The 57671-nt window shown below is 41.1% G+C and carries 41 protein-coding genes and 1 pseudogene (2 of these 42 cut by a window edge); 22 read left to right on the top strand and 20 right to left on the bottom strand.

Annotated elements, in window-relative coordinates; genetic code table 11:
• Positions 1-868, top strand: the 3' portion of a protein-coding gene (gene hutG, locus BAA9072_RS09345; protein ID WP_201714421.1) for a formimidoylglutamase. Its footprint begins 80 nt before the window's first position; the window shows 868 of its 948 coding nt (coding positions 81-948); its start codon lies off the left edge, out of view; it ends in the stop codon at positions 866-868.
• 114 nt (positions 869-982) lie between these two features.
• Here hutG and BAA9072_RS09340 read toward each other — a convergent pair whose 3' ends face one another.
• Positions 983-1309 carry a hypothetical protein gene (locus BAA9072_RS09340; protein ID WP_201714420.1) on the bottom strand — a complete coding sequence of 109 codons (327 nt, stop codon included), beginning with the start codon at positions 1307-1309 and terminating at the stop codon, positions 983-985.
• Between the two features lie 209 nt (positions 1310-1518).
• On the bottom strand, positions 1519-1650 hold the full coding sequence (locus BAA9072_RS24480) for a hypothetical protein (protein ID WP_269139935.1): 132 nt from the start codon (positions 1648-1650) through the stop codon (positions 1519-1521).
• 197 nt (positions 1651-1847) lie between these two features.
• On the opposite strand from BAA9072_RS24480, the gene BAA9072_RS09335 reads away from it, so the two are divergent.
• Positions 1848-2729: a helix-turn-helix domain-containing protein gene (locus BAA9072_RS09335; RefSeq protein ID WP_201714419.1), complete on the top strand. Its 882-nt coding sequence runs from the start codon at positions 1848-1850 to the stop codon at positions 2727-2729.
• Positions 2730-3058: 329 nt separating this feature from the next.
• Here BAA9072_RS09335 and BAA9072_RS09330 read toward each other — a convergent pair whose 3' ends face one another.
• The 4 genes from BAA9072_RS09330 to BAA9072_RS09315 all read right to left on the bottom strand — a co-directional run bounded on the left by BAA9072_RS09330 (position 3059) and on the right by BAA9072_RS09315 (position 9529).
• The gene (locus tag BAA9072_RS09330; protein WP_201714418.1) at positions 3059-6424 is read right to left on the bottom strand and encodes a S8 family peptidase; all 3366 of its coding nucleotides are present in this window, start codon (positions 6422-6424) and stop codon (positions 3059-3061) included.
• Between the two features lie 245 nt (positions 6425-6669).
• Positions 6670-7722: a LysM peptidoglycan-binding domain-containing protein gene (locus tag BAA9072_RS09325; RefSeq protein WP_201714417.1), complete on the bottom strand. Its 1053-nt coding sequence runs from the start codon at positions 7720-7722 to the stop codon at positions 6670-6672.
• A gap of 174 nt (positions 7723-7896) precedes the next feature.
• Positions 7897-8706: a teichoic acids export ABC transporter ATP-binding subunit TagH gene (gene tagH / locus BAA9072_RS09320; RefSeq protein ID WP_201714416.1), complete on the bottom strand. Its 810-nt coding sequence runs from the start codon at positions 8704-8706 to the stop codon at positions 7897-7899.
• A 16-nt stretch (positions 8707-8722) separates the two neighbouring features.
• The gene (locus BAA9072_RS09315) at positions 8723-9529 is read right to left on the bottom strand and encodes an ABC transporter permease (protein ID WP_201714415.1); all 807 of its coding nucleotides are present in this window, start codon (positions 9527-9529) and stop codon (positions 8723-8725) included.
• Positions 9530-9991: 462 nt separating this feature from the next.
• On the opposite strand from BAA9072_RS09315, the gene BAA9072_RS09310 reads away from it, so the two are divergent.
• A complete protein-coding gene (locus tag BAA9072_RS09310) occupies positions 9992-14485 on the top strand; it encodes a PA14 domain-containing protein (RefSeq protein WP_201714414.1) in 4494 nt (1497 codons plus the stop codon).
• 36 nt (positions 14486-14521) lie between these two features.
• Here the strand turns inward: BAA9072_RS09310 and BAA9072_RS09305 are convergent.
• From BAA9072_RS09305 to tagD, 3 genes and pseudogenes are all read right to left on the bottom strand, one after another.
• Positions 14522-15661, bottom strand: a pseudogene (locus BAA9072_RS09305) (CDP-glycerol glycerophosphotransferase family protein); the annotation flags it as partial.
• 52 nt (positions 15662-15713) lie between these two features.
• Positions 15714-16883, bottom strand: coding sequence for a CDP-glycerol glycerophosphotransferase family protein (locus BAA9072_RS09300; RefSeq protein WP_201714413.1), 1170 nt, complete (start codon positions 16881-16883; stop codon positions 15714-15716).
• A complete protein-coding gene (tagD, locus tag BAA9072_RS09295) occupies positions 16883-17281 on the bottom strand; it encodes a glycerol-3-phosphate cytidylyltransferase (RefSeq protein ID WP_201714412.1) in 399 nt (132 codons plus the stop codon). The genes BAA9072_RS09300 and tagD overlap by 1 nt, the downstream gene beginning before the upstream one ends.
• 460 nt (positions 17282-17741) lie before the next feature.
• Here tagD and rfbA point away from each other — a divergent pair, with 460 nt between their 5' ends.
• From rfbA to BAA9072_RS09265, 6 genes are all read left to right on the top strand, one after another.
• Positions 17742-18620 (top strand): glucose-1-phosphate thymidylyltransferase RfbA, encoded by an 879-nt coding sequence (rfbA, locus tag BAA9072_RS09290; RefSeq protein ID WP_201714411.1) that lies wholly within the window; start codon positions 17742-17744, stop codon positions 18618-18620.
• Positions 18621-18637: 17 nt separating this feature from the next.
• A complete protein-coding gene (gene rfbB, locus BAA9072_RS09285) occupies positions 18638-19696 on the top strand; it encodes a dTDP-glucose 4,6-dehydratase (RefSeq protein ID WP_201714410.1) in 1059 nt (352 codons plus the stop codon).
• A gap of 103 nt (positions 19697-19799) precedes the next feature.
• Entirely contained in the window at positions 19800-21815 is a 2016-nt protein-coding gene (locus BAA9072_RS09280) for a CDP-glycerol glycerophosphotransferase family protein (RefSeq protein WP_201714409.1), read from the top strand.
• Positions 21816-21845: 30 nt separating this feature from the next.
• Complete coding sequence (locus tag BAA9072_RS09275) at positions 21846-23132, top strand: ATP-grasp domain-containing protein (protein WP_201714408.1); 1287 nt, start codon at positions 21846-21848, stop codon at positions 23130-23132.
• A 1-nt stretch (position 23133) separates the two neighbouring features.
• Positions 23134-24258, top strand: coding sequence for a DegT/DnrJ/EryC1/StrS family aminotransferase (locus BAA9072_RS09270; RefSeq protein WP_201714407.1), 1125 nt, complete (start codon positions 23134-23136; stop codon positions 24256-24258).
• Positions 24251-26107, top strand: a complete 1857-nt coding sequence (locus tag BAA9072_RS09265) for a glycosyltransferase family 2 protein (protein WP_201714406.1) — start codon at positions 24251-24253, stop codon at positions 26105-26107. Before BAA9072_RS09270 ends, BAA9072_RS09265 begins: the two co-directional genes overlap by 8 nt.
• Positions 26108-26169: 62 nt before the next feature.
• On the opposite strand, the gene BAA9072_RS09260 is transcribed toward BAA9072_RS09265, so the two are convergent.
• Entirely contained in the window at positions 26170-27981 is a 1812-nt protein-coding gene (locus BAA9072_RS09260; RefSeq protein ID WP_201714405.1) for an LTA synthase family protein, read from the bottom strand.
• Between the two features lie 204 nt (positions 27982-28185).
• Here BAA9072_RS09260 and BAA9072_RS09255 point away from each other — a divergent pair, with 204 nt between their 5' ends.
• Positions 28186-29232 (top strand): NAD(P)H-dependent glycerol-3-phosphate dehydrogenase, encoded by a 1047-nt coding sequence (locus BAA9072_RS09255; RefSeq protein WP_201714404.1) that lies wholly within the window; start codon positions 28186-28188, stop codon positions 29230-29232.
• A 45-nt stretch (positions 29233-29277) separates the two neighbouring features.
• On the opposite strand, the gene BAA9072_RS09250 is transcribed toward BAA9072_RS09255, so the two are convergent.
• The 3 genes from BAA9072_RS09250 to BAA9072_RS09240 are packed head-to-tail and all read right to left on the bottom strand — an operon-like array spanning position 29278 to position 33500.
• The gene (locus BAA9072_RS09250; RefSeq protein WP_201714403.1) at positions 29278-30462 is read right to left on the bottom strand and encodes a glycosyltransferase family 4 protein; all 1185 of its coding nucleotides are present in this window, start codon (positions 30460-30462) and stop codon (positions 29278-29280) included.
• Between the two features lie 5 nt (positions 30463-30467).
• Positions 30468-31997: a murein biosynthesis integral membrane protein MurJ gene (murJ, locus tag BAA9072_RS09245; protein ID WP_201714402.1), complete on the bottom strand. Its 1530-nt coding sequence runs from the start codon at positions 31995-31997 to the stop codon at positions 30468-30470.
• An 18-nt stretch (positions 31998-32015) separates the two neighbouring features.
• On the bottom strand, positions 32016-33500 hold the full coding sequence (locus tag BAA9072_RS09240) for an O-antigen ligase family protein (RefSeq protein WP_201714401.1): 1485 nt from the start codon (positions 33498-33500) through the stop codon (positions 32016-32018).
• A gap of 308 nt (positions 33501-33808) precedes the next feature.
• Here BAA9072_RS09240 and BAA9072_RS09235 point away from each other — a divergent pair, with 308 nt between their 5' ends.
• The 3 genes from BAA9072_RS09235 to BAA9072_RS09225 all read left to right on the top strand — a co-directional run bounded on the left by BAA9072_RS09235 (position 33809) and on the right by BAA9072_RS09225 (position 36793).
• Positions 33809-34537, top strand: coding sequence for a WecB/TagA/CpsF family glycosyltransferase (locus BAA9072_RS09235; RefSeq protein WP_201714400.1), 729 nt, complete (start codon positions 33809-33811; stop codon positions 34535-34537).
• 32 nt (positions 34538-34569) lie between these two features.
• Entirely contained in the window at positions 34570-35673 is a 1104-nt protein-coding gene (locus tag BAA9072_RS09230) for a glycosyltransferase family 4 protein (protein ID WP_201714399.1), read from the top strand.
• A 73-nt stretch (positions 35674-35746) separates the two neighbouring features.
• Positions 35747-36793 (top strand): glycosyltransferase family 4 protein, encoded by a 1047-nt coding sequence (locus BAA9072_RS09225; protein ID WP_201714579.1) that lies wholly within the window; start codon positions 35747-35749, stop codon positions 36791-36793.
• A gap of 91 nt (positions 36794-36884) precedes the next feature.
• Here BAA9072_RS09225 and BAA9072_RS09220 read toward each other — a convergent pair whose 3' ends face one another.
• Both BAA9072_RS09220 and BAA9072_RS09215 read right to left on the bottom strand, forming a co-directional pair.
• Positions 36885-37928 carry an LCP family protein gene (locus BAA9072_RS09220; RefSeq protein ID WP_201714398.1) on the bottom strand — a complete coding sequence of 348 codons (1044 nt, stop codon included), beginning with the start codon at positions 37926-37928 and terminating at the stop codon, positions 36885-36887.
• A 160-nt stretch (positions 37929-38088) separates the two neighbouring features.
• Positions 38089-38721, bottom strand: coding sequence for a YigZ family protein (locus tag BAA9072_RS09215; protein WP_201714397.1), 633 nt, complete (start codon positions 38719-38721; stop codon positions 38089-38091).
• A gap of 533 nt (positions 38722-39254) precedes the next feature.
• Between BAA9072_RS09215 and BAA9072_RS09210 the strand changes: the two genes are divergently transcribed.
• A complete protein-coding gene (locus BAA9072_RS09210) occupies positions 39255-40397 on the top strand; it encodes a sensor histidine kinase (RefSeq protein ID WP_201714396.1) in 1143 nt (380 codons plus the stop codon).
• A 29-nt stretch (positions 40398-40426) separates the two neighbouring features.
• Positions 40427-41104 carry a response regulator gene (locus BAA9072_RS09205; protein ID WP_201714395.1) on the top strand — a complete coding sequence of 226 codons (678 nt, stop codon included), beginning with the start codon at positions 40427-40429 and terminating at the stop codon, positions 41102-41104.
• Between the two features lie 163 nt (positions 41105-41267).
• Here BAA9072_RS09205 and BAA9072_RS09200 read toward each other — a convergent pair whose 3' ends face one another.
• Positions 41268-43643, bottom strand: a complete 2376-nt coding sequence (locus BAA9072_RS09200) for an immune inhibitor A domain-containing protein (protein ID WP_201714394.1) — start codon at positions 43641-43643, stop codon at positions 41268-41270.
• Between the two features lie 314 nt (positions 43644-43957).
• On the opposite strand from BAA9072_RS09200, the gene BAA9072_RS09195 reads away from it, so the two are divergent.
• The 3 genes from BAA9072_RS09195 (at position 43958) to BAA9072_RS09185 (ending at position 46147) form a co-directional block, all read left to right on the top strand.
• On the top strand, positions 43958-44500 hold the full coding sequence (locus BAA9072_RS09195; RefSeq protein WP_201714393.1) for a signal peptidase I: 543 nt from the start codon (positions 43958-43960) through the stop codon (positions 44498-44500).
• 61 nt (positions 44501-44561) lie between these two features.
• Entirely contained in the window at positions 44562-45284 is a 723-nt protein-coding gene (locus BAA9072_RS09190; RefSeq protein ID WP_201714392.1) for a hypothetical protein, read from the top strand.
• Between the two features lie 59 nt (positions 45285-45343).
• The gene (locus tag BAA9072_RS09185; protein ID WP_201714391.1) at positions 45344-46147 is read left to right on the top strand and encodes a hypothetical protein; all 804 of its coding nucleotides are present in this window, start codon (positions 45344-45346) and stop codon (positions 46145-46147) included.
• 1477 nt (positions 46148-47624) lie between these two features.
• Here the strand turns inward: BAA9072_RS09185 and treR are convergent.
• A complete protein-coding gene (gene treR / locus BAA9072_RS09180) occupies positions 47625-48347 on the bottom strand; it encodes a trehalose operon repressor (RefSeq protein WP_201714390.1) in 723 nt (240 codons plus the stop codon).
• A gap of 118 nt (positions 48348-48465) precedes the next feature.
• Between treR and BAA9072_RS09175 the strand changes: the two genes are divergently transcribed.
• Positions 48466-49077: a nuclear transport factor 2 family protein gene (locus BAA9072_RS09175; protein ID WP_201714389.1), complete on the top strand. Its 612-nt coding sequence runs from the start codon at positions 48466-48468 to the stop codon at positions 49075-49077.
• A gap of 55 nt (positions 49078-49132) precedes the next feature.
• Here the strand turns inward: BAA9072_RS09175 and BAA9072_RS09170 are convergent, their stop codons facing one another.
• The 3 genes from BAA9072_RS09170 to treP form a co-directional block, all read right to left on the bottom strand.
• The gene (locus BAA9072_RS09170; RefSeq protein WP_201714388.1) at positions 49133-49369 is read right to left on the bottom strand and encodes a hypothetical protein; all 237 of its coding nucleotides are present in this window, start codon (positions 49367-49369) and stop codon (positions 49133-49135) included.
• 122 nt (positions 49370-49491) lie between these two features.
• The gene (treC, locus tag BAA9072_RS09165; RefSeq protein ID WP_201714387.1) at positions 49492-51177 is read right to left on the bottom strand and encodes an alpha,alpha-phosphotrehalase; all 1686 of its coding nucleotides are present in this window, start codon (positions 51175-51177) and stop codon (positions 49492-49494) included.
• A gap of 343 nt (positions 51178-51520) precedes the next feature.
• Positions 51521-52936: a PTS system trehalose-specific EIIBC component gene (gene treP / locus BAA9072_RS09160; RefSeq protein ID WP_201714386.1), complete on the bottom strand. Its 1416-nt coding sequence runs from the start codon at positions 52934-52936 to the stop codon at positions 51521-51523.
• Positions 52937-53389: 453 nt separating this feature from the next.
• On the opposite strand from treP, the gene BAA9072_RS09155 reads away from it, so the two are divergent.
• The 3 genes from BAA9072_RS09155 to BAA9072_RS09145 form a co-directional block, all read left to right on the top strand.
• Positions 53390-54307 carry a C40 family peptidase gene (locus BAA9072_RS09155; protein WP_201714385.1) on the top strand — a complete coding sequence of 306 codons (918 nt, stop codon included), beginning with the start codon at positions 53390-53392 and terminating at the stop codon, positions 54305-54307.
• A gap of 1676 nt (positions 54308-55983) precedes the next feature.
• The gene (locus BAA9072_RS09150; RefSeq protein ID WP_201714384.1) at positions 55984-56943 is read left to right on the top strand and encodes a nuclease-related domain-containing protein; all 960 of its coding nucleotides are present in this window, start codon (positions 55984-55986) and stop codon (positions 56941-56943) included.
• Between the two features lie 277 nt (positions 56944-57220).
• Positions 57221-57671, top strand: the 5' portion of a protein-coding gene (locus tag BAA9072_RS09145; RefSeq protein WP_201714383.1) for a DUF6241 domain-containing protein. 95 nt of this gene lie beyond the right edge of the window; the window shows 451 of its 546 coding nt (coding positions 1-451); it begins with the start codon at positions 57221-57223; its stop codon lies off the right edge, out of view.

Below are 57671 nucleotides of genomic sequence, written 5' to 3'. Positions count from 1 at the left end.
GACGCCTTGGGAAGAAGGGAAGAAAGGGGACATCGCCATCATCGGCGCCCCCCTCTCCAAACCCTCCATCTCCCACTCAGGAGCAAGCTTCGCACCAGACGCCATCAGACGCTGCCTTAACTCGTTCACGACCTACAACATCGAAAGAGGGACGGACCTCGCCGAAGACAATAAATCCATTATAGACTTCGGTGACATCACCATGCATCCGACCTCCATCGAAGAATCGCATCAGCGAATCTATGAATCTGTCAAAGCAGCCACAAGTACAAATGCTGCACCTTTCACCATCATCCTGGGAGGCGATCATTCCATCACCACGTCCACGGTCAAAGCCATCAAGGAAACAAAGGGAACGGTCGGGATCATCCAATTCGATGCCCACCATGACCTCAGAAACACCGGGGACGGGGGGCCGACCAACGGTACGCCTTTTAGGAGATTACTAGAAGGTGGCCACATCCAAGGAGAGCATCTCATCCAGATCGGCATCCGCAACTACGCCAATGCGAAAGCGTACCATGATTACGCCATTGAGCAGGGGGTAACGGTGTATACGATGAAGGACGTCAGACAACAAAACATAATAAAACTCATCCAGGAATCACTGGTCCAACTGGAATCCCAAGTCGACACCATCTACCTCTCCGTCGACATGGACGTCCTCGACCAGACATATGCCCCAGGCTGCCCGGCAATCGGTCCCGGGGGGATGCACCCGGATACACTCAGGGAGGCGGTTCAGGCTACACTCAAGCATCCTAAGGTCCACACGATGGACCTTGTCGAGATCGACCCGACCCTGGACATAAGGGATATGACCAGTCGAATAGCCGCTTCTTTAATGATGGAAGCACTTATAAAATAATAAAAAGCTTTAGGGAAGTAAAATCTACTTTCCTAAAGCTTATTTATTAATATTCACGAACCAAAATCATTAAACAACCATCACGCTCTATTTGGGAATGGTCTTGCTATAAAATTAATTGCTGACATTCTCTCTATTCATCTCATACCCACAATGAATTTCTTTCATCCCAATCACCTTCAGAAAGTGTCTCAGCTTATTCATGCTTACTTCACCAAGCTCACCCACCACATCAAACCGATCAATGACTGCACACTTTTCTATTAAGGTTGAAGTGCCACTGTGGGACTTACGATACGATACCTGGTTATTCAAGGCATACGTAGAAACCATGGCTTCCCCGAGCTTACAATCACCTTTGGAGAATTCGAAATGGAACTGGATCGACATATCCAAATCCGAGTATAGAGGATTTACTTTCATGCTTATGCTTTTCATCATGAAGCCCCCTTTCTTTTATTGTACTTTTATCCTAGCACGTTTTAAGATAGTGTGTATTTTGGCTCATGAATGTGTAGGAGCTAAAAAACCTTATTTTAATGGGTAAAACGTTTTCTTTTCTTTTCTTTCATAATTCTAAGCATATTCCTATAAGCATATTTTTCTGAAAGAAAAAAGCTTCCTGGTTGGAGGAAGCTTTAACATGTTGATTAATGTTGAGTTGTTGGAAGTTCAACTTGTTGAATTTGTGCATTTGCAGTTTCAGTATCGTTATTTGCAAGTCCTGCAATTCCAAAAAGAAGAACCGATGCTGTTAAAATTGTAAGAAAACGTCTCTTCATAGGACTTTCCTCCCTTTCTTGTTCGAATCAATGTTCGGTAAAATAAAAGAAATATTTGTTATAATAATTAAAACACATATTAACATTTTGTACATTCGGAATATGATGCCAAATTACCTAATTTAAAAGCCTATTATTAGGCTTTTCATTTGATTTCTTCAAAAATATAACTCTAGGCATATTTAGGGGTGGATTTTATGGATTTTAAAGCAGTGGGAAACAAAATAAAAGAGTTAAGAAAAACGAGTGGTCTTTCTCAAGAAGATCTTGCCGAGGGGATATGTACACAAGCGCAGATCAGTAAAATCGAAAAAGGGGATGTCTATCCTTATGCTTCTACATTGTATCAAATTTCTCAGAAGTTGGGAGTAGATGTGAACTATTTTTTTGATATCGGGACAACTCCACGGCTAGATTACTTTCAGGAAGTATTCCAACAGCTCCAGATACTCCGCAGAAGTGGGAGATATGAAGAAATGATGGATATTGTAAAAGCTGAATTAGATAATCCGTTATTTTCACAAAACAACAAAAACTTACAGTTGTTGCTATGGCATAAAGGAATCTATTTATATGAAGTAAAGAAAGATTTGAGTAAATCAGTTGATACTCTAAAAGAAGCCATCCATCTCACCCATAACAAGGGGAAGATTTTGCTTGAGCGAGAATTAGAAATCTTTGTGGCATTGGGGGCAATTTACTTTAAAGAAGACATTAATAAGGCGCTAGAGGTTTTTGAGGAGGTCAAGCATCATCTTCAGCTTCTTCCCCACTTGAATGATTATACAATAAAAACCCGACATTATTATCATATTACGAGGGTGTTAACTCGTCTTAATAGACTGGAAGAATCAAATAAATATTGTGAAGATGGGATAAAATGGTGCCTGCATAAAGATAGTGTATTCCTATTAGGTGAGTTACATTATCAAATAGGATATAACATGGAGCTAATGAATAAACCTGAGGAAGCCGTCAAGTTTATGAAAAAAGCAATCGTCGTTTTCGACCTTCAACAAGATACCAGACACATTCAATTTATTGAAAACAGAATAAAGGAATTAAGTGCATTGATTTAACAAGAGTAGGTCATGATTTTGGATGCTTTTTAGTTTTATTTAAAATGCAGTACTCTTTGCTTTGCCTGGTAATTGGTTATTGAAATCATATAGGGGACGTTTAACATTTTTATTATCGATTATGGATAACTATCTTAGTATGGAATATTATGATAGATGACATTGAGCTTACTTCCAATGAAGATTAAAGTTTACTTCTATTGGAAAATAGGTACATTGGATCCATGCGTCATTTATTATGAATTTCTAAGTTAGGACGAACTAAAAAGGCTCCCGAATTCTATCAAGAATCGGGAGCCTTTTATTATAACCACTAAAGAGGTTACTCACTATTTAACAATGACCTTCTTCACCTTACTCACATTCCCCGCCCTATCCTTAGCTGTCACAAACAAAACAGTCTTCACCTTCTGAGTATTGATTTTCACTGTAAAAGATCCTTTGCTGTTTGCTTTGACGGTACCAATCGTTTTGGATTCGGCTTTTACCGTAACGAAAGTATTAGGTTCTGTTTTTCCTGACACGGTTTTGCTCTTCGTTGTTACAGTATTCACTTTCGGCATCGCCGGGGCGGTCTTATCACTAACTTTCAAATTAGTCCACTTACTGAGATTACCAGCAGCATCCTTGGCTGTCACAATCACAGTGGACCCTGCTTTTTGTTTCTTGATCTTTAAGGTGAACAGACCTTTAGAGCTGGCCTTGGCTGTTGCGATTTGCTTTCCTTTAACTTTTGCCACCACATAAGCATTGGCTTCAGTCGTTCCCGAAATGGATGTACTTGCATCACTGACCGCCTTTACTTTAGGTGCTGCAGGAGGGGTCCTGTCAATGACTTTCAGGTTGGTTCCCTTACTGATATTACCGGCAGCATCATTCGCCGTGACAACCACTGTGGAGCCTGCTTTTTGCTTCTTGATCTTTAAGGTGAATTGACCTTTAGAGCTGGCCTTGACCGCTGCGATTTGCTTCCCATTCACTTTGGCTGTCACTGTAGATGATGCTTCGGCAGATCCAGTGATGCTGGTGCTTAGATCACTGATGGCATTCACCTTTGGAGTAGTAGGGGCTATGACATCGGCAACGACCACTTTTACCTCGGAGCTTTCTTTATAACCATCGAGAACCGTTACATATAACGTAGAATACTCTTTTTGTTTAGGAATCTTTATGCTGAAGTCACCTTCGTCATTTCCGATTCCTGAGGCAATGATTTTTCGTGATGAATCCTTGACCGTTACTTTCAAGTTTGGTTCTGTACTTCCCAAGACCGAAGTGGACAGGTTGGTCAGTTTGTTTACATAAGGTTTATTTGGTGCTTTTTCTACTATTTTTTTAATCGATGTGGAAGCGTCCTGATTCGAGATAATGACATCCAGGATTTGATCGGCTTTTTGAACAGGGATCGTAATGCTGAATGCACCTGATTTTGCTGAACCGCTACCTAATAGCTTCGTTCCATTCATAATTTTGATGGTTGACCCGGTTTTGGCTGAACCTGTCACTTTCGTTTGATTGTTTAAGATCGGGTTAACCTTTGCTGAGAGCTCTACTGCGCTGACGGCACTATAGGCGTTCATACGACCCCAGCCTGAAATGGCATCATAACCTGGTACAACCTCTTCCATCGGATATTCAGGATCTTCTTCATAATATTCTTCATCGACATATGGATTATCTTGTTCGTCAAATGAGACATCCTTGGCCGTTTCCGTTAATATCTTCTCTATGTCTGCAGGCTTTAGATTCGGGTTCTGTGACAACAGTAAGCCCGCCACAGCAGCCACATGAGGTGTTGCCATGGACGTACCGCTCATGTAAGTAACATTGCCATCCGGCATAAGGGCAGGAATGTCTGAACCTGGAGCGACCAGGTCAAGTCCCTTCCCATAATTGGAAAAGTCAGATACGATATCCAGACGATTCGTAGAACCGACGGCAATCGCATATTTGGAAGACGCAGGGTACGATAGTTCTTCCATTCCATCGTTTCCACTTGCAGCGACAATCGTCACGCCTTTCTTGCTGGCGTATTGCAGGGCATATTCGATTGTACGACTATACGGTCCGCCAAGGCTAAGGTTAAGGACCTTTGCACCTTGATCAGCTGCGTACATGATCCCATAGGCGATTTGTTCTGTATCTCCGCTGCCGCCGCCATCAAGGACTTTGATTGGGAGAATCTTAACAAATGGGTTGATCCCGGCTATGGAATAATGGTTATCTGTATTTGCCGTTATGATGGATGAAACATGGGTCCCGTGACCGTTGTCATCCATCGTGTCATCAGAGCGATCCACAAAGTTTTTCCCTTTTTCCACAAGTACTTTGTCTGAAAGGTCGGCTAACGTGTGGTCGACACCTGTATCAGCAACGGCAATCACCGTTGGTTCAAGATTCTTCCCATTCAATAGCGTATACAATGGTTCAAAACGTATGTCTCCAGACACCATATCATTGTTTTGCAACGACCATTGATAAGGATATTGACTATCGGCCGATAATGATTGATAGGATTGAACAGGCTCCACAAATTCCACCTCTGAAAGCTTGGCAATCTGTTGGGGCGTTGTCTGAGAGCTTGCGGCAAAGGGCTTGCCTTTATCATTGAGCTCCACTACAAAGAGGTTCTCAGATGATGCGCTTTCATCGTTAGCGATGGGATCGACGGATTTTACACCGTAAGATTTCATCTTCGACTCAAGGGAGCTTTGAGATTTTCCATCTTTCATTTTCACGATTAGCCGTGATGGATTTGCAGGTGTATGACTGGACAATCCTGCCTTTGAAATCACCTGTGAAACAGACGCGTTCGCCAAGGTAGAGATATCCACTTTCTTGGTTGCGTCCTCAATTTTTTCCTTAAGAGGAGAAGGGACTGAATTATAGGCAATGGTATACAGGCTGTTGATTGCTTCCTGTTCTTTAGAAGAAATGGTATAGGAGCTGGAATCTCCATTTTTTGCTGTATCCGCCAATAAACTCTTCAGGGTAACAAGGCCAGAGTAGACTTCTTCTCTAGTTTGTTTGCTGAATATCATCTTTGAACTGATAAAAGGAGCGGCTTTATAGTATAGAGAGGTCAACTTTTTCCCGTCTTCCGTGCCGGATAAAAGAGATTCCCTTATCGTGCGTAGATCGTGTAAAATGGCTTTCCCATTTTCTCGTTCTTTCGTGCTTAACTCAGCAGGACATTCCTCACCAATGACGCCATTGGATGGGGGAAGGGAAACACCATCATAGGTGATGGTATAGGGAATTTCATTTTCTTTATGTTCCTCTACAGCTTCTTCTTCCACATAAGATTCTACCTTGAGATAATAAGACCCCGTCCAGGATATAGGGAAGTCCACGGACGCTGTTTCATTTGAATAAGAATACGTTCTATATTGATCAAACGTTTGATCGTTTGTGGCATTTTCCAGACTGGAATAGACAGTTAAATTGACTTCTTCTTGAGCTTGCAGCTTAATCCGAAAGTGAGTGAAGTGTTCAATGCTTTCTTCGGAAGGGGTTATCGTATACCAATGAATATTTTCGTCAGGTTTAAAGCTTGTGTTCTTCTCTTCAGATAGCAGCAAAGGTTCTTCTTCGAGCACCTTTCCCTCTTCAGCATGTGTTCGAGGGACTTGTGAAAGGCACAGACTGTACATCATGATTATTACTAGTAAACTTTTAAACACCTTTTTCCCCATAATATCCTCCATCGTCTAATAGAATAGTAAAATCAATTAATTAAACCATAATCCATATCGGATTGGAATATATTTCATGTACGGTGAAAGTAAATATTATTCTACAAAATGTGACAATCAGAGGTATGGAAACAGAGATAAATAAAAAACCGGAGCGCAACACTGCGCTCCGGTTTACACTGCCAAGTAGTACATTTCCATTTTGGCTATTGGGAACATACTACCAGGTAGTGGTCTATCCAATTTTACAAATCATAAAAGCGTTTAAAGCCATCAAGTTTAGATTTCCAATACGAATTATTTAAACTGGTAATTTCCACTCCATTATCACCGGCATGAATAAACTTGTTGTCCCCTACGTAAATACCTAAGTGGGAAATCCCTTTTTTGTATGTATTTTCGAAAAAGACCAGGTCCCCTACTGCTGGTTTATGGACATAATAGGAACGGTTGTAATATCCCTCACTTGATGTGCGGGTTACTTTCACACCACTCTTATTGAAAGCATAGTAAATGAAACCGCTGCAGTCGAAGCCGGATGTTGTAGAACCCCCCCATACGTACGGGATGCCAAGCTGTGCTTTTGCATGGGAAATGAGTTTACTTGTGTTGAAAGACGTATTGCTGTCTTCGTTTGATGGCGTTTCAGTTGGTGGTGCGGGTTGTGATACTTGTGATTTTCCAACCTTCAATACCTGACCGACGTAGATTAAGTCATTGGAAAGGTTATTTAATCGTTTAATATCCTGAACAGAAACGTCGTATTTTACACTAATATGAGACAGGGTATCCCCGGATTTGACCGTGTATGTACTTGAGCTTTCCTGTCTCGGGGGTGTAGAAGGAGACGGTTTACTTGTATTGCTGCTCTCTTGGTCTCCGGCAGAACTTCCTTGACTAACAACAAGTGCCTGGCCTGGATAAATCAAATAACTATTAATGTTATTCCACTTTTGTAATTCTGCCAGAGTAATAGAATGCCTGTAAGCGATAGCGCTAAGTGTATCACCGGACTTAACTATGTATTTTTTTGCCGAAACAGGCTGCGCAGGTTTGGAGGCAGTAGTGTCAGGCGCGTCAACTTGATCAGTATCTACCTTGAGTAATTGATTTGGGAAGATCATGTCGGATTTCAATTTGTTTATATCTTTAAGGAGCGCAACGGATGTATCATATTTACGGGCAATGGACCAAAGAGAGTCACCGGACTCGACTTTATGGGAACTGGCAGCGGCAGATGCGACAAATGTTGTTGAGAGGACAGCTGTAGTAGCGACGGTAACTAGTGTTTTTTTCACTTGATTTTCTCCTTCTTTCTCAATTCTTGAGTCGATTGATATAATATAATGTCATTTTATCACATATCAAAGAAAAATAAGGATATAATTCAAAATAAAACCATAGTACTATGGACATATTTCCATTTGGGCATAAAAAAGCCTTAGTCTCAATTAAGACTAAGGCTTTTTGGCTTATGTGGTGGCAGGAACAGGTTTTTCACTGCGTTTTTTAATTGCTTCTTCTCTATATTTAACTTTTTCTTGCTTAGACATTGTTTTATACGTTTTTAAAAACTTTTCATATTGAGGAATCACTTCATTAATGGGTCCATAACTTTTTATTTCTCCGAATTCTAACCAAACAGCCTTTTCGCAGAATTGCTTCATTTGACCAATTGAGTGGCTGACAAAGAACATGGTCTTTCCCATTTTTTTGAATTCTTCCATTTTATCAAGACATTTTTCTGCGAAGGCTTTATCTCCTACGGACAACGCCTCATCAATGATGAGAATATCAGGATTGGTATGCACCGATATGGCAAACCCCAGTCTGGATTTCATTCCACTTGAATAGGACTTAACTGGTTGATCAATGAACTTTCCTATTTCCGCAAATTCGATAATATCTGGTTCTAATTCACGGATTTCTTTTTTGCTGAATCCTAACATTAAACATTTTAATTCAATATTTTCCCGGCCGGATAATTGATTATTTAGTCCGGAGGAAACAGCAATCAAGGATGCCTGACCTTTCACTTCGACACTTCCTGAGGTTTCCGGAACGACACCTGCAATAATGTTTGATAATGTTGATTTCCCTGAACCGTTGACTCCAACAAAGCCAATGATATCTCCTTCGTCAGCTTCGAAGCTGACGTTTTTCAGAGCATAGAAATCTTCACCAAAGCTCTTGGGCAAAAGGATGTCTAATAATTTCTCTGAAGTTTTGGTGTATAGTTTATATCGTTTTGTTATATTTTTGACGATAACGGATTTACCCAATTTTTTTCACTTCCATTTATATAAAATCAATAAAGTGTCTTCTGAATTTTATGTGAAGCATAGAACCTATTAACAGTATGATGATCACAATGGCCCAGAAATATAAGGTGTACTGTAAATTGTCAATTGCATACCAGCCTTTTCCCAGGAAAGCAGCGCGGTAACCTTCAATTAAATAATAGAGAGGATTTAATTTCATCAGGGATTGAACCCACTCAGGCAAGCTGAATGTTGCCCATAAGATCGGTGTTAAGTATAACATGATTCTCATGATGGACTGAACAATCATTTGGACATCCCGGACAATCGTCGATAAGGTAGACGTCACTAATGAAATGGCTACCAGCAGGATGACAGTTGAAACCAGGAAATATGGCAATTGTAAGAAATATATGCTAATTGGATAACCAGAAAATTGAAAGATGACAGTGCTGATCACAATTAATAACAAGTGTGGGTAGAGCTTAGAAAAAATAACGTATGTCGGAATGACACTCATCGGAAAGCTCATTTTCGAAATCATCTTTATTCGGGTATAGATTGATTTAGACCCCTGTGTAATGGAGGGTAAAATAAAGAACCAAAGGATTATTCCTGCAAGCATCCATTGAAAAAAAGGAACACCGTCTATTTTTTCACCAGCTCTGATACCATAACCAAAAACAAACCAATAGATCGCAATTTGAATACCTGGATTAAGTAGCTCCCACAGCATCCCCAGATAATTATTATTATTGGAACTTTTTAATTCATACAAAGACAATCTTCTTATTAAATAGAAACTCTTAATTTGTTCAGAAACGATGGTTGAAATAAAGCTCATGGTCTTTTCCTTCCTGTCATAAAAATTAATCCAACATTCATTATACGAAAATGAAGAATATAACACAACTTTACAAGTGAGTACCACAAAATGCCACTTAACATTATTACCCCTATATAACAATAATTACCCCTATATAACAATAACTACCCCTTAACCACATGGTAATTAAATCCAACATTTTAGTTTTATTATGTCACATTGATTCTATTGTAAAAATCAATACGTGAAAAAGGCTTTATATCAATGATAGAACAGATTTATAGATTGGAATTTAATATTCTAGAATAGTTTAAGGGAAAAGGGAAATATGGAGAATTTTGTTGAAATTAACTTCTATTAACTATTAGGATTATGGTACTATTATCAATGTAACTTTTAATTTACAAGTAATACAAAATTATTAAATTGGAAGGGGGAGCAACAACAATTAAAAGATTAATAGTATCAAGTTTATCATTGTTGTTATTCTTCAATTACGGACAAAGTATTGACGCTGCTGAGTCTGTCGATTATACCGAAAAAACCAATCAAGTGGAATATGATTGGGGATTAGGCGGTCCTAGCGGTTTAAAAGATGACTTTGTGGCCAAGTTTGATCAATCTCAACAGCTGGAAAAAGGTGATTATTTTATCCAAACGCTGGCCGATGACGGGGTAAAGGTGGATGTGAACGGAAAGACGGTCATTGAACGCATGTCTTACTCCTATACATCCTTGGTCGATAGAGCTGTTTTAACAAATACTGAAAAGGGTCCTTATGATATACAAACTACATATCGAGAAGGAATAAAGAGCTCAATTATCTTTTCCCATGTTGTTCCGTTTAATAATTGGTTGGCCTATTATTATCCGAATACTACAACAGCAGGGACACCTAAAGCGGCGGATATTATTTCAGGGAATTCAGATGGAACGCTGTCAGTGGATGGCGGGACATCCAGTCCAAAGCCAGGCAAAATACCTGCAGAAGGATACTCCGCTAAGTATGTAACGGCAAAGAAAGTCAAAGCTGGTGACTACATTCTGCGTGTCGGTTCCGACAGTGGGGTTCAGGTTTATCTTGATGGGAAATTAGTTGTGGACAGGTTTGAAAATGCCCGGATAAAAGAAGAAGCAGTGAAGGTGAAAGTGTCAGATACGTCAAAAGGTGATCAAACTCACTGGATTGAAGTACGGTATAAGCACTTGTCAGGGTCTTCTAAGTTAAACTTGAATCTGCAGCCTTATAAAGAAGCGTTGGATGTAAGCCCCTCCGATGGTTGGGTGGGAGAGGTTTTTTCCGGAAGTGATTTCAATGGTCAATCCATCATTCTTGGAGGAAATGAAGCCATTTCACCCTTGAAGACACTGGATTTAAATTGGGGCTCAGGATCACCTCATCCGAAGATCCCTAACGATCATTTTTCTGCTACATTCAATAAAAAATGGAACATAGATTCAACGGATTTATATTCTATCCAAGTCAGTGCAGATGATAATGTAAGAGTTTTCGTGGATGGTAAAGTGGTCATTGACTCATGGAAGTATGTACCCGGTGGTAATAGGGAAGCACATGTTCCATTAACCAAAGGTGTTCATGATATTAAAGTAGAGTACTATGAACATATACTTAACTCTAGAATCAAGGTGGATATTGTCAAAAAGTCGACTGATTTTAGTGAAAAAAAAGCAAGTGTAAAACATAATTGGGGCGCAAAAGGTCCAATAAGTGGTAAGTATGATCATTTCACTGCGAAATTTGATCAAAGTCAATACTTAAATAAAGGCGATTACTTTGTTCAGACTTATGCAGATGATGGATTGATAATGGATGTTGATGGGAAAACAGTCATCAATCGCTGGAAATACTCACCGAAATATATTGATCGTCAACTATTGACAAACATGTCAGCCGGCAATCATACCATTACGACCTTATATAATGAAGGACTAAAGGGTGCGGGAATCTTTTCCGACATTGTTCCGTTCGGTGATTGGTTAGCTTACTATTACGGCAATGAAGATTTCGAAGGTACTCCACTAACTTCGAAGGTCATTAAAGGAATCGGCTCTTCCAATAATTTAAAGGAAACGAATTGGCAGGAAAGTCCTGTACCTGGAGTTGTGCCAAAAGATCATTTCTCTGCAACATATTCTACTGCTATGAAGCTTCCTGCAGGTAATTATGTGTTAAGAACTGGAGCGGATGATGGTTTGCAAGTTTACATTGACGGTAAGCTTGTACTGGATCGTTTCTCACCAGTTGGATATAGGGAAGATGATATTAAAGTTCATATTGAAAATAACGACAATGCTTCCGACCAGGACGTCCATTGGATTGAAGTAAAGTATAAAGATGGAGTCTTGTCCAGTAGAGTGGACGTTGAGCTGCAGCCTTACACTGAGATTGAGGACCCTTCTGTATCAGATGGATGGGTGGGAGAGGTATTTCCAAGTATGGACTTTACCGGTACTCCTGTAGTATTAGGTGGGAAATCAGCCACCAATAAAATTGAAGAGTTGGACTTTGATTGGGGCCGCGGTTCTCCAAGCCCGTTAATTGAAGACGACTATTACTCTACCAGATTTAAAAAGAAAGTGAATATTACAGATCCAGGATATTATGTCCTTAACACTTGGGCAGATGATGGAGTGAAGGTTTATGTAGATGGACAACGACTGATTGATTCATGGGGTTACCAAAGTAATCATCTACGTCAAGCTGGAGTCAATTTATCAAGTGGTGAACATATCATCATAGTAGAGCATTTTGATAAAATTCTTGGTTCAGAGATAAAATTCAAGCTGGAAAAAGGGAAGGATCATTATACTGCTGCTGAAAAGTCCCTGAGCTATAACTGGGGAGATTTCGGTCCAACCGTAGAAGTGCAGCCTGATAACTTCACTGCTACCATTGATCAAAGCCAGTACCTTTCCGGTGGCGATTACTTTATTCAAACGATGGCAGATGATGGTGTAAGAGTTGATTTCAATAATAATCGAGTAATTGATCGGTGGAACTATTCCTCTGATTCAATCATCGACAGGGCTCTCATTACAGGAGTCACAAAAGGAAATCAAAAAATCATCACCAATTATAGAGACGGAATAAAGGAAGCACTGTTATACTCTCACATTGTTCCATTTGGAGATTGGATAGCTTATTACTACCCTAACCAGACACTTGCGGGATCACCCATTGGATCAAAGGTATTAGAAGGTAAAGGTGCATATGGGGCCCTTAGTGAAAACAATGGAAATGGCAGTCCACTTCCAAATAAAGTTCCTGAAGATGATTTTTCTGCAAGTTATGTATCAGCGAAGCGAATTGCGGCTGGTGAATATGTAGTAAGAGCTGGTGCAGACGATGGAATACAAGTTCTCATTGATGGAAAGATGGTTGTTGACCGTTTTACCAATGGCGGGTTTAGAGAGGATGCAGTGAAGATCAATATTTCAGATCGCAGTAACGCTGGAGCATCTGAAAAAGACGTTCACTGGATTGAAGTAAGATACAAAGAAGCGAACCAGGGAAGTCGGGTAGAGTTTCTCCTTCAGCCATACAATGATGCGAAAAACCTTTCGAAAAATGACGGCTGGTTTGCTGAATTTTTCCATAATGAAAACTTATCAGGACCGTCAGTTATAATGGGTGGTAAGGATGCACTGGATCCGTTAAACACGGTTGACTTTCAATGGGGACAAGCATCACCATCACCGCTTCTCCCTGCAGATCATTTCAGTGCCATCCTCAAGAAGAAGGTAGAGATTACAGAGCCTGGAGATTATGTATTCACTCTTCATGCTGATGATGGTGTAAGACTTTATGTAGATGGAAAGCTGAAAGTCGAGTCGTTAGACTATGTACCAGGTAACAAGCGCCAAGTCACTATGGAGCTTTCGGCTGGTGTACATGATATTGAGATTCAATACTTCGAAGGTGTTTTAGGTGCACAACTCAAATTTGAGCTGGATAAGATATCTGCAGCTTCATTTATCGAAGTGGATCTTAGAAAACCATCGGATATTACAGCACAGGACATTATTGATTTCTTTAACAGAAAGAGTCCTGATAACTTATTAAAGCAATATGCCCAAGACTTTATAAATGTTCAAAATAGAACCGGTGTCAATGCACAATACCTCGTGGCACATGCAATTTGGGAAACAGGCTGGGGAAAATCCACCCTGACTCAGTATAAGCGTAATTTCTTTGGATATGGAGCATATGATTCCTGTCCTGTAACATGTGCTTATTACTTCCCGACCGGTGACGATAGCATCGGCTATGTAGCTTATCAGGTAAAGACAGACTATTTAACTTCCGGGGGAAAATACTATAATGGTCCAAACTTGATTGGGATGAACGTAAGGTATGCGACGGATCAAAACTGGAAGAATGGAATTGCCAATCTTATGCAGCAGATCAAACCATTTGATGCCCAGTATTATGATCGAGTGGATGCTTCAACGTATAAGCCGCCTTCGCCACCGACATATAGTCGGGATATCCCGAGCGGTCAACCATATCCTTCTCATATCTTTATTGATTTTCCTGCTGGAGTAACAGCGGTTACAAATGATAATGTTAACTACAGAACACTTCCGTACACCGGGTCATCAACGCTTATAGGACAATTGAGCAAGGGTGCCAAGGTGGAAGTGGTAGGATTTAACACAGATGTCAGGGATGACTGGTATCGAGTAAAGGTAAATGGCCAGATTGTTTGGGTTCATGGAGATTATCTGGATATCCAAAACTTAATTGAGATTACAGATGATAATCTAAGAGTCCGAAAAGGACCATCAACCAATGATGATATCATTACAACTGTGAATAGTGGCACATATCTGAGGAGGGTCCTTGATAAAAATGGATCTCCAATAGAGAAAGATGGATGGTACCAAATTTATCTTCCAGGTTCTACAAGTACTGGATGGCTATCTAAGGATTATGCCCGAGTAGTAAAATAAAGAAAAAAGCTGTTGGGGGAACCCAACAGCTTTTTCTTATTTAAAGACAGTGTTCACGACTCTTTCACTTGATTTACCCTGCTCCAGATAACAAAATGTATTGAAAAAGTCCTCATACTGACCAGGTTGATCATTTAGTAATTTCACTTGTTCTATTACTTGATCAGTCGTTTTAACGATTGGGCCGGGCGCTTCTGTTTCAAAGTCAAAATAGAATCCTCTTAATTCGTCCCGGTAAGAAGCAATATCATATGCGAAGAAAATCATAGGGCGTTTCAGGTTTGCAAAATCGAAGAAAACAGATGAATAATCTGTTATCAATTGATCGCTTACTAAGTAAAGCTCCCTGATATCCTCGTGATGAGAAAAGTTAAAGGCGAACCCTTCAAAAGCACTTAAATCTAAATTCTCTGAGATTAAATAATGCATGCGCAGAATGATGATATATTCATCACCCAGCTCCTTTTGCATCTGCTTCAAGTCAAGTCTGATGTCAAATTTATATCTGCCTTTCCCGTAAAATTCATTATCCCGCCATGTCGGGGCATATAAAAGGACTTTTTTATCTAAAGGGAGATTGAGTCTTGTTTTGACCTCATTAATTGTTTTCTCATGATTAGCATAGATTAAATAATCGTTCCTCGGGTAACCTGATTCAATCATCGTTTTATCAAAATGGAATGCACGTTTGAAAATCTCCGTTGAGTATCCATTAGGTGAAATAAGATAATCCCAATTTCTCGATTCATTATAAAAATTCTCTTTATATTTTTGTGTATTGGTACCTGGCATATGCACTTCATCCATATCCATTGCCAGTTTTTTCAAAGGTGTACCATGCCATGTTTGTAAATAGATCGTGTGTGCAGGCTTAGGTATCCATATAGGCATACGACTGTTTGTAACCCAATATCGTGCCCTTGCCATACAGAACAACCACTTAATGGAGAACCTTTCAACGTGAGGGATTCCTTTAAGCTTAAAATCATCTGAATAACGCTTATCAACACTCCACAACAACGTATACTCAGGATGATTATGCTCTAAATATTCATATATGGCCCGTGGGTTACAGCTATATTGCTTTCCAAGGAAGCTTTCGAACATAACTAACTTCTTATTAGCTGGAAGCATACCCACAAAGGAAAAAGCTTTTTTATAAAGCTTTTGAAATAAGCCTTTTATTTTGAGTTTTCCTAACAAACAAAATCTCTCCTTCTGGATGCAATCAAGAATCCAGCTTTTTGTAGATATACCGGGCAAATGCATCACTTGATTTACCCTTAGAGTACATATTCCAATGGTTTTTAAAATCAACTACCCTTTGTTTATTGAAAGAATTCAACTTAATAATTTCAATGATTTCTTCTGTATTATATGCAATGGGACCAGGAACAAATTCTTCATATTTCTCCCAGAACCCTCTCTCTTTACTATATTCTGCAAGATCATAAGGAAAAAAGATCATTGGTTTCTCTAAGATTGAATATTCAAATGGAACAGAGGAATAATCCGTAATAAGGCAATCCGTCACAACTAACAAGTCATTTAAATTAGGGTAATGGGATAAGTCATAGACGAAACCCGGATAATCTTCTTCCAAATTTTTATCATTTTGTATCGCCCGGTGCAATTTGATAAGAAGAATATGAGTGCTTGAAAACTGCTCATATAACTTCTCGATATTTAAATGAAGCTGAAATTGGTGTAAGTCTGCTTCGCGATAAGTCGGTGCATATAATAGCACTTTCTTCTCTTTTATGTCTGGAATCGAAGAAGTTAACCTGGTCTTAAGCGACTGGATCTTCTCCTTATCATAAAAAAGGTCGGTACGGGGGATGCCCAATCTCAATATATGAAGATCTTGTACACCAAAAGCTTCATAATATATTTGGGCTAATCCCTCAGAACCGACAGCGATTTTATGAAAATGACGATAAACCTGTTTAAAGCGATTATTAGCCCGTTTGCTTCTGAACGGATTGGATGGATCTTTTAATCCGAATTTCTTAATCGCTCCTGCAGCATGCCAAAGTTGAATGCATTCAACACCTTTTCTGAATGGGGTTGAAGCTAAAAAGCCATAATAATTATCAATGACAATCACTTTGGATGTTGCAAGGTGATAAATGGACTGTAAAACATGTATCGGATTTAAACTATTATAAGGAATAATAGTCGAAGAAACATCTTCGAACTGATAGTTACATTTTTTTGAAAAGAGTACAACGGATTTTACCGGGTTTTTTGTTTTTCTAATTTCATCTAACACATAATAATGGTTGTCTCCAAAAGTGGCGACAAAAACGACTTTCTTTTGGATGGGAAAGAGATTAAAAAAAGAAAAGAACAGTTTAAAAACCAATAAATAAAGCGTTATGGCAAGCTCTCTTACCATTATCTGCTGTCAACTTTAAGCAGGTCTTTTTTAATCTTTGTTGTAGAAATTCCAACAGTTCTTGGAAGATAGACAACTTCACAATGATCTTTAAGGAAATCGAATTCACCTTCCCAATCATCACCCATAACAAAAGTATCAATATTATGCTTGTATACATCAGTGACTTTTTGTTCCCAATTTTCCTCGGCGATAACTTCATCAACGTATCTGATTGATTCGAGAATCATCTTTCTGTTATCGAAGCTGTGATAAGACTTCTTATTTTTAAGTGCATTAAACTCATCAGAAGAGATTGCAACGATCAAGTAATCCCCTAAGTCTTTAGCACGTTTTAATAGATTGATATGACCCCAATGCAATAAGTCAAAAGTTCCGTATGTGATAACTTTTTTCAATTTATATGCACTCCTTTAATTTTACTTACTATATAGAACGACGTGTCGAATTTATGCGAAACAATATCAGTAGTTTACCCTATTTCTTTTACGAGATAATTACAGGAAGATATCTATCTAATGTAAAGTTTGTTTCAAACAGATAATAGGGTTGTAAATAAAGTATCAAACTACTTGTCTATTTTAATGGTTTTCCATATAGAATACAAGTTGCTTTACTATAATTGTAAAAATTGTATTTAGATGCTTTTGAAATAAGGTGAGGGGATACTTATAATGGTCTGTGTCGACCCTTATAATAAAATGTTGAATTATGTTAATATTTTCTTTAGTATATAAAAGATGAACGTTACGCGAATACTGACAAAAATGGAATCAAATGTGAGAGTATCTTCCTATAATATTCTTCATGAAAGTTCAATGGCATTCACTTACAAATATTCTTAATGAGGTGTTAGATATGAAAGGAATCATATTAGCAGGTGGAACAGGATCAAGGCTCTATCCGATTACGAAAGGAATATCAAAGCAGCTAGTCCCTATTTATGATAAGCCGATGGTGTATTATCCATTATCTGTGCTCATGCTTGCGGGGATCAGAGATATTTTGATTATTTCAACTCCAAATGATATGCCTCAATACCAACAATTGCTTGGGAATGGGGAAGATCTGGGCATTTCCATTACATATCAAGTGCAAGATAAACCCCGTGGATTGGCAGAAGCCTTTATCCTGGGTGAAGATTTCATTGGGGATGACAAAGTGGCACTCGTACTGGGAGACAACATATTCTATGGACAAGGGTTTATGGAAGCGCTGTATAGAGCGGTTGAATTGGAGAAGGGTGCAGTCATTTTCGGTTATTATGTAAGCAATCCGGAAGAATACGGTGTGGTAGAATTTGATGAGAATGACAACGTAATTAGTATTGAAGAAAAACCGTCTCAACCTAAATCAAATTATGCTGTTCCAGGTCTGTATTTTTATGATAACGATGTGGTGGAAATCGCAAAGAATGTGGAACCTTCTGCAAGAGGTGAATTGGAAATCACATCTATCAATGATGCCTATTTGAAACGCGGGAACTTGAAAGTTGAAACTTTAGGCCGGGGAATGGCCTGGTTAGATACAGGGACCCACAGAAGCTTATTAGAAGCAAGTAACTTTGTTGAAGCGGTTCAAAACCGTCAAGGTCTATTTATCTCTTGCATAGAAGAAATTGCCTACCGAAAAGGATTTATTTCTAAGGAGCAATTATTAAACCTGGCGGAACCTTTATTGAAAACGGATTATGGGAAATATTTAGTTCGAATAGCAGAAATAAGCAAAGAAAAATAGAAAAGGTTGTGATTCATGTGAAAACGTATTTAGTAACTGGTGGAGCAGGATTCATCGGGGCGAACTTTGTGCATTACATGCTTGATAAATACTCTGATATAAAAATCATTAATGTGGATTCCCTTACCTATGCAGGGAACTTGGAAAATTTGGTTAGTGTAGAACAAAACCAAAATTACGAGTTCATTCAAGCGGATATTCGGGATGAAAAAGCAATCAATCAAATCTTTGAAAAACATGACATTGATTACGTTGTTAATTTCGCTGCAGAATCACATGTCGACCGGAGCATAGAGAATCCTTCCATTTTTGTAGAAACAAATGTTAACGGTACTCTGAACCTGCTTAATGTAGCCAAGAAACACTGGGAAATGGAAGATGATCAATACAAGTCAGGGAAGAAATATGTTCAAATTTCAACTGATGAAGTATACGGTTCATTGGGGGAAACAGGATATTTCACAGAAACCACCCCACTCGACCCTCACAGCCCTTATTCATCCAGTAAAGCATCTGGAGATTTAATGGTGAAAGCATATAGTGATACATACAAAATGCCTGTTAACATCACTAGGTGCTCAAATAATTATGGTCCTTATCAATTCCCGGAAAAGTTGATTCCACTGGTAATCAACAACTGCTTAAAGAAGGAAAGCATCCCGGTGTATGGTGATGGAATGAATATCAGGGATTGGCTTTATGTAGAAGATCATTGTAAAGCGATTGATATGGTCATTAATGATGGGGTCCTTGGTGAGGTTTATAACATTGGTGGACATAATGAAAGAACAAATATTGATATTATTAAAACCATTATCAATCACCTGAGTGAAAAAGTAGATTCTTCTATTTCAGAAGATCTCATTACATTTGTAAAAGATCGCAAGGGCCATGATAGAAGGTATGGAATAGACCCTACCAAGATCTCCAGAGAGTTAGACTGGCTTCCTGATACTCCTTTTGAGGAAGGGATTATTAAGACGGTTGATTGGTATTTGGACAATAGAGAATGGACAAATAAAATTGTTTCTGGTGAATACAAAGAGTATTATACGAAAATGTATTCTGAAAAATAAATTTAAAACGATTGAAAGGATTTGCAATCTTACCCATTGCAAATCCTTTATCCCCATATAGGAATGATTTATCAACCTTTCATAATTGTAAGGAGAATATACAATGAAAACAAAGATGAAAAATCTCTTGAAGAAAATTTCATTAACACATACTTTAAAGAACATGACGATTGACGATGAAACTCATATTGTGGAGTTAACCTTCGAGGATTTAAGCTTTTTATTAAAGAAAGAATTAATGGTCAAAGATCGTTCGTCAGGAAGAAGAATACATATTTCTATTGTAAATAATACTAGTACAGTGACTCTCCAGGAACTTTCCGAACTTACAGATGATGGCAAGTTGGATTTCTATCTCATAACGAATATAGCTGGTAGAAAAATCAAACAGCGTATATCCTTTAATTCAAATATTAAACTCACTCATCTTATAGATGAGCCTACTAAAAGAGAATACAGAATAATAAAAACAGTCAAAAACAACCTTACAGTTCATTCTGCTAAGACATCGTTTAAACAAGAAGTGAAAGAAATCAAAGTGATAGGAAACAATTTTTATATTTCTGGTTCAGTTGAAGATTTGGATAATAAGAAGCCGGAAAATGCTGAAATGGTTTTTAAAAGAAGAGATAATAATAAGTTTATCGGATTTAATCTTGATTTTAGTGCTAGTGATAAAAAAGATGAATTTAATTATAGTGGAATTGTATATCTTGATAAATTTAAGTCGGACCTGGTCGTAAATTCTCGATGGGATGGCTTTTTGCAGCTAAGGGACATTAATAACCAAGTGATTTATCGAAAGCCAATAAACCTTCAAACTTATAGGGAATTCGAGAGAGAAGAAGAAAGATATTTGGTTAATATTACTAATAATGAAGAGTTTATTACAACTCTATATGCCACAATGGGCTTAAACAGTATGGCGTTGTGGTATACAAATACAACTCAATTTGAAAAAACATATCAAATTGCAAGAGGGAAAACAGTTTTTAATCATACATCGGAAAATGAACCATTAAATCATAAGATGGTCTTCTTTGAGAGCTTCTTTGGTAAGAACTATTCAGGTAACCCTAAATATATATATGAGGAAATGTTGAAGGATCCGAACTACAAAGACTTTACCTTTGTTTGGTCGTATAACGGAATAGATCCTAATATAATTCCCGGTTCACCAATAATTGTAACAAGGGAATCGTTGGACTATTATAGGTATCTTGCTTCTGCCAAGTACTGGGTAAGTAATATTGTCTTTCCAGTCCATAAAAAGCGAGAAGGTAATATTTACTTGCAAACTTGGCACGGTACTCCTCTAAAAAAATTAGGATTCGATATTGAGATTGAGGGTCCAGAGACCTTGGCAAGAGAAAACTTTTACATTGAATCAAGAAATTGGGACTATCTGATTGCTGCCAATAATTACTCTTCAGAAATATTTGAAAGAGCATTCAAATATGAAAAAGATATATTAGAGTATGGTTATCCGGCAAACGATATTTTTTATAGAGATAAAGATGAATTAACTCAAACAAAAATGGACGTTAAAGCTAAGCTGGGGATTCCCTCTGATAAAAAAGTGATCTTATATGCACCTACCTGGAGAGACGATGAAATGGTAGGTTCTTGGGAACATACATTTAAATTAAAGTTTGACGTAGATAAATTTTATGAACAGCTGGGGACTGAATATGTTTTAGTACTAAGGATGCATCATTTGGTGGGAGATTCTTTGGTCATCAAAGAAGAGCATAATTCATTTTTATATGATTGTTCTAAATATGATGATATCCAAGAGCTTTACACGATCGCAGATGTATTAATTACAGATTATTCTTCAGTGTTCTTTGATTATGCGAACTCTCTAAAGCCAATTCTCTTTTATGCATATGACTATGAGAAATATAAAGATAACATCCGGGGATTTTACTTAGACATGGAGGAAGAACTTCCTGGGCCAATAGTAAAGGATGACCAGGCACTTTTAGAGTCTATCGTGAAGATTGAAGAAGTTCAAAAAACTTATCAAGAACGTTATCGAGCATTTTATCAAAGATTTTGCAGCGTGGAAGATGGAAATGCAAGTAAAAAAGTAATTCATACAGTGTTTAAGCATTAAGATATTATTTTTCATAAAGGGTGAATACATTTGGACAAAAGTATATTAGTATTTCCATGTGGGTCGGAGATAGGGCTAGAGATAAATAACGCTCTTAAGTATGCAAAAGGCATAAAATTAATTGGTGGTTCAAGTATTGCCGACCACGGCAAGTATGTTTATAAGCATTATGTAGAAGGGATCCCGAATATAGATGAACCCGGTTTTATAGAAGCTATCAATAAAGTAATCGAGGATGAAAGCATTGACTTCATTTTTCCGGCACACGATAGTGTAGTTCTGAAATTATCCCAACATAGACAAGACCTTAAGGCGGAAGTATTAACCTCCGATCAATATACTTGTGAAGTGAGCCGTTCCAAGAAGAAAACGTATGAGCTCTTCCATGGTGAATCTTTTAACCCGCATATGTACGGTCATCTGGATGAAGTAGAGTCATACCCTGTATTTCTTAAACCTGATGTAGGTCAAGGTTCAAAAGGTGTTGCATTAGCAAAATCCCAAGAAGAGGCAGAGTATCACCTGGAAAAAAATCATGACCTCTTAATATTAGAATATTTACCAGGAAAAGAATATACGATTGATTGTTTCACAGATCGTCACGGCCAGCTTCGGTTTTCAGGAATGAGAGAAAGAAAACGGATAAAAAGTGGGATTAGCGTTAATTCCCATACTCTAAAAATAGATGAAGCAGTAAAAGAGATTGCTGAGAAAATCAATCAAACCTTAAAGTTCAGGGGGATGTGGTTCTTTCAAGTTAAAGAGGATGTGGATGGGAAATTCAAACTCCTTGAAATAGCCCCTAGAATAGCAGGCACCATGAACCTGTTCAGAAATAAAGGTGTTAACTTCCCTCTTCTCACGGTGTACGACAGACTTGGATATGACGTAGACATCATTGAGAATGAATATGCCATTGAAGTGGACAGAGCCTTTACTAATCGTTTCAAACTAGATCTAGAATACGAAAGGGTCTACATTGATTTTGATGATACAGTCACATACGGGGAAAAGGTAAATCCGTATGTAATGATGTTTATGTACCAATGTTTGTCAAAAGATATTGAACTTATTTTGATTACAAAGCATGTACATGATATTCGGGAAACGTTAAGTAAACTAAAGATTAGTGCTGAAATGTTTAATGAAATCATCCACATTACGCATGATGATCTCAAGCATACTTATTTCAAACATGACAAAAAATCGATTTTCATTGATGATTCGTATATTGAACGAAAACAGATCCACAAAGAATATGGACTTCCTGTATTTGACTTAGATGCGATAGAATCTCTCATTGATTGGAGATATTAAAATGAAAAAAGAGCTTATCTTTGATCATTCAATAACTGTTACCCAACCGTCTTTACCCAATTATGCAAGCTATATTGCCTACGTGAAGGATATATGGGAAAGAAAGTGGTTAACGAATAATGGACCTCTTCACGAAGAATTCAAAAACCGCTTAAAGAGCTATTTAAGCACGACGAATGTAGAACTATTTACAAATGGACATTTAGCGCTAGAAATCTCTCTTAAGGCATTAGAGCTGGAAGGGGAGGTCATCACGACTCCTTTTACATTTGCTTCAACGATTCATGCAATAAAAAACTGTAATCTTGAACCTGTTTTTTGTGATATTGATCCTGTTACGTATAATATTGATCCCACAAAAATAGAAGAATTAATTACAGATAAGACGTCAGCTATTGTAGCAGTTCATGTCTTTGGAAATCCTTGTGAATTGGAAGCGATTCAAGCAATCGCTACTAAACACAATCTAAAGGTTATTTATGATGCTGCGCATGCTTTTGGCGTGGAAGTGGATGGGAATGGAATTGCGAATTATGGAGATGTTTCCATGTTCAGCTTCCATGCTACGAAGGTTTTCCATTCGATTGAAGGCGGGATGCTTTCTTTTTCCGATGAAATGCTTTCCCCGATATTGAATGCGTTAAAAAACTTTGGAATTACATCTCCTGAAACGGTTGATTATATAGGCACCAATGCCAAGATGAATGAATTCCAATCGGCAATGGGTTTGTGTAATCTTGAAATCGTTGACAAAGAAATCAGCTCGAGGAAAAATGCTTATACTCGCTATATGGAAGAGCTGACAGGTTTGGATGATGTTCAACTTCTTAAGCTTCCTGAAAATATTAAACCAAACTATGCGTATTTTCCGATATTATTGAAAGATCATAAGCTAAGAAACTTTCTAAGCGACCGGCTGACTAAATACAATGTAATTGCCAGAAAGTATTTTTATCCCTTATGCAGTCAATTTGAATGCTACGATTACGATGGAAATGAAACCCCTGTCGCACTTGATGTAAGTGATCGCATTCTTTGCCTGCCGATGCATGCAAATTTAGATGTAAAAGAAGTAAGTCAAATATGTGATATTATTCGATATGAATTAGGTGATTATAGTGAATGATCATATTAAATTAAGCGTTGTGGTATTAGTTTATAATACAGAACAATATTTAAGAGACTGTTTAGATTCGTTGGTCAATCAAACATTGGATGGTATAGAAATCATTGCTGTGAATGATGAGAGTCCTGATAACAGTCTTTTTATCTTAGAGGAATATGCTGAAAGATACTCAAATCTAACCGTTGTTAATCAAAAGAATAGTGGCGGAGCCGTTGCCGGTAATAAAGGTGTTAGAATGGCAAAAGGGAAGTATGTTACGATTGTGGATTCCGACGATATAGTACCACTTGATGCTTATGAAAAAATGTACTCTAAGGCAGAAGCAGCTTCTGCTGACATAGTAATAGGAAAAGCAAACATTATTATTGATGGCCTTCAAAAAGAAATACTTTATAAAAAAGAAAGAGAAGTTTGGAAAGAGAATCGAGATATACAAAACGTTAAAGAATACCTAGATATTTTTTACGATGCTTTTTATTGGAACAAGATATTTAATAGAGAATTTTTGCTGAAATATGACTGTTTAATGCCGCCTGGAATGCTTTATGCAGATAGGCCAATGGTCCACAAAGCTTTTCTTTATGCCAAACGCATCTCAATTATTACTGATTTAGTTTACTTGTGGAGAAAAAGAGGAGAAGACGCTACTCATAAATCCATTTCTCAAACAAACAGTGACATTAAGAATTTTAAAGACAGAATAGAGTCTTATGAATATCAACTAAATTATTTTAATGACTTTGGAGACTCTTTTATTAAGAATGAGTTCCTAAAGAGAAATCTAGATCGACTTTTATTTCCAATTTCGGGTGTAACAGAAAGTGATCAATTCAAAGAAGTATACCTAAAAGAAGTAAAAGCCATCTTTAGTCAAATCGATGATATTCATGATAATGATTTAGGTGTCATAAAGAATGTGTATATTTATATGATTCTTAATGACCTAAGTAATGAATTGGTTTCATTCTTATCAGAAGAACCAAAAGGGAAGATCGTGGAAGAAGACGGGAAATACTTCTGGGCACTTCCACTGTATAAAAATAATAAAACGTATGTTCCTGATGAGATATTCCAGCTTAAAAAGATGCTGCCTCAATTTATAGCAATTGATTCAATCGAACTGAAGGATGGATATGTAAATGTAGATGGTCTGTCATTTCCGAAGGCATTTGACATTACAGGAATTGAATTGCTTGTGCGATCGCGCTTGAATATTGAAGATGCAAAATCTTTTTCGTTTGAAGAGACCGATAGGGGTTATTCAGTTTCCATCGACCTGAACAATTTTGATTATACAAATGTCTATGATATTTACCTGTCTGTAAACAATAATAACAGTGTAGATTTGTTTCGTATAACATCGAACATGCTTTCAGGGAAATCCAATTCGAAGAAAATTCAATTGAATGAACAGTACAAATTGTTCTTTACAAAAAAAGGAAACCTATCACTCCTAGGGAAGAATATTATTGTAGAAGCACTTCACTCGGATTCTAACCAAATGAAATTCCTTGTGAATAAATATCCGCCTAATCGCACGTTGGAATTCTTTGTGAAAAACAGGGTGACAAAAGAAAAAGTGTACTTTAAAACAGAAGATAATGGTTTTTCTCTATTGTGGAAACACTTTATGGAAACGGATTATGTGTATGACTTATATTATGAAGTGCACGGGCATAATTTCCGATTATCATCTCAGCAGATTCATGAATTTGATGCTAAATTGGTAAAATGGCCAAAGACTTCAGCTAAGTTATATGTGACGAATCAAGACAATATCTCCATCGATGTAAAAGGTCCATCCAAGATTACATTGAGAAAAATCCAAAGGAAGTTAAAAAAATCGTAGTAAAACAAAGGAGCTTTTTTAAAAAAGCTCCTTTTGTTTGCTTATTGGGAAACGCCACCGCATTACTTTTTAACGTTGGCGTTGAAATAATCCCCTTTAATGATGAGGTTTGAAAGATTCAAGAGATCTTCCTGTGCTTTAGGTAGCCCTCTTACAATACTATCCCCGGTTATATACAGAGGCTCCTCAACATATCCACCACTGGGAATCAGTGCTTCGCCTGTTTGTTTGGCAAACAAGTTTGTACCTAACACATATCGGGGATCGCTTTTTAGTCCCATTACAGAACGCAGGGTCGGCATGACATCAATTTGCCCCCCGATCGTTTCATCGACTTTGCCATCAATAGAAGGGTGATAGATCATAAATGGGACCGTAGCATACTCCCTGTACCACTCTTCATATGAAATCTTCTTATTGAGCCATTTCTCCAGTAAACCCTTATCTCTGTAAAAAATCCCGTTGTGATCTCCGTATAAAACGATCATAGAATCTTTCAGCAGTCCGTTCTTCTCCAGTTTGTTTATGAATATCGAAAGTGCTTCGTCTGTATAGCGGACGGTTTGAAAGTATGCACCTAAAAGAGTGTTCTGAAGTTCCGTTGGCAAAGTGAGTGTTTTCTTATCATCGGGAAGATCATAGGGCATGTGATTCGACAGGGTAACGATAAAAGAATAGAAAGGTTTTTTCTCCTCCAGTAATCGGTCTCCCATCTTCGAGAACATTGTCTTATCCCCTACCCCCATTCCGACGATCTCATTTTGTGGGAAATCCTCAATCGCAATGAACCTATCAAAACCTAGTGAAGGGTACATATTATGGCGGTTCCAGAAAGTCCTCTCATCTGCATGAACGGCATGAGTGGTATACCCGTTCTGTTTTAAATCATGAGGCAGGGAATGATAGGTATTGTTTGGGTATCGAAAGAATACTGACCCTGTCTTTAAAGGAAATAAAGAGGTTTGAGTCAGAAATTCCGCATCTGAACTATTCCCTCCGATGGTTTGGGCATAAAAGTGGGGGAAGGAAATACTATTCTTGAACAATTTATTCAAGGTGGGTGTAATCTCCTGTCCATTCACTTGTTTATTCATGACAAATTGCTGTAAGGATTCCACTTGAATAAGGATAAGATTTTTATTTTTTCCTATTCCGGCAAGGTCGGTCTTGTTATCCAGCCCTGCAGCGGCAGCTGGATGGATGTCAGTTAATCGTTCGGCAATGTGAGACCGCTTTTCTGACGACAGTTTAAATTGTGAATCCCTTATATGAAAGAAACCATCTAACACATGATGGCCAATAATTCCATATTGAACCATAAGGTCCTTAGAATCGTAGGCAACGATGGGTGAATCAGCATGATCAATAAGCACTAATTTTAAAGGTTTCAATATAACCAAAGCCATTCCGACAAGCAGAATGGAAAAGGCTGCTTTGAGCCGAACTTTTTTGCTAGTGAAATGATAAGGCCTTATTAAGAGAATAGGCAGTAGTACAAGGTCTACAATAAATAATAGGTATTGGGGCTTCAGAAAATAAAGGATACTGTCTCCAAGCCCTGATAAGTTATTGGTTTGATAAAAAACGGAAAAGGTGATGGGAGAACTGAAATAATCTAAATAAAGTGCATTTGATAGAAGGACGATTGAAACCAGAAGATTGATGATGAAGGAATAGATCAATCTCCCCTTTTGTTTAAGGAAGAAAGAAAGAGCATAAAATATGGTCAAGAATCCTATTGAGGTAGAAATGGCCCCACTGGAGATCGGAGTAGAGGAGAAATAATGAAACAGAACCATTTTGAAAAATAACCATATAAAAATGAGTTCGTTTAGGTATTGAGTAAAAAGAGATCGCCATTTAGTCACGTTCATTCCAATTCACACCTGCTTTATAATAAATATGTTGTAAAGTGTAGTGTATGATTGTGACAAAAGTATTATTCGTCCTGAAGGTCTATTCCTTATCTAAATGGGTATAGGTAGAGGGGATATGTTTTATGATATAATGAGTCAAAATATTTTTTAGATTAAACGATTTATTTCAATCAATATCAGAATATTAGGCGGTGTACAATCATGAACCAACAACCAATCACAGTAATAGGCACAGGAAGCTGGGGGACGGCCCTGGCCATGGTACTGGCTGACAATGGCTTAGACGTGAAGATTTGGGGAAGAAGCAGAGAAACCATTGCTGAAATCAATCAATACCATAGAAATGAAAAATACATAAAAAATGTTAAGCTTCCAGAGAATATAGTGGGATATCTCGATTTGAAAGAATCATTGGAAGGTGCGGATACCATTATTCTCGCAGTTCCTACCAAGGCTATGCGGGAGGTTCTTGCTCAAATCCAGGAAGTGCAGGAACGGGCCCTGACGATTGTTCATGTAAGTAAGGGAATCGAGCCCGAATCACTGTTAAGGATTTCGGAAATCATAGAGGATTCGATGGAGCCTGTGAATCTGAGGGATATTGTGGTGTTATCTGGACCGAGTCACGCAGAAGAAGTGAGCTTGCGCCAACCGACAACAGTCGTAGCGGCTTCAAAGAATCCGGATGCGTCCGTCATGGTCCAAAACATGTTTACGAACCACTATTTCAGAGTGTATACCAATACGGATATTGTCGGAGTTGAAATAGGTGGAGCCCTTAAGAATATCATCGCTCTGGCAGCCGGAGTGGCTGATGGTTTGGGTTATGGAGATAATGCGAAAGCGGCCTTGGTGACAAGGGGGCTCATCGAGATTTCCAGACTTGGTTCGAAGATGGGGGCGAATCCCCTCACGTTTTCAGGATTGTCGGGGATCGGTGACCTGATTGTGACATGCACAAGTGTTCATTCCCGAAACTGGAGAGCAGGGAATATGCTTGGAAAGGGAATGAAATTAGAAGAAGTGCTTGATAATATGGGAATGGTCGTCGAAGGGGTACGAACAACGAAAGCAGCTAAGCAGCTGGCGGAGAAATTAGAAGTGAGCATGCCGATTGCCGATGCATTGTATGACCTTCTCTTTAACGGAGTGCAGGCGAAGGAAGCGGTGGATCGATTGATGCAACGTAACAAAACCCATGAAATGGAAGATCTTGTCGTCCTCCTTGAAAACAGGTTAAACGAATAGAAGAAGACCGTGGATCCTCCTTTGGATTCACGGTCTTTTCCTTCTTTATCTGCCTGTTTTCATTCCTTTGGCCGCTTTCTCATAAATGTGTTCATACCTTTGGGCTGCAGAAAGATGGGAGTATTCCTCTTCTATTTTTCGACGAGCGTTGTGTGAAAGCTTTTCACCAAATTCAGGGGAGTCGAGTATTTCAATGATGGCATCAGATAATGCTTCTGTATTTCGTTCTTCCACTAAGAGTCCGTCCTGATGATCATGAATGATCTCTTTCAGTCCTCCTACAGCACCGGCAATGACTGGAGAAGAGGAACCCATTGCTTCCAATGCTGAAATGGATGTGGCTTCCTCTACGCCATAGGAGTGGATGCTTGGAACAAGGACGATATCCGCCACTCCATATAAGTATTTCATTTTCTCATGGGGAACGGTGCCGAGGAGAAGGACATTCTCATGAAGAGCCTGCTTCTCCACTTCCTTTTTAATGGCCGGCATCTGTTCACCTGTCCCTGCGTATACTAAAATGGTATCCGGGTGTTTCGTTAATACCTTTTTCATGGCAAGGGTTGGATAGATCACGCCGTTCTTCTCCGTCATCCTCCTTGGGACAAACAGCATCTTCTTATCTTTAGGAATATGGAATTCATCTTTAATGGCAGATAAATCAAGCTTCTTAGGATCAAAATCTTCCACATCTATGAAGTTCTTGATTGAAGTCGCTTCTCTTTGAGAGATTTTATAGACATAATCTTTGATTCTCTGATCGACGGTGACGACTTCAGCCGCCAGGGAGTAAGCTTTCCTCTCTCTTTCTCTGATCAGTTCATCCTCTTTACTGCCTTCCTGGATGGCCCCCCTGCTGATCGCTTCGAAGGAATAATAACCGTGAACGGTTTCGACAACAGGAATGCCGGAACTCTCCGCGGCAAGAGTGGCATAGACATCTTGTGTGTTGACAACATCATATTCCTGGCTTAGCCGGTGGAGCTGCTTCTGAATCAGTTTCATCCTGTTTTGATCGTTCATCACCTGTCCGGACCCGGGCTTGAATTTACTTGCGATGAAGCCCGGTGCCTGGGCATATGCTTTACGGACGATAGGGTTCAGTTCCGTAAAGGACAACACGTCTACTTGATGGCCTCTTGCTTCCAGTCCGTTTTTCAGAGTAGTCATGTGTGTGGAAAGTCCGCCTTCATGTGGATAGTCAAAGATGGTTGAAAGTAAGATTCTCATATTTGCTAGCTCCTTTTCACTTTAATCTTGTTTGCTAATGGCTGAATGGCATTGACCTTGAACACAATGGAGAGAGCAAGGTAGCCTGCGAATATCAGGAATGTTACAACAGATGTTTCCAGGAAAACATTCATATTACCGGAAATCGCCTTCAAGACTGGAACCACAAGGATGAGGACTCCTATGGTCACAAGGGTTAATTTACCGGCTTCTTGAATAAACTGCTTCGAATAGGCACTCTTATCTTCATCATTCTTCAAAAGGTAAAGGAAGAGGACGAGGCACTGCATCAGCATCGAGATGCTGGATGCCAGCGCTATTCCGCTCACCGCCATGAATTTGGATAGGGTAATGCTAAGGACGATATTCACCAGCACGGCTCCAAGACACGAATACATGGCAATCTTCGTTCTCTTCAGCGCATAGAATCCGTTCATAAGGAAGTCCCGCAGGGCAAAGAACACTAATCCTAACGCATAGTAGAACAAAGCCTGATTGGTAATGTCCGTGGCTGCCTTGTTAAAGCTGCCCCGTTGAAAGGCAATTTCGATCAGATTATCACCGATTAACACCATCAGAATAGTGAATGGGATACTCGCGAACAGGATGAGTGATGTCCCCTTTTGAATGATGGCAAAGAATTTCTTGTAGCTTTCCAGTACTCCTTCCACTAAGGAAGGATATAGTACGGTAATCAGGGGGGTCAGGATGACACTCAGTGGAAGCCATAATAACCGGTTTCCATAGTTCAGGGCTGATACACTCCCCGTCTCAAGACCTGTTGATACCATGCGGTCCACCAGACTGTTTAATTGAACGCTGATGGCAGCGATGATGATCGGATAGAAAAGGATCAAGATCTGAAGGATTTTTTCTTTATGTTCCCGAAACCGGAAGTTACATCCGATCTCAGCCTTTTTAAACGAGGGGTATTGAATGAAGAACTGCCCTGCCGCCCCGATTAACACCCCGATAGACAAGCCGTATACCCCGTATGTATGGGCCAAAAGAATGGTAGCAAGAATAATGACCACGTTTTGAATCGTGGCTGAAAAAGCGGGTAATACAAACTGTTTATTTGCATTGAGTATTCCTGTAGAGATGGATGTTAAGGTCAGGAAAATCATACTCGGTATCATGATCCTTGTAATTTTAACAGCAAGGGCGACTTGTTCCGCCGTGAATCCCGGGGCCATGATTTCAATCAATGGTTGGGTGAACATCATCGTCACTCCGATAAAGAGAAGAGAAACAATCAGAAAGAAGGTCCCCAATAAACTCATGAGCTTTTTGGCATCCTGTTCATTCTTGCTGCGCTCCTCCATGAAAAGGGGGATCGTCCCTGCTTGAATCGCTGTTCCTATCGCCGTAAACAATAGGGTGGGAACGAGACTTGAGACAAAGAAGACATCCGCGACTTCCGATGTACCAAAGTACGCGGCGATGATGCTCTCCCTTGCGAATCCGAGGATTTTCCCCAACCCGGATATGAGCGTGACCAATCCGATTGCTTTAACGAATGTTGGTAATTTCATTGAATTCCTCATTTATGATCATCTTGGTTTTTCATCCTCTAAAGGATTCCTTCCCTTATATAGAAAGTAACCCAAAATCGAGTAAAAGTAGAGTGTCAGAATCTTTTCTTCCAATACGTTATAGAATAATGCCATCAGCAGTGCCGCCACGATCAGAGAAAACAGGACCGGCGAAAGGGTTTGCCCGCGTCTTTTCCAAAGCAAAACGAACAGTCCGATGATGAAGAAAAGGACGAATAATGTACCGAGTGTACCGGTTTCAACAAGGAATTGTATGTATTGATTGTCAGAGTACATCTCTTCAGGTAACCCGTACTCATCCGTTATGGGGGACCCATAACTTAATGTGGCAGAATCACCAAAGGTTCCGAAGCCTGTTCCGATGACCGGATGTTCCATATAAATGTCTATTCCCTTGAATACAACATATAATCTGCCCCATTCCGTACTTTTTTGAATGATGTCATCCGAGAAGATTTCCTTGAATCGATTTGAGAAAGTGGATGATTGACTTTGGTTTTTATCATGCTGTTCCTGCTCGTTTTCATTTTCTTGTTCATCTACTTGAGATGAGGGGCTTTGATGATCCGGGTTCCCCTGTGATACAAATGTCTTGGCGGCATTGGCTGGATAATAGATGATGCAGAGACCAACCACGACCGACACGACAAACATTTTTATCATTTTCCAATCCCTCGTCAATAGAATATAAAGGATGAACGCAATTCCAAATGCTAATATGGATCCCCTTGAATAGGTCAGGCAAAGGACGCCGAGCATGAGGACAGCGGCGGGGAGGAGTACCCATTTATACTTCCGGAATGAATGATAAGCATATAGGGTGGTAAAGAGACAAATGGATAGATAGGTACCCAATACATTCGGATTCGCCGTCAGTCCGTATACTCTCATCTCATTGACGGATGATAAGTTCCAATTCTCCCATGCTTCAGGTACGAACCACGTTCTCGACGTAATGAATTCAATCAACCCATGGACGGAAAGAAGGGAACCCATGATGATGGTGATTCCGGCAAAACGCCTGATGTCCCGGCGCGTAAATGTGGTTTCCCCGACGATGAAAATCATCAAGAATGTAATTAAAAACGCCCTGTTTTGAAAAATGACCGCTTTCAGTTCCACCCCGGTGGCAAACGCCGATATCGACCCTATGACACAGAATAATATAATCCCGATCGTCACAAGATAGTTTGTAATCCGGGGTATGGGTTTCTTATACTTTATGTAGTCAATGATGGTCAGAGCAAATAGGAAAAGGATGAGCGCGTCACCTAAAAGTTTAAAACCGCCGTTCATTTCTATTAGAAATGGCCTGATGGGGAAGTATACAAATAATAGCAGTAATCCACTCTTTTTATCCTTCAAGACCAGGAACAGTGTCACAGCGATTGAAATAACGGACACTGCCAAATGAGTGAAGATCAAGGGCAATAGAATACTGATGCCGATGAGAATCATAAGAAGCTTATTCTCTTTAAACAAATCAATTCCACCTTTCAATCTGAGTCACGTATTTAAAGGTTACTTCTAGTATTAGCTTAATAAATGAATTTATAGTTTTATTTAATTTTTTGTAAAGATTCATGAAGAAATCATAATAATTCGATGACAATGAAAAAAGGGGATCATTTTTATTTTATTATAGATGCGGAACGGAAATTCCTTTTATTCGGAAATATTGATTTATAATTGTCATTTTACTGTAATCATTCTTAACAGAAATACTATTTCAGAAAGGGTTCACCTAAGATAGAATGAACATAGAGAAATAGTAGGAGAGGTAGACGGCTATGCAAAAAGAATCCATCGATATATTAAATATTCCTTTCGTGAATAAAACAAAGGATGATATCGTACATGACCTTTACAATCAATATTTGAAAGAGGAAAAAAAGGCTTTCATCGTGACGGCCAATCCGGAAATCGTCATGCGGGCCCGTACAGATACAGATTATCTTTATACATTAAGTAAAGCAGATTATATTGTTCCCGACGGTATTGGGGTGGTCATTGCATCCAGACTCAAAAAACAGCCCCTTATCGAGAGGGTGCCGGGGTTTGAATTGATGGAAGAACTTCTGGCTGTATCCAATGAACACCGGCTTCGGGTATACATTGTCGGTGCGAAACCGGAAGTATTGGATAAAGCCATTGGAAATGTGAAGGAAAAATATCCAAACCTTCTATTGGCAGGATATCACCATGGATACTTCGATGATCATGATGAAACAGTCATACAGGATATCGAGGAGAAACAGCCCGATCTCATTCTTGTCGCTCTAGGGTTTCCAAGACAGGAGAAATGGATCAAAGAGAATATGCCACGTGTTCAAAAAGGTGTCTTTATCGGGGTCGGGGGCAGTATCGATGTACTTGCCGGGCACGTAAAGAGGGCTCCTGTCATCTGGCAGAGAATCCATTTGGAGTGGTTCTACCGTCTCCTTCAGCAGCCTTCAAGATGGAGACGGATGGTGGTCCTGCCACAATTCATCATCCAAGTAATAAAATCTAAAGGATAACCTTATTTAGGATAGAGAGGGGGACTTGATTCATGAAGATATTACATCTGAATGCCGGAAACGAAAGTGGAGGCGGCATGTATCATATCCTATCTTTACTAAATGAGTTGAACAGAGAGGAATTTTATTTAGGTGTATTTGAAAAAGGTGAAATGTTAGATCGTGCTCAAGACCTCGACATCCAGACTGTGTTGTTTCAGCAGGATTCCAGGTTTGATCTATCGATCTTGAAAAAGGTTATCCGCTTCATCCGACAAAAAGACATCGACATCATCCATACCCACGGGGCAAGAGCGAACTGCTATGGTGCGTTAATCAAATCGTTAGTAGATGTTATGTGGATGACAACAGTACATAGTGATCCCAGAGATGACTTTATGGGAAGAGGATGGAAGGGTAAACTATATACTTTCTTGAATCTTAACGCTTTGAAGAAAGCGGATCATCATCTTGCCATCTCGGAGCGGTTCAAGCAAATCTTGTTGGATCACCATATTGATGAGACCAAAATAACGACGATATTAAATGGGATCGATTTCGACAAGGAGTTGCCAGAGCCGTTTTCGAGGGAAGAATTAGGGGTGAAGAAAGATGATTTCATCATCCTTATGGTCGCAAGACTGGAAGCAGTCAAAGGTCATAAAGTTGCGTTGAAAGCCGTAAGCAACTTAGTGGTGGATCGTCCTAACGTGAAACTCCTGCTGGTCGGGGATGGTTCAGAACGAGAAGCCCTTACGGAATATTCAGCAGAACATGGGATTTTCGGCCATGTGGAATTTCTGGGACACCGAAATGATGTAGAAAGGATTTATCCCGTGGCAGACGTGGTGATCCTGACCTCCTACAGTGAGAGTTTCCCCCTGGTTCTACTTGAAGCGGCAAGGGCCGGTATCCCCATCATGACAACGGATGTGGGCGGGGTGGATCAACTCATTCCCGATGAGAACTACGGCTGGATCATACCCATAGAGGATAGCGGTAAATTGACGAATAACCTCGAGTCAGCTATGAGGAAAAAAGCACAGGGAACACTCACTTTTATGGGCGAAAAGATAAAAAAGTACAGTAAAAGACAATTTTCGGTAGAGCAATTCGCCAATAACGTTTATAATGTATACTTGAAGCTAGGAAACTAAATTGAGTATGTATTAATTACCTGTTTCGCAAGTAAAGTTACCGGGTAGATTAACTACAAGAGGTGTGACAATGATGTTAATTCTAACCTTAATCATATGTTTTTTGTTAACTCTGGGGATAACCCCGTTAGTAAAGAAACTTGCCTATAAAGTAGGTGCCACCGATCAGCCCAACGTTCGGAAGGTGCATCAGAAGATTATGCCTCGAATGGGAGGACTCGCCATTTATATAGGGTTCATTGCAGGATTCGTCATTTTACGACCTGAAGACCCTTATGCGGGAGCCATCATCCTGGGAAGCGCCATTATCCTGTTAACCGGGATGGCCGATGATATATTTGAATTATCAGCCCGCCTGAAATTATTGGGGCAGCTGATAGCGGCCGTTACAGTAGTACTTGGCGGCGTACAGATCGAATTCATCAACCTTCCATTTGGTGGAGAACTTGAGTTTGGTCCCCTCAGTATCCCAATCACGATCCTCTGGATTGTAGGAATCACAAACGCCATCAACCTCATCGATGGATTAGACGGCCTGGCAGCAGGAGTTTCGACGATCGGCCTTGCCACAATCGGTTTCATGGCCATGCTTAAAGGTGACGTCTTCGTGATGTCCATCGCCTTGATCCTCATAGTGAGCACGATTGGATTTCTCTATTTCAACTTTCATCCAGCCAAGATCTTCATGGGTGATACGGGAGCCTTGTTCCTTGGCTACATGATAGCCGTGCTCTCCATGCTTGGGTTTAAGAATGTTACGATGATTTCTTTAATCATTCCATTGATCATCCTGGGGGTACCCATTTCAGATACCTTCTTTGCAATCATCAGAAGGATTGTCAACAAAAGTCCGCTGCATGCACCGGATAAATCGCATTTGCATCACTGCTTGCTGCGAATAGGGTTCACCCATAAACAAACCGTCATCATCATTTATGCAATCGCAGCAATGTTCAGCATGGCAGCCATCATCTTTTCCATGTCGACTGTATGGGGGGCCATGATTGTAGTGGCCATCCTGCTCATCGCAATTGAATGGTTCATTGAAAGTATCGGTCTTGTGAATTCAAATTATCAACCGTTGATTAAATTTGTAAAAGCAAGGGCAACAAGGAAATGAAAACAAGAAAAGAGAAGGGATCCGGTCGGTTCCCTTCTCTTTTCTTTCATGGCAAAGCAAAAGACTGCAGGTCCTCTGCAGCCTTTCGTTTTTATTCATATGAGTCAGAATCCTCTACACTTTGTTCAGAGTAATCACTCTCACCAGCCGTGGTGGGATCGATTTCAAGATGATCCTGTAATTCGATACTCGTATTGGCCAGGCTTGTTTCGTCCAGTAACCAATAGTAAACATTCTCGATGTACGTATCTTCTCCTTCAAGAGAGAGGGTGTTCATGTCCAATTTCTTCTTTAAACCATAACTGGATAAGGCTTTCATCTCGTCGAAGGTCATGTTGGTTTCCATATTGTCTCCGATGGCTTGAATGATGTCATCATATTTTGTCAGGGCATTTGCCGATATGGCTTTCTGCATAACCCCTTTCAGGATTTCCTGCTGTCGTTTTCCACGTTCAATATCATTATCTTTCTTTCTGGTTCTGGCAAGAGCCAGCGCTTCTTCACCATCAAGACTCTGCATGCCGGGAAGTAAGTGGACCGCATTTGCTGTATCCTTCGAATTTTGTTCGTACATCTCATAAGGAACTTCAACATTTATTCCGTCAAGGGCATCCACTACATCAATAAAGGCATGGAAGTTCATCTTCACATAATAATCGACAGGGATGTTAAACATGGTTTCGACGGCTTCAATGGAAGCTTTCGGTCCTCCATATGCGTGAGCGTGGTTGATCTTTGTTTTGTAGCCCACTTCAGGTAAGTAAACATAAGAGTCCCTGGGGATACTGACAAGCTTAACGGATTTTTCCTTTTCATTCAGGGTGGCGAGCATAAGGGCATCAGATCTTGTGGCGGAACCAAAGTTACGGGTATCACTTTCATCGACCCCTATAAAGAGAATCGACACATTATCGATTTTAGGATCGACCTTCTCGGTACGAAGTTGTGATTTTTCTCTGCCTTGGATATCTTTAAACGAACCGTTAAAGGCGGTTTCCGCTTTCTTATACAACATGGCTCCATAACCGGCAACTGAGAACGTAACGATGAGGAGGGGGATGATGAGGAAGAACACAATCCTTCTCCTGCGCTTCTTTTTCTTAATCATATTAACATGACTTCGTTCAATCGACATTTATAGAAAACTCCTTCTTCAAGTAGTACAACTAATAACAATTTTCGACGAATTATACCAATTTCTATTGTACTATGTTATCCCTGAAACCGTAAAATGAAATTTTCATTACAAAAGGAACATATTTTGAATATGTATACATTGTTCCTTTAGTATATGTCTACAGACCGCTCTCTAAGTACTCTGTCCCGGCTTCTTGAACGTCTCCCTGTCCGTTTGTCAATTCTGTCATCCACTCGACAAATTGCTCCTTCAGGGCTTCCTCTACATAGACGGCTACTTCAACCATATCCAGATAGTTGATTTCTTTCAACTGATACTGAGACGATCTCACTTCATTCTCAACCTTACCCAACCACGTATAATCGATTTTCGTCTGCATCACCCTCATCAGGCGTCTCTCAATGATACCAGTGGCGTTAAGTCCTTCCGAGACAACCCGTCCGTATGCACGGATCAACCCGCCTGCACCAAGCTTAATTCCGCCGAAATAACGTGTCACTACAACGACGGTGTCTTTCAAATCCCGTTTCTTTAACACTTCAAGCATAGGGACTCCGGCTGTTCCACTCGGTTCTCCGTCATCATTCGCTTTCTGGATCATATTCTGCTCACCGATCATATAAGCAGAGCAGTTATGATTGGCATCATGATGTTTCTTTTTGATCGACGTGATGAATTCCTGAGCTTCTTCCTCGGTCTCCACCCGACTCACATACGTGATGAATCGGGAGCGTTCTATAGTGATTTCATGTTCTCCATAACCTTTTACAGTATTATAGTGATGTAGCAACCTCATTTCTCCTTTCCCCATTGTCCCAACTTACGACAAAGTACGCGCATATTTCCTCCTTCTACTATATATAAAAATGGTGAAGAATGCACAATTTGAGAAAGAAAAAGGGCATATTGTCAGGCAAAAACTGGCTCTACATGAAATAATGGTAATACAATGTAATCAAACTTTAATCTCCGACAATATGTGACATGGTATAATGGACGCTGATAGTAATACTTCGTTGTTCCAACGCTCTCTGGGGAAAGCCGAATGGTCTATATAATTCCCATTCATTCTCTATTGTTCCTGGAGCGAATAATCCCTTGGTAGAAGTATTACATAGGAATATGCCTAGATGAATAAAGGAGTTTAGTGACTTTCCATTGAATTGATAATAGGTACTATCTATTATAGATAAATAGTAGGTCTATGGACATGAAGAAACCAATGTGTCCTGAGCTTATTAAACCGATTATTATTATGTAAGGATAGTTTTCATAAAGCTTTTCTAGGTGGACGACTATCGTGGAACAAAAGAGGGGTGTACCGTGTCACTTAAAAAAATAGACACCAAGATGTTAGATAGCATCCTGAAAAAGATGGTCGATACGGTTGACGAAAGTAAGGATGAAATCTTTCAGATTGGCGAGCAATGTCGAACTGATTATGAAGATTTATTGAGAGAATTACTGGAAGTGAAAGAAATGGTCCTGAAGGTGATTGATGAAGGGGATAATCTCCAACAGAAATCGAAGTTTGCCAGGCTTAGACTTTCTGAAGTCAGCAAGCATTTCCAAACCTATTCAGAGGACCAGGTAAGAGAAGCGTACGAGAAAGCTCATGACCTGCAGATGAAGCTCTCCATGAACAGACAGCAGGAAAAACAACTTCGGAATCGCCGGGATGAACTCGAAAGACGCTTACAAGCACTCGGGGACACGATTGAACGGGCGGAGAACCTTTGCTCACAGATATCGGTTGTTCTGAATTACTTAAATAGTGACTTAAGGCAAGTGAATGAGGCGTTAGAAGACGCGAAGCAGCGCCAGGATTTCGGTCTCAGGATCATCGAGGCACAGGAGGACGAGCGGAAACGCCTGTCCCGTGAAATTCATGACGGCCCTGCACAAATGATGGCGAATGTAATGATTCGTTCGGATCTAATCGAGCGGGTGTTCAAGGAAAAGAGCGCAGACGACGCCATCAGGGAAATCCGCGATCTCAAACGGATGGTCCGCTCAGCCCTTTATGAGGTCCGCCGCATTATCTATGATCTCAGACCTATGGCGCTCGATGACCTTGGGTTGATACCGACCCTCAAAAAATACTTGAGTACAATCGAAGAGTATAACCAGCAGACCTCCATTCAGTTTGTGAATATGGGGCTCGATCTCAGACTTCCTTCCAAATTCGAAGTCGCTCTGTTCCGGTTAGTACAAGAAAGTGTTCAGAATGCCCTTAAGCACGCAGAAGCCACACATATTCAAGTTAAAGTAGAAGTAAAGAAAGACCAAATAACAGTTGTCGTTAAAGACGACGGTAAAGGATTCGATAAAGAAAAAGAAAAAACGGGATCCTTTGGCATCATGGGGATGAAAGAGCGTGTCGACCTTCTAGAAGGAGACATCACGATTGACTCAAAAGTAGGAACAGGAACGGTCATATTGATCCAGGTTCCGCTTAATACGTAAATTTTCCAAGGTTTAGGGAGGCGAAAGACATGGCAACAAATATTGTAATCATTGACGATCATCAGCTTTTCAGAGAAGGGGTTAAACGAATCCTCGAATTCGAACCTTCTTTCAACGTAGTAGCAGAAGGTGATGACGGTTCAGAAGCAATGAACCTGGTTGAAACACATGAACCCGACGTTGTCCTCATGGATATTAACATGCCGGAAATAAACGGAGTGGAAGCAACGCGTGAATTAATGGACAAATACCCGGATACAAAAGTAATCATCCTATCCATTCACGATGACGAGAACTACGTGAACCATGCGCTGAAAACAGGTGCACTGGGGTATCTGTTAAAAGAGATGGACTCAGACGCGCTTGTCGACGCTGTGAAAATCGTCGCTGAAGGCGGTTCATACGTACATCCTAAAGTGACGCACAACCTGGTTGCAGAATACAAGCGCCTGGCAAACGCCCAAAACACAGGCGGATTCCAGCAATCCGAAGTTCGCCGCCCGCTTCACCTATTAACACGCCGCGAGTGTGAAGTGCTGCAAATGCTTGCTGACGGAAAGAGTAACCGCGGTATCGGTGAAGGCTTATACATCAGTGAAAAGACGGTTAAAAATCACGTAAGTAATATCCTTCAAAAAATGAACGTGAACGACCGTACTCAGGCAGTGGTGACTGCGATCAAGAACGGCTGGGTAGAAGTACGATAGTTTAGAGAGATATGTGTATTGTTAATTTGTTGTTGAGAAAACAGTCCTCCCTGGTGGAGGGCTGTTTTTTTGTGGTGGAGAAGAGAATCGTGCAAAAAAAATGCCTGGACAAGGGAGTGAGAACGACCCTTGTTCAGGCATTAATCTCTTGCATTCTACTATTCTACTTCGATAAAATGATCGAACCGACCGATTTATCTTTTGCCTGGTCATTTACCAGTACTTTCAATCCGTAATGGCTGATATTACGACCGGCATCCGGCAGATAGGAGTTATTATAATCTTTCATATCATTAAACAACGGTACTCCACGCTGACTTGGAAGAGTCAGAGTTTGATCAGGATACACCAAGTTCAATCCTGAAGTTGGCATGAAGTTGAAGGCTGCGTCGGCTACATGGTATCGGCTCGTCGCGGCTACTCCAGTATTCCACACTAAATTCGTGTCATCATGGGCATCCACAACCCCAAGGAACCCGTCACCAGGGTGGATACCTGTCCAGTTATCAGTGAACGTATCATCCACGTACCAGACGACCAGACCGCCATCATAGCTCATCAGTGAGTTACCGCGTGCGATGTGGGCAAGACCTTCGTCCACACCTTGATGGTTCCGCCATTCCAATAAATAATAGTGATCTATATATTTGTTTCCATCGAAGCGTTCGAATCCATTGAAAGTGAATGGAGAGCTTGTTGCTTCAGCGCCATCACTGAATACAGTTGCACCGTCGGCAACCACTTTGATATTATCCGCAAAGAAACCGGTTTGAGTTGTGCCCCAATCAGAAGCATAACGTAATCGCAACTTGATTTCTTGGCCGGCATATTGATTTAAATCAAATGTTTGGGCTTCCCAACCATCTGAAACCCCTGTGAATCCTGGCATTGAATTGAGAATTGTCGGATATCCTTCAGGAACCACATCACTTCGGGTGTTTTCATTCCCTAATGATGTCCATGTTTCTCCGTTATCTGTCGAAACTTGGACGAATCCGAAATCCCACTGTTCTTCGATATCATACCATGCATCAAATGTAAGCTTGGCAGAGGATTTTCCTGTTAAATCAATATCCGTCACCATATTCGAATCCATTTCATCGGCTTGACCGCCCCAATACTCATAGCTTCCGGAAGCCGGAGTATTCACAGCCGTTTTCTTCTCTGGAAGATTTACTTGAATCGCCTGATGATTTTGTCCGTTAGGGGAATTGGCCTGATCCAGAAGGAAGCTCGTCCCTTTTTTCTTTAAATCTTCAAAGTCGACAACGGTCGGCTTGGTCCAATTTCCGCCAAGTGTCGATTGTAAGTAAGCTTTAGCCCACGGGGAGAAACCAGTCGGTTCAGCACCCGGAACCTTACCTGCCCAAGAGCCTGCAGACATGATCGACCAGTATTCAACCGCATCTCCGGCACCTGAGTAGATCGTGTCATATTCATCCGGTAATCCCAGGTCATGACCATATTCATGAGCGAATACACCAGTGGCGCCATCTTCCGGCATCATCGTGTAATCATAGAATCCCGGTTTACCTTTACCAAGTCCATCAGGGTCAACAAGGGCAGCAGAACGGTGAGACCAGATGGCATCATCAAATAATGAACCGCCTCCAGCTTCCTGTCCCATACCTGAGTGGATGATTTGCAAGTGGTCAACTAATCCATCCGGCTCCCAGTAGTTTCCATCTCCATCTAGATCATGTGGATCTTCTAAGTCATAATCTTCAAGGGGAATTCCTGCCGCAAGTGCTGCAGCATAAGTATCTGCCACTAATTTCTTCGAACCGCCAGGAGTCACATTGTCATGGCCTCCTGATGATCTGTCAGCTCCGTAAAATTTTGCTGTACCAGGAACCTTCAGCCATCCGAATGCATTTCCTTCAATGGTATAAGTCCCGCCTGATTGTTCTTCATAGTATTGCTTCTGAGAAACGAAATTCTCACCATTAGGACCCGTTACTCCGTCCTCTCCAAAGATCATTTCTTCGAAGTGCTCTGTATTGTAATCAGCATAGTAGTTATCGGTTTCGCTTGGTTTGATATTGTTATGAGCGAAATCTGAGTATTCTACCATTAAAGTAAGCAACTTCCCTTTTTTAGCCACTCCCGGTGATGGGGATTCCTTCACGGGCTCAGGGTGTTTTGTACTTCCTTGTAGCTTGCCGCTGCTTTTTTTACTGGCTTCTTTGAAATTCTGATGCTTTTCGGATTCAGCTGCTTTCACCTTAGGAGCGATTGGATCCTTTCCACTGTTGTCTTCTACTTTCTTCCCTTTTAATTCAATATACTTTTCCAACGCTTTTTGTTTGGAGGCATCGGAAGCCTTGGATGAAATCTTTCCCTGTTTGATCAATGAGGCAAGCAATCTTTCATCATTAATCAAGGCAGCATCCAACGTCCCGATGAAATGTGAATCTGATTCTTTTACTTTGCCTTCTGTCACCACACTTGCCGACACAGATGAACTTGCTGGAATCCCAGCCAATAAAGTCCCTGCCATCACAACTGAGGTGATGCCTGTTTTGAATAACTTGTTCATACGTAACCCCCTAAATGTTTTTTTGGTACATTCCCATATTATTCTATTAAAATTCACAATTCTAGAAGAGTCGCTCATCAAAATACGACATATTGGAGGGAGTTTTTCTAAGGAGCGGTTCGCCATTCTTCTTCGATTAGATCCTTCAAACCTTATCACAACTTGCTTTCCACCATACCAAAGCAGGGAAGATAACCTAGAATAATTTGTCGTATTTTAACGAACGTTTTTGTTCGTTATAACGTTGACACTTTTATCCAAGTCTAGTAAATTTGTGATTACAGGCGATAACTTCAATAGGAGGATGTGATGAATTGAAAAGAAAAATGGTAAAAGTGTTCACCTATCTCCTGTCGATATCCGTTCTATCCTGCATAGTCTTTCTCTTATTCGTCACCTATCAGGCACAACAGAATCCCAATAAGATCCCATCTTTTTTTGGATACAAGCCGTTAACGGTCCTCACAAACAGTATGGAACCCAAGATCAGTGCAGGGGACATGATCTTTGTGAAGGAAGGTACAGGGGAAGTGAAAGAAAAGGAAATCATCACGTTCCGGACTGACGATCAAAAGGTTGTCACTCACCGGGTGGTAAAGGTTACTCCTGAGGGGATCATGACAAAAGGAGACAATAATAATGTGGAAGACAGCTGGAAAGTGAAACCTGATAGCTTGATAGGAAAAGTGTCCGTCATCCTGCCAAATGCAGGACATGTTGCGAAATTCATTTCCAGCAAGCTTGGATTTTCCCTATTTGTTCTGCTGCCATTCCTTCTATTTATTTTGATAGAAGTATTCGATCGCACGAACAGATATTTCAACCGAAAGGAAGAAACAGCTTCAACCAAGGTTTAATCGTATCCGGTTTCAATGAAAGAAAAATATAGGAAACAACATTCGAGGAGGAAATTATTTTATGAAATCAGTTAAAAAAGCATTATTGGCAACATCATTGGCAGGGGCTTTAGTGGTAAGTGCAGGATATGGTACATATTCTTGGTTCACATCCAGTACATCGGCAACGGGAACCATCGATACAGGAAATCTATCCGTCAATAACGGGGAAACCATTACGACCCCTTTATTCACAGGTGCAAAGTTTGCTCCATCACAAGTGGTCTATGGTGATCTCATTACACTTGAGAATACAGGAGATCTAAAACAAAACTTGAAACTAACGTATACTGGTTCCGTGGATAAAGCTTCGGCAGATCCGTACAAGATTTACTATATGGCTTTTAAATATAAAGCAAAACCGGATATGGACGAAATCAATGACTGGAGAATGGAATGGGAAAAAGGATTCTTCAATGGAAATCATAATCCGCAAATGAGCATGGCAAAATCGGCAGTGGCCGCATTACCAAAAGGGGTAGAGGTCGTTACTGGTGAAGCGACGGTAGAAGAAGTACAGGCCATGTCGGCACTTGCCAAATCTTCTTCAGAGGGAGACAAGACATTTAAATTCGGTAAAGACGAGTTCTTCACATTGGAAGAGGATCAATACATCACAATGGCATTCGATGTGAAACTTGATCAAAGTGCAGGGAACGAGTATCAAGGTGCAAAATATAGCGGGAATCTAATGGTTCAGGCAAAGCAGACTGACCAGGGTGCTAAATTCGAAAATAAGAAATAATGACGGAAAGATGGGGCAGTCGCTCTCAGGCTGCCTATCTTTATTGAAAGGAGAATTGAATGAAATCGCTACATAATGGATTTAAAGGGAATGGCACCCTTATCATGATCTGCACCTTCCTTATCCTTTCCTCCATCTATTTCATTTCAACTTCCATACCAGTCACTTATGCATGGTTCACATCAGGAACGAGTGCATCCGGAACCATCCAGAATGCAACAACGGAAGACTTGCTGCACATTCAATCCTCAGACGTGCAGTATGGAAGCAACTGCTCCATTGAACACTCACTATCTGTCAAAAATCTATCGGATATGAATACGAAGATAACCATCTCCCTTCAATCCGGAAGCGGAGAGGAACAGATCACCAGTCAAAAACTGAAACCGGGTGAATCCTTTCAAACCGCACCGGATGCTATCACCGACTTGACCGGCGGGTGTGAGGCAACCTCATTGACCTACCACATCAAAGGATTTGTCAACTATGTCGATGAAACCCATAGCGTCGCGGTAGACTCAAACCAATTGAAAGAAACGATTGTGCCGGAACCGGATGAAAGTAAAGTGGAGGAAAAACCAAAGGATCAAGATGAAACAAATGTAGATGAACCGGAACAGGCTGAACCTGAGAAGGAAGCAGAAGAACCCCCTGTAAAAGTAGAAGATAAAGAAGAGGAGCCGCCACCTGCAGTCGAAGAACCGGAGCAGGAGGAAAAGCCGGCAGACAAACCTCAAGTAGAAGAAGAGGCTGCAACGAATAATGAGAAACCTGAAGAAAACGTAATAAAGGAAGAAGTACCCGAAGAGAAGCAAGTGGAAGAAGAAGAGTCGGAACAAACCAATAGCATAGCTGATGAATGAAAAATAGATTAGTCCGGGCATTGTATTGACGGGCTAATCTTATTTTTTTGTTTCAGTCATTGTAGTAGTCCCGCAACAGGAGGAGGATCTATCCTTAAATCCAGTTTCTCTACAAATTTGATCTCTTTCTGGTCAGTTCTTAGTTTAAGATTGTCTGTTTTAGCTGTAGAGCGTGGTCCGGGATGGGGATTGTGGGCCGCTTTGGAGTCGGATTCCCCTGTTTGGGTCAACCTCGCGGAGGAATCAAGCGGGATTTGAAGGGGATCATGCCGGATGGAGGATAATCGTGCGGGTTATGAGTTATTCATGCGAGATTGTGATGAATCATGCGGGATTTCAGATAATCGTGCCTAGGTGTCGAATTTTCTTGATACGCAGCAAACATGATTCGAGGTCTCTTCTTTGTCAACAGGCAGATGCTCTTGTTCCTTAAACAGAGTATTTTTGCTTTTTTGATTCATTTTTAAACAAATTTCTTCTTTAGATTGTCTGTTTTAGCTGAAAGAGTGGTCCGGGATGGGGATTGTGGGCCGTTTTGGAGTCGGATTCTCCTGTTTGGGTCAACCTCGCGGATGAATCATGCGGGATTTGAAGAGGATCATGCCGGATGTAGGATAATCGTGCGGGTTATGGTTTTTTCAAGCGGCATTGTGATGAATCAAGCGGGATTTCAGATAATCGTTCCTCAGTGTCGAAAAATCTCTATACGTTCCCATGGCTATGCTCCTCAGGCTTCAGGTTCCCTTCTCCTCAACAGGCAGATGCCCGGTTCCCTAAACAGTGTATCTTTGGTTTTGATCCCCTTCCAAACGAATTTCTTCATTAGATTGTCTGTTTTAGCTGAGAGTATGATCCGGTATGGGGATATACGGCCGTTTTGGAATCGGATTCCCCTGTTTGGGTCAACCTCGCGGAGGAATCATGCGGGATTTGAAGAGGATCATGCCGGATGTAGGATAATCGTGCGGGTTATGGTTTTTTCAAGCGGCATTGTGATGAATCATGCGGGATTTCAGATAATCGTTCCTCAGTGTCGAAAAATCTCTATACGTTCCCACGGCTATGCTCCTCAGGCTTTAAATTCCCTTCTCCCTCAACAGGCAGATGCTCGGTTCCCTAAACAGTGTATCTTTGGTTTTGATCCCCTTCCAAACGGATTTCATCTTTAGATTGTCTGTTTTAGCTGAAAGAGTGGTCCGGTATGGGGATTGTGGGCCGTTTTGGAGTCGGATTCTCCTGTTTGGGTCAACCTCGCGGAGGAATCATGCGGGATTTGAAGAGGATCATGCCGGATTTAAGATAATCAAGCGGGATAGGGATTAATCGTGCGAGATTTGAAATAATCAGGCGAGATATCAAATAATCATTCCAGATTGTCGAATGTTCCTTATTCAAAGCAACTAGAAAAAGTGGTACTCCCGGCAGGTACTTCTAATAAAACAAAAAACCCACTCCCCAATCCAGGAAGTGGAACCACTTAATGCTTTCTCCGTGCAAAATCAACAAATCGGAACATATCCAGCCGGTGGCGCGATTCTGTATACTCGAACAACGTCGCATCCTTCAGATGTACATAGTTTTTGACGACGACGACATGTTCATATTCGTTCAGGTCAAGGTATTCCCGGTCTTCATCTGTACACTCTTCCACTACGATCTCTTTTTTTGCAAAATCGATGGGTAATTGGAGTTCCCCTTCAAGATATTCATAAATGGAGTTCTCGCATATGTCTTTCGTCAGCAGAGGGACCTGTTCTTTCAGAAAATAGGACTTGTCCAGGATGATCTTTTCACCGCCGATCTTACGGGAGCGGACGACCTTCCATACTTCAGCATCACGGGTAGTCTCGAGTTGAGTAGAGACCTGCTCATCGGCACGGATCAATCCGAAGTCGTGAACGAACGTCTCTATATGATCCCGACCCATGGATGTCTGGAGTTCCTTAAAGCTTACGAGACCTGAAATCGGAAAGCTCATCCGGGACACATCGAGCACGAGGGATCCTTTTCCTCGCAGCTTTTGAATGAGTCCTTTTTGCGCTAACAATGTAAGCGCTTTACGAATAGTCTCACGGGAAGTGGAGTAGATGACCGTCAGCTCGTTTTCCGATGGCAGGATCGAATTGGCTTTATACGTGCCATTCTGTATTTTTTCAGAGAGATCCTCGAAGATTTGTCTGTATTTATTGCTTTTCGTCATAATATCACCTGCTATTATTTTACCATAATTAATGGGAGGTAATGAGATTCAACTTGAGTGTTGTGAATATTTTCAATAGAATGGAGATAGCGCAAATTTTAGAAAAGGGTGAAGAGCATTGTCGAAACAGCATTGGAAGAAAATCATGTTGGGAATTGGCATGAGCACATTATTATTGGGTGCTTGTGGGGCAGACGAAGAAAAGAAGGAAGAAAAAGACACGGCAAAGAAGACAGAAGAGGTCAGCCCGAGTGAAGATCCTGCGACAGATGAGGCGGCATCTCTGAATCAGATGACGCAGGTCGTAGAAGATGCAAGCGCCCTGGAAGAAGCGGAAGGGATTCCGGATGAAGACAAGACGGCGATCAACGCAGCCTTTGATCAATATATCAACGCCTTTAACGAAGAGGATTTCAAGACATACATGAGTGTCATCTCGAAGACACCGGTAAACTTTAAGTACGAGGATGAAGAGCGCTACGTGAAGCAGATCTTTGATTCCGTCGATTCTAAGCGTACCGTGGATAATGTGAAGATCATCAACTATGCATCCGGCAAAAAAGCGGATGTCTATGCAGAAATCAAAGCAACGACGAAGGACCCGAACAGTGATAAAGAGGTGACCCGTTCAGGGAAGCAGGTAACCGTCTTCCATAATAAAGAAGATGGATGGAAGGTTGCAGCGATTTTCTTCCTGGCAAGTGAAGGAGAAGAGGAAGCGACGGAATAAAGTGAAAGGCTGTGCCCGGGCACAGCCTTTTATTTTTGATTCAATTGGAGACGACTCATCCACTCCTGACTTTGAGAAATTTCGATCGTACCAATAATAAAATGATAGCAAAACTGTAGTTGGCGACAGCAATGATGGCGAACGCCGGAAACCGGTCGGGCATGGCTGTGCCGGAAAGAATCCCAGGACTGATGAGGACGAGTGGCAGCGTCCCGCTGATGATGGCCATGAGGGCAAACACAAGCAGTCCGATCCGGATCGTTTTTCTAAGAGACGGTTGATCTGAGAACATATGAATCCTCCTGGTAAGGGTTTTGTGAACTAACTACCCTTTACCCAAATTATGGGTTTTTAACACTGTTTAAGCAGGTGAAAAAGGCATTGCCTTTAGTGGACAATGCCTCTTATGCCTTCTTATTTTGTAAACCTGAAGACAACTGACTCGTAAGGACGAAGCGTGACTTTTTCATAGAGATTCGAAGTATCTTCATAATTCGATATCAGGATCTCACTCGTCCAGCCTTCCACGTCCACTTCAATAGGCATGGTGAACTCTGTCTCGTGACCATAGAAGTTATTCAGCGCAAGGAGTTTTTCCCCGTCACCATTGCGTATATAGGCGAAAATGTCAGGGTGATCTTTCAGAATCAGCTGATAGTCGCCGTCGATGATGATGTCAAATTCCTTGCGGAGGCGGTTCAGCTTCTGGTAGTGATAGAAGATTGAGTTTTCATCTTCCAGTGCTTGTTCCGCGTTTACTTCCTTATAGTTTTTCGCAACAGGGATCCAGGGTGTGCCGCTCGTAAACCCGGCATTTTCTTCACGGTTCCATTGGACTGGTGTACGTGAGTTGTCCCGGGATTTATGGCGAAGGATTTCCAGAATCTCTTCTTCCGCTTGTCCTTGTTCCTTCAAAATGTTGAAGGTATTAAGGGACTCTACGTCACGGTACTCATCGATGCTCGTGAATTTCGGATTCGTCATCCCGAATTCTTCCCCTTGATAGATATAAGGGGTTCCTTGCATCATATGGATTGTAGTGGCGAGCATCTTAGCCGATTCGCTACGGTATTTCCCGTCTTCCCCATAGCGGGACACGATGCGCGGTTGGTCATGGTTACACCAGAAGAGGGCGTTCCAGCCGCCTCCCTCGTGCATTTCATGCTGCCAGGTAGAAAGGATCTCCTTCAGCTTCAGGAAGTCGAAGTCTGCCACCGACCATTTTTCCCCGTTTGGATAATCCACCTTCAGATGGTGAAAGTTGAACGTCATGCTGAGTTCGTTGCGTTCAGGTTTGGAATACTTGATACAGTGATTGATGGTGGTGGAAGACATTTCCCCCACGGTCATGATGTCGTATTGAGAGAAGACTTCCTCGTTCATTTCCTGCATGTAATCGTGGACATTGGGACCGTCTGTGTAATACTTGCGTCCGTCTCCAGGTGCGACGGATCCGTCATCGTCCGGAAAGTCCTGATCCTTGGAAATAAGATTGATTACGTCCAGACGGAAACCGTCTACGCCTTTTTTCAGCCAGAAATGCATCATATCATAGAGCTTCCTGCGGACCTCATCGTTCTCCCAATTCAAGTCAGCCTGAGTCACATCAAAGAGGTGAAGATAGTACTGACCTGTTTCTTCATCGTACTGCCAGGCGTTGCCGCCGAACTTTGACTGCCAGTTCGTCGGCTCGGAACCATCCGGTTTGCCGTCCTTCCATATATAGAAGTCACGGTATTCATTGTCTTTCGACTTCCGCGACTCGATGAACCACTGATTCTCCGTCGACGTATGGTTGATCACGATATCCATGATGATTTTGATGCCGCGGGAGTGGGCTTCCTCCAGAAGCTCATCGAAATCCTCCATCGTCCCGTACTCATCGTGAATATTGAAATAATCGCTAATGTCATAACCGTTATCATTCTGAGGAGACGTATAAATAGGCGTAATCCACACCACATCAATCCCAAGCTTCTTCAAATAATCAAGCTTCTCCGTAATCCCCTTAATATCCCCAACACCATTCCCCGACGTATCATAAAAACTCTTCGGATAAATCTGATACACAACCGACTTCTTCCACCAAGGCTGCTTCATACACCACACACCATCCTTCACATATTTTTGAGGGACGGACCTCACATTTCCTACTCATCCGCCAATTATATTACATATAAACATTGCTCTTATGGGATTTGTTATTTATGGGTCTGGGTTTGTGGAGGGACGGACCTTCCACACTACTTCATAAACCCTTATTTCATAGGAAAAGACGCTTCAAATATAGCAGATTTGAAGGTCCGTCCCTCTACAACCACCCTACAACCAAAAGGGGACAAACATCCCCATCACTGTCCTTTATAGGTAAGTGGTAAGAATGGATTTGTCCCCCTCATTTTAACTTGTATATACAAGTTAGTGCAACTGTTTTCTCTCTCTATCAGGCTACTTCGTTTTTGCTGAATTTGGACCAGATCATGGTCAACACGAATGGTACGACGACGGCGATGACCATACCGATGGCAAACGGCACCCAATATTCCGATTTGATGGAAAGGATACCAGGCAGTCCACCGACACCGATGGAGAATGCTTTCGTCCCGGTCATGGCGAGTAGCACACCACCGATGGCAGAACCAATCAATGCTGAGATGAACGGGTACTTGTACCGCAAGTTAACCCCGAACATGGCAGGCTCTGTAATGCCGAGATATGCGGATAGGGCAGAGGTTCCTGCCAAGCCGCGCAGTTTTTCGTTTTCTTTCTTCGCGACAAACATCATGGCAAGTGCTGCGGATCCTTGAGCGATATTGGATAATGCCAGGATCGGCCATAAGAATGTCCCGCCTGCGTTTGAGACAAGCTGTAAGTCCACTGCCAGGAACGTATGGTGCATTCCCGTGATAACCATCACAGCGTATAAACCACCGTATAAGAGACCACCTAACCAAGAAACGTGATCGAACACCCAAACGACACTGTCTGTCAGCATGTTACCGATGAAGAATGTCACTGGTCCAATTAGAATAAAGGCTGCGAAGCCAGTAATCAATAACGCTACAGGAGCGACAACCAATAACTTGATCGAGTCATGGACCCGTTTATCCAGGAATTTTTCGATTTTCGCTAATAATAATGAAGCAAATAAGATCGGTAATACTTGTCCCTGGTACCCGATTTTGTCGACTTCCAAACCGAACAAGTTCCAAGTTGGAATCTTTTCGGCAGAACCGTATGACCAAGCATTCAATAAGTCAGGATGCACAAGCATCAATCCGAGTACTATACCGAGGAGCGGGCTACCACCAAAACGTTTAACCGCCGACCAACCAATGAGTCCCGGCAGGAACACGAATGCGGTATTCGCAATCAAGTTAATGATGTTCGTGAGATCTGCCCATTGAGGGTACACATCAATGACTGATTTTTTGTCAAAAAAGATGTCCGGCCCGGTCAGGATATTATTCAGACCCATCAACAAACCGGCCGTTACGATCGCCGGCAGGATCGGAATGAAGATATCCGCCAGTACTTTGATCGCACGCTGCAGGGGATTCAGGTTTTGAGTCGCAGCATCCTTTACATCCTGCTTCGATGCCTGCTCGATCCCCGTTTCTTCTGCCAGCATTTGATACGCTTTATTCACAAGGCCCTGTCCAATGACAACCTGGAACTGACCATTGGAAGAGAAGGACCCCTTCACCAGATCAATTGCCTCTAATCTTTCTTTATCAACCTTTTTCTCATCATTCAGCACCAGCCGTAGACGAGTCACACAGTGAGTGGCCGTGCGGATATTATCCTTGCCGCCAATCGCTTCAATGATTTCGAGAACGTCTTCACGTTTCACGCTCATGAAATTCCCTCCCTTGGAATGATGAAAGGTGTCTGGCACCTTTCATAAAAGCGTTGTACCCGCTTTCATTTCTATTAATGGAATTCCCCTAAATAGTATGTGAAAAACGCTTCCGTTCATGCTTTCGTAAAAAATAGAACGAAACGCTTTCATTTTTATAGGGATGTTGTATATACAAGATATGATTCTATTGTATTCATGTATATACAAGTTGTCAATAAAAAGTGTAGCCGTTTTCATTTTGATGATGAATATCTTTAGGAGAAATCACTCACTCTCATAACGCCATATCGACAATTGGTAATCAGTCCATAAAGTACCAAGTGTTATTATACTGGGGTTTCTTCCTGATTTTTCTTCATATAAGAATATTAGCCTATTAAAATATGGGTCTCTTTCATAGATAATGGACAAGCACTAAAATTCGACACTATTTATGAAGGAGAAATATTTTTGAAGAAAACAATTATTGCCTTTACTGCTGCTGCACTAGTCTCGACAATGGCTGCCAATTCAACGGAAGCGGCTTCTTACCGCGTTCAATCAGGTGACTCCCTTTCCGTGATTGCTTATAAATATGATACATCTGTTTCAAACTTGAAAAACTGGAATAACCTTAGCTCTGACTTGATCTATGTGAATCAAGTACTGGAAGTATCAGCTCCAAGCAGTTCTTCTGCGAAAACCTATACGGTACAGTCAGGTGATTACCTTTCAAAAATCGGGGCAAAATTCGACGTATATGTTTCAGAACTGAAATCATGGAATCATCTAAAGAGTGATATGATTTATCCCGGACAGACATTGATTGTTTCCTCCGGCGGTACAACAACTACTCCACCACCAGCGGGATCAAGCACCTACACTGTACAGTCAGGGGATACTCTATCTCACATTGCCGTCCGCTATAATGTCAGCGTGTCCGACATCATGTCCTGGAACGGACTTAACACAAGCACAATCTATGTTGGTCAAAAACTGTCCATTAAAGGAACTTCAGGCGGAACGGAAACGCCATCTTCAAACGTCGTTGACATCGCCAGGAAATACGTAGGAACCCCGTATGCATGGGGAGGCACATCACCATCAGGCTTCGACTGCAGCGGATTCATCTACTATGTATTCAACCAGGCCGGACAATCGATTGCACGTACGAACACTGAAGGCTACTACAGCAAATCATCCTTCGTATCAAGCCCGAAAGCAGGCGACCTCGTATTCTTCGAAAATACGTATAAAGCCGGCATCAGCCACATGGGAATCTACGTCGGGAACGGGGAATTCATCCACGCATCGGACAGCGGAGTAGTCGTTTCGAAATTGAGTAATACGTATTGGAAGCCAAAATTTGTCGGGTATAAAAGATTCTAAGTTTGATTGAAACGTCCTGCCTTGAGGGGTAGGGCGTTTTTGATTGAGATTGTGAAGATTATTCGACACGTCGGCATGATTATCTGAAATCCGGCATGATTCATCACAATCCCGCATGAAAAACCCATCCCCCGCATGATAATCCTGAATCCGGCATGATCCCCTTCAAATCCCGCATGATTCTTCTACGAGAATCCCCCAAACAGGAGAATCCGCCTCGAAAACGGCCCACAACCCCCAGCCCGGATCACGCTCCCAGCTAAAACAGACAATCTAAAGAAGAAATTCGTTTAGAAATGAATCAAAAAAGCAAAAATACTCTGTTTAAGGAACCGGGCATCTGCCTGTTGAGGGAGAAGGGAGCCTGAAGCCGGAGGAGTGTAGTGGTGGGGACGTATATAGAAAATTCGACAGGGCGGCACGATTATCTGGAATCCCGCATGATTCATCACAATCTCGCATGAAAAACCCATAACCTGCATGATAATCCTACATCCGGCATGATCCCCTTCAAATCTCGCATGATACTCCCGCGAGGATACCCCAAACAGGAGAATCCACCTCCAAAACGGTCCACAACCCCCATCCCGGCCCACAATCTCAGCTAAAACAGACAATCTAAAGAAGAAATTCGTTTAGAAATGAATGAAAAAAGCAAAAATACTCTGTTTAAGGAACCGGGCATCTGCCTGTTGAGGGAGAAGGTAACCTGAAGCCGGAGGAGCGTAGTCGTGGGGACGCATATAGAAAATTCGACACGGCGGCACGATTATCTGAAATCCGGCATGATTCATCACAATCCCGCATGATTCTTCCGCGAGACTGACCCAAACAGGAGAATCCACCTCCAAAACGGCCCACAATCCCCATCCCGGATCACAATCTCAGCTAAAACAGACAATCTAAAGAAGATATTCGTTTAGAAATGATTAAAAAAGCAAAAATACTCTGTTTAAGGAACCGGGCATCTGCCTGTTGAGGGAGAAGGGAAACTGAAGCCGGAGGAGCGTAGTCGTGGGGACGCATATAGAAAATTCGACACGGCGGCACGATTATCTTAAATCCCGCATGATTCATCACAATCTCGCATGAAAAACCCATATCCCGCACGATAATCCTGAATCCGGCATGATCCCCCTTAAATCCCGCATGATTCTTCCGCGAGACTGACCCAAACAGGAGAATTCACCTCCAAAACGGCCCACAATCCCCATCCCGGATCACAATCTCGGCTAAAACAGACAATCTAAAGAAGAAATTCGTTTAGAAATGAATGAAAAAAGCAGAAATACTCTGTTTAAGGAACCGGGCATCTGCCTGTTGAGGGAGAAGGTAACCTGAAGCCGGAGGAGCGTAGTCGTGGGGACATATAAAGAAAATTCGACACGGCGGCACGATTATCTTAAATCCCGCATGATTCATCACAATCCCGCATGAAAAACCCATCCCCCGCATGATAATCCTACATCCGGCATGATCCCCCTTAAATCCCGCATGATTCTTCCGAGAGACTGACCCAAATAGGAGAATCCACCCCCAAAACGGCCCACAACCCCCATTCCGAACCACGCTCCAACCAAAACCAGACAATCCAAAACAATTTCTGGTCAAGAAGCAGGATTTTCTTAATAAATGGAGAACTATTTTATAAATGGAAAGGAGTGAAGTATTCCTATATGATTGTGAAAAAGCGGACCCCTCCTCTTAAACTTCTTCAAACAGAAACCTTATTGGATAGGCTGAAACCTCCAAATCATCCGAAAAGATCACTTATTGAGCTGGATTTAAAGAAGCGGAAAGCCGGATATAAAGGGGAGATCACGGTTGATTATCATTTGAGTTTCCTGACTGATAAGAAGTATTTGATTTTTAATGATGTAAGACTTCCTCTTGCTCCAGATTATTTTCAGATTGATAGTCTTCTGGTCACTCCTTGTTACGCTCTTCCGATTGAAATCAAAAATATTGCCGGGACCCTGATCATTGATCCGGAATTCAATCAGCTTTCCCAACATTTCAATGGAGTCGAAACGGGTTATCCGGATCCCATCACACAGGCCACCCGCCAGAAGTTGTTTCTTCAGAAATGGTTTTATACTAATAAGCTTCCTTGTCCTCCAATTGAATTCCTCGTTGCCTTCAGTAACCCCTCGACCATCCTGAAGATGGCTTCCGGTCACAAGCGGGTCTCTCCATACGACAAAATGATTCATGCTCAAAATATCGTAAGGGAGGTCAGTAAGCTGAATACCCAATATACCCGTGAAGTCATTGATTTAAAAAAAGTAAAAAGACTTCTCCTGAGTCAGCACCGATCAGCCTATTCTTCTATTCTATCCGCCTATCAACTGACAGAAACCGATCTCATCAAAGGAGTTCGGTGTGAGAGATGTTCCCAGATCATGGGAAGGGAGATAGGTACATGGCTCTGCCGGGGCTGCGGTCACGTATCGAGAACCGCTCATCGAAAGACGATTGAAGATTACTTCCAACTCATCAAACTCTCCATCACCAATCGGGAACTGAGAGCTTTCCTTCAACTATCCTCTGCAAAAACAGCAGCAGAAATACTCAAAGCACTTAACCTGAAAATGACCGGTTCTACAAAGGGTGTTGTATACACAAAGGAATTCTAATATTCCATGATTAGAGAATGATAAAGTAGGGTACAGATGAAGACAGGGGTGCTGGGGAATAGGAACAACAAAAGTCCAACGCGTCACAGCAGCCCCTGCTGATGAATGTATCCATTAAAAAACCACTCTGAAACATCCCCAATTCTATATTCCACTCATGCGAATATCCTTCCTATATGGTAAATGAGATACTATTATTAAATAATAGGAGGACATTCCACCCAATATCTAGAAAACTACTACATACATAAAAAGCTGTAAAAGGGGAGAGTGGAACATGAGCAGGAAGGCAGTCGGTATCATCATCGGGAGTGTTCTGTTGCTGACAGCATTAGGTGTTTATATAGCAGTAGGCAGTTTGGACAGGAATCTGCCGGGAAATAATGGGGCAGTGCAGGGATCAATGGATGGTGGCGCCGAGCAGACAGCAGCCAGCGGGGTGAAGGATGACAATGTGGCATCGGAAGGCGGTAATCCCTTCGGCGAAAAAGTGAAAACACCGTTAAGTGAAGTCCTGATGCAGCAATATATCCATGCCATGAGCCATCAAAAGGTACAGGCGAAGGAAAAATGGTCTTATTTCAAAATAACGGATGAGAGAATTGACTTTCTGTTAAGTCAGTTAGAGATTAATAAATATGAGCATGAAGAAACCTATAAGGGGATCCTGACGAGCTGGAAGGACGGGGATTTTTCGAAGGCCGTGAGTGATCATAATAAGATCTGGC

It is taken from the genome of Rossellomorea arthrocnemi (assembly GCF_904424705.1).
GTDB lineage: Bacteria > Bacillota > Bacilli > Bacillales > Bacillaceae_B > Rossellomorea > Rossellomorea arthrocnemi.
Note: the sequence above shows the minus strand (reverse complement) of the source record. Positions and strands in the feature narration are given on the sequence as shown.

Bases quoted from the DNA above. Each gene is read 5' to 3' on its own strand.
- BAA9072_RS09340 (WP_201714420.1), bottom strand. From the start codon at position 1,309: ATGATGAAAAGCATAAGCATGAAAGTAAATCCTCTATACTCGGATTTG.
- BAA9072_RS24480 (WP_269139935.1), bottom strand. From the start codon at position 1,650: ATGAAGAGACGTTTTCTTACAATTTTAACAGCATCGGTTCTTCTTTTT.
- BAA9072_RS09335 (WP_201714419.1), top strand. From the start codon at position 1,848: ATGGATTTTAAAGCAGTGGGAAACAAAATAAAAGAGTTAAGAAAAACG.
- BAA9072_RS09330 (WP_201714418.1), bottom strand. From the start codon at position 6,424: ATGGGGAAAAAGGTGTTTAAAAGTTTACTAGTAATAATCATGATGTAC.
- BAA9072_RS09315 (WP_201714415.1), bottom strand. From the start codon at position 9,529: ATGAGCTTTATTTCAACCATCGTTTCTGAACAAATTAAGAGTTTCTAT.
- BAA9072_RS09300 (WP_201714413.1), bottom strand. From the start codon at position 16,883: ATGGTAAGAGAGCTTGCCATAACGCTTTATTTATTGGTTTTTAAACTG.
- rfbA (WP_201714411.1), top strand. From the start codon at position 17,742: ATGAAAGGAATCATATTAGCAGGTGGAACAGGATCAAGGCTCTATCCG.
- BAA9072_RS09280 (WP_201714409.1), top strand. From the start codon at position 19,800: ATGAAAACAAAGATGAAAAATCTCTTGAAGAAAATTTCATTAACACAT.
- BAA9072_RS09270 (WP_201714407.1), top strand. From the start codon at position 23,134: ATGAAAAAAGAGCTTATCTTTGATCATTCAATAACTGTTACCCAACCG.
- BAA9072_RS09260 (WP_201714405.1), bottom strand. From the start codon at position 27,981: ATGAACGTGACTAAATGGCGATCTCTTTTTACTCAATACCTAAACGAA.
- BAA9072_RS09255 (WP_201714404.1), top strand. From the start codon at position 28,186: ATGAACCAACAACCAATCACAGTAATAGGCACAGGAAGCTGGGGGACG.
- BAA9072_RS09250 (WP_201714403.1), bottom strand. From the start codon at position 30,462: ATGAGAATCTTACTTTCAACCATCTTTGACTATCCACATGAAGGCGGA.
- murJ (WP_201714402.1), bottom strand. From the start codon at position 31,997: ATGAAATTACCAACATTCGTTAAAGCAATCGGATTGGTCACGCTCATA.
- BAA9072_RS09235 (WP_201714400.1), top strand. From the start codon at position 33,809: ATGCAAAAAGAATCCATCGATATATTAAATATTCCTTTCGTGAATAAA.
- BAA9072_RS09230 (WP_201714399.1), top strand. From the start codon at position 34,570: ATGAAGATATTACATCTGAATGCCGGAAACGAAAGTGGAGGCGGCATG.
- BAA9072_RS09225 (WP_201714579.1), top strand. From the start codon at position 35,747: ATGTTAATTCTAACCTTAATCATATGTTTTTTGTTAACTCTGGGGATA.
- BAA9072_RS09220 (WP_201714398.1), bottom strand. From the start codon at position 37,928: ATGTCGATTGAACGAAGTCATGTTAATATGATTAAGAAAAAGAAGCGC.
- BAA9072_RS09205 (WP_201714395.1), top strand. From the start codon at position 40,427: ATGGCAACAAATATTGTAATCATTGACGATCATCAGCTTTTCAGAGAA.
- BAA9072_RS09200 (WP_201714394.1), bottom strand. From the start codon at position 43,643: ATGAACAAGTTATTCAAAACAGGCATCACCTCAGTTGTGATGGCAGGG.
- BAA9072_RS09190 (WP_201714392.1), top strand. From the start codon at position 44,562: ATGAAATCAGTTAAAAAAGCATTATTGGCAACATCATTGGCAGGGGCT.
- BAA9072_RS09185 (WP_201714391.1), top strand. From the start codon at position 45,344: ATGAAATCGCTACATAATGGATTTAAAGGGAATGGCACCCTTATCATG.
- treR (WP_201714390.1), bottom strand. From the start codon at position 48,347: ATGACGAAAAGCAATAAATACAGACAAATCTTCGAGGATCTCTCTGAA.
- BAA9072_RS09170 (WP_201714388.1), bottom strand. From the start codon at position 49,369: ATGTTCTCAGATCAACCGTCTCTTAGAAAAACGATCCGGATCGGACTG.
- treC (WP_201714387.1), bottom strand. From the start codon at position 51,177: ATGAAGCAGCCTTGGTGGAAGAAGTCGGTTGTGTATCAGATTTATCCG.
- treP (WP_201714386.1), bottom strand. From the start codon at position 52,936: ATGAGCGTGAAACGTGAAGACGTTCTCGAAATCATTGAAGCGATTGGC.
- BAA9072_RS09150 (WP_201714384.1), top strand. From the start codon at position 55,984: ATGATTGTGAAAAAGCGGACCCCTCCTCTTAAACTTCTTCAAACAGAA.